The organism is Rhizobium sp. C1, from assembly GCF_021026335.1.
In the GTDB taxonomy this organism is placed as follows: domain Bacteria; phylum Pseudomonadota; class Alphaproteobacteria; order Rhizobiales; family Rhizobiaceae; genus Ensifer_A.
This window is the reverse complement of sequence record NZ_JAJNCY010000009.1, coordinates 1-57,671: the sequence shown is the minus strand read 5'-3', so window position 1 is coordinate 57,671 and position 57,671 is coordinate 1. Positions and strand designations below refer to the sequence as shown.

The window sequence follows — 57,671 nt, the reverse complement described above, 5'->3', positions numbered from 1 at the left end:
AGAGGTCGGTCAGCCGTTCCGTCGTAATCCCCGAAAGCCGGTCCATCAGCTCCGTATTGGAGATCGGACGACCATAGAGCATCATCTGGCGGGCGATCTGTCCGGCGCGCGCAGCGGGGCTTTCCTGGCCCATCATCAGCTGCGCGCGGATCTGCGCCCGAGCCCGGTTGATTTCGTCCTCGCGGATATTCTCGGAGGCCTTGCGCAGCTCGCCAAGAATGACCGGCACCAGCTCGCTCATGTCTTCCGCACCCGTTGCGGCGTGAATGCCGAAAATTCCGGTATCGGAAAAGCCCCAGTGGAAGGCATAGACGGAATAGCACAGGCCGCGAATTTCCCGCACTTCCTGGAAAAGGCGGGACGACATGCCGCCGCCGAGAATGTTGGCAAGAACCTGCGAGGCGTAGAAATCACGCACATGATAGGCACGGCCTTCGAAGCCGAGCAGGATCTGCGCATCCATCAGGTCGCGCGTTTCGCGGAAATCACCGCCCGTATAACGCGCCGGCTCCATGACCGGCAGCAGCGTCGGCCGCTGCGGAATGGAGGCAAAGCGCTCTTCCGCCTGCTTGACGATCGCATCGTGGTCGACCGCGCCGGCGGCGACGACGAACATGCGATCGGTGGTGTAGTTGCGCGCCAGATAGGCGCGGATCTGGTCGGGCGTGAAGGATTTCACCGTTTCCGGCGTGCCGAGAATGGCGCGCCCGATCGTCTGGTCGCGGAAGGCGGTTTCGGCGAAGCGGTCGAAGACCACATCGTCCGGCGTATCGTTCGCCGCGCCGATTTCCTGCAGGATCACGTTCTTCTCGCGCTCCAGCTCTTCCTCGTCGAAGGAGGATTCGGTCAGGATGTCGGCGAGAATGTCGAGCGCCAGCGCCGTGTCGTCGCGCAGCACGCGGGCGTAATAGGATGTCGTCTCGGTCGAGGTCGCGGCGTTGACTTCGCCGCCGACATTCTCGATCTCCTCGGCGATCTGGCGGGCGGTGCGCCGTGCCGTGCCCTTGAAAGCCATGTGTTCGAGGAGATGGGCGATGCCGTGTTCATCCGCCAATTCGTTGCGGGAGCCGGACTTCACCCAGACGCCGAGCGCCACGCTTTCCAGATGCGGCATGTTTTCTGTCACGACCGTCAGACCCGACGGAAGCTTGGTGCACTCAACTTTCATCAACACACTTTCCGGCGCTCAGTTTCCGGCAATCCGGGCTTTTCCATCGATATAGGCCTCGACGGCGTCAAGCTCGGCCTGCAGAACGTCGAAGCGCTCCTCCCTGTCCATCAAACCAGCAAGCCACGACGGAAGCGCCGGGTCAATACCGCTGGCCTTTTTCACTGCTGCCGGGAACTTGGCCGGGTGGGCGGTGGACAGGATAATCATCGGCGCATCCACCTTTAGATTGCGCTTTGCCGCGTGAATTGCAACAGCCGTGTGTGGATCGGCCAGATAGCCGGTTTCGGCCAGAACCGTCTTGATCGTCTTCTTGACCTCGGCTTCGGAAGCGCGCGTGGCTTTGAAGGTCTTGCGGATCGCCTTCAGCGTCTTTTCCTCGATCTCGAATGCGCCCGATTGCTTGAGCCCCCCCATATAGCGCACGACTTCTTCCGCATTGCGGTCGGAGGCTTCGTAGAGCAGCCGTTCGAAATTCGACGAAATCTGGATGTCCATCGAGGGCGACATGGTCGCCTTCACGTCGCGCATCTCGTAACGGCCGGTCTTCAGCGTGCGGGCGAGAATGTCGTTCTCGTTCGTGCCGATGACGAGCTTGTCAACCGGAAGTCCCATCTGCTTGGCGACGTAGCCGGCGAAGATATCGCCGAAATTGCCGGTCGGCACGGTGAAGGACACCTTGCGGTCAGGGCTGCCGACAGCAAGTGCTGCGGTGAAGTAATAGACCACCTGCGCCATGATGCGCGCCCAGTTGATCGAGTTCACGCCGGAAAGCTGGACTTTGTCGCGGAACTTCACGTCGCCGAACATCGCCTTCACGAGGTTCTGGCAATCGTCGAAATTGCCCTTCACCGCAACCGGGTAGGCGTTGGCGGCATTGGCCGTCGTCATCTGGCGCTGCTGCACCGGCGAGACCTTGCCCTTGGGGAAAAGCACAAATATGTCCGTGCGGTCGCGTCCGGCAAAGGCCTCGATGGCGGCCCCGCCCGTGTCGCCCGAGGTCGCGGCCACAATGGTAGCGTGCTGGCCGCGTTCGGCCAGCACATGGTCGAGCAGGCGGGCGAGCAACTGCATCGCCACATCCTTGAAAGCGAGCGTCGGGCCGTGGAACAGCTCCATGATGAAGACATTCGCGTCGCTCTGGACCAGCGGCGTGACGGCCGGATGGCGGAAGGTGGCATAGGCCTCGTCGATCATCCGGCGCAGGTCCGCCTGTTCGATCTCGCCGCCGACAAAGGGCGTCACGATGGCTTCAGCAACATCCTGATAGGATTTGCCGGCGAGCTTGCGGATCTCCTTTTTGGAGAAATGCGGCCATTCCTTGGGTACGTAAAGCCCGCCATCGGTGGCAAGTCCCGCCAGAAGCGCGTCCGAAAAGCCAAGAACGGGCGCATCGCCGCGCGTCGAGATATATTTCACTTCCCAAATCCTCATATGCAGGCGTCGTGGAGCGACGTCGGGTCGTCCCTCCAAATATCGACAGTTGCTATAGAGGCTTTCGCCGCGGTCTGGAAGCGGTTTGTCCTTGGTATTTCTTGCACAAATGCAGGGAGTGGGCGAGTTATAACCCTCAGAGCAGCTTCCATTTCGTGGATAGACGCGATAAATCAGACGGCAACGGCGAAAGCCGGAAAAGCGTGAGCTGGCATGCCGGCAGAGTTTCTTGAAGGTTTGACATGAAAGCGTTTGGTCTGGTTTCGAAGGGTTTGGTCGCCGCGTCGCTGGTTGCGATGCTGGCCTCTTGCAATACGACGGATACGAAGAATGCGCTTGGCCTCGGCGCCACGCAGACGGCAGCGGCTTCTCAGCCGGCGGTCGTTCAGGGCAACTGCCCGCGCATCGTGCTGCGCGACGGCACGGCCTATCATGATGTCTATGTCGGCGGCACCAAGGCCAAGCCGGACGGCAGCATGGATCAGGCCAAGCTGATGTATCAGGCCTCCATCGCCAATACGACGCGCCAGTGCCGCGTTTCCGGCGACCAGATGGTCATCACCGTGCAGGTCGCGGGCCGCATCGTCATCGGCCAGGCCGGGGCCAAGGGCACGGCAAAGCTGCCGATCCGTGTGGCCGTCACCGATGGCGACAAGGTTCTCTTCACGCAGCTCGTACCGTTTGAAACGCCGCTGCCCTCGGCCAACGATCCGGCGGGCCAGTTTCTCTTCACCAAGGAAAACGTGACCATCCCGGCCGGCGCCGACATGGCGACGATCTATGTCGGCTTCGACAACGGCTCGGATAAGGCCAGCACGAAGAAAAAGAAGAAGTAAGCTGCATCGGTACCCTTTCGAGGCCTGCGCGTTGCGCAGGCACCTCAGGGTGAGGCAGAACAGGTCTGCCCGCTTCGCTTGACCCTCATCCTGAGGTGCCGTCCGCAGGGCGGCCTCGAAGGATCAAGGCCCAGCCATCCTGTTCGTCTGGTCTCACGCCAGTTCGCGCCAGTCCGAAAGCGCTTCGATCGTCGCCGGCAGTTCGCTCATGCGGGCAATCACGGTTTCCGCCCCGGCCTCCGTGAGCTTGTCTGCATGCGACGGATAGGTGTGCGATGCGCCAGTAAAGCCGATGACGCGCATGCCGGCGGCCCGCGCCGCCGTAATGCCGTGAACCGAATCCTCCACCACGACCGTCTTGGCCGGGCTGACATTCATCTGGGCGGCCCCGTGCAGGAAGATGTCCGGCTTGGGCTTGACCCGATCCGCGCCCAGATCTTTTGCCGAATAGACATGTCCCTCGAAATAGGGCTTCAGCCCGACGCGTGTCAGCATCGCGTCCAGTCGCTGTGTGCTGGAATTCGAGCAGACACAGCGCGGCAGCGTGATCCGCGACAGCGCGAACTTCACACCCTCGATGATCTTCACCTCGTTGGCGAGCTTCTGGTCGAGCAGCTTCTCGGACTTGTCGAGCAGGGAGGCCGAAAGCGGAATGGAGGCTTCGGCCTCGACGGCGAGAAGAATGTTCTTCCACGTCATTCCCGCAAAGCGCTCGCCCATTTCCTCCACCGAGATCGGATAGCCGGCCTCGGTCAGCAGGCCGGATTCGACCCGCGCTGCAATGATCTCGGAATCGACGAGCACGCCGTCGCAATCGAAAATGATGAGGTCGAAGCCGTTCATGATGGTCCAGACATTCTCTTGGGGGTGTGAAGGCGCGCAATGCGGCATGCGCGCGCCGTTTAAACCAAAGCCGCTGTCAGGGCAATGGTGGGGACTTACGCCGCGATCCCGTATTCCGCGAGATCCTGCCGCAGCTTTTCCGGGCTCGTGAACAGGACCGCCTGCCAGCCGCAGGCCTGCGCGCCGGCGACATTGGCCGGGCTGTCGTCGATGAAGAGGCTTGCCGTCGGCTCGAGATCGAAGGCCTTCGCATGGGTCTCGTAGATCGCGGCATCCGGCTTGATGAGGCCGACGCGCGCCGAAACCGTCACGCCGCGCGGGGCATGCAGGAAGTCGTACATGGTTTGCGCCTGGGCAAACGTGTCGTCGCCAAAATTGGTCAGCATGGTCACGTCATGACCGTCGGCAATGAGCTTCCTCATGATCGCGACGCTGTCCTCGTAAGCATAGGGCACCATTTCGTGCCAATGCTTGCGGAAGGCGCGGATATGTTCCTCGCGCTCCGGATACTGCTCGATCAGCAGCGCTTCAGCTTCTGCCCAGGTGCGGCCGCGATCCTGTTCGATATTCCAGTCATGCGTGCAGACATTGTCGAAAAACCAGCGCCGCTCCGCCTCGTCGGGGATCAATCGGCTGAACGGGAGGTTCGGATCGTAATGGATCAGCACCTTGCCGATGTCGAAGACGATGTGGCGGATTTCCGGTTTCATGCAGAACCTTTCCTGGATTGGCGACGGGCGAGAGATGCCCGTTGTCAGAATGCGCCGGGGATAGCGGCTTCGATTGCTTTTTTCATGACAGTGGGCAGCGCCTCTCGATCAAGATTTTCGATTTTGCGCCAGAAGCCGTGATCGATGGTCCGGCCTTCGGTCTCTGCGACATGCACCGTAAGCCTGAGTTCGAAATGCGTGAAGACATGGGTGACGACGCCTGCCGGTTTCCACTCGGCCGGGAAGGGGGCGGCCGAAAGGTCTGTCGCCCCATCCTCGCGGGCCGTCCAGCGGCTGCCGGGCACCTCCGCCATGCCGCCGAGCAAACCTTCCGGCGGACGTGTCCGCAACAACACTTCACCCTTGCCATTGATCGCAACAAAAGCAGAGCCGACCCGAACCGGCCGGGCCTTCTTCGTCGCCTTCACCGGATAAAGCTCCGGCTCGCCTTCTTTGAGCGCCTGGCAATAATCCTTCAGCGGACAGAGCACACAGGCCGGCCGTTTCGGCGTGCAGATCGTGGCGCCGAGATCCATCATCGCCTGCGCGAAATCGCCGGGCCTGTCGATCGGCGTCAACTCGATCACGCGCGCCTTCATTAGCGGCTTCGAGCCGGGCAGGGGCTCGCCGATCGTAAAGAGCCGCGAAATCACCCGCTCGACATTGCCGTCCATCACCGCCGCCGGCCGGTCGAAGGCAATGGCCGCGATGGCGGCCGACGTATAGTCGCCAATGCCGGGCAGCAGGCGCAGGCCCTCGACCGTATCGGGAAAGACGCCGCCATGATCCTTGGCGACAGCCTCGGCGCATTTCTTCAGGTTGCGCGCCCGGGCATAATAGCCAAGCCCCGCCCAGGCCTTCATCACGTCTTCGGTGGGGGCTGCCGCAAGGTCCATGACGGTCGGCCAGAGCGTCGTGAACTTCTCGAAATAGGCCTTCACCGCCTGCACGGTCGTCTGCTGCAGCATGACCTCCGAAAGCCAGATGCGATAGGGATCGGGCTTGATGCCCTTGCGGGCCGCAGATGGGCTCACCCGCCATGGCAGTTCGCGATGATGCCGGTCATACCAGGCCACCAGCACATCACTTAAGTCTTTCTGCAAAGCCCGACGCTCCGTCCTGTCTGCCGCCGGCTGGCCGGCGTTAAGCGCGCCGCTTGAGCGGAAACGCCTATCTTTTTGTTTTCACACAATTCCAAAAGCGAATCCGCTTCGCACTCTCGGCCGAATTGCGCTATATGTGCCGACGCGCTTCGAAAGGTTCAAGCAGAACCGGCGCCAGGGGCCGAGAAACATGGTGGAAAGACGACGGGGCGCGCAGCAGATCGCCGATGTGGCCAATGGCCTCATCGACCCTGTCCTTGCGCGCCGTGCCGGCATCAATACCGCGCTTCTGGGTTCGTGGCCGGAGATCGCGGGACCCCAGTTTGCCGATTGCACACGGCCCGAAAAGATCGCCTGGCCGCGCCGCGACGAAGCCGGAGACGGCCGTCCGCAGCCGGGTGTGCTGACGGTGGCCTGCGAAGGCTCGCGCGCGCTCTTCCTCACCCACGCGCAGGGCGAACTGATTTCCCGCATCAATTCCTTTTTCGGCTTCGCCGCCATCCGGCAGTTGCGCATCGTGCAGAAGCCGGTCGCGCCTCAGCCGAAGAGCAGGCCGCTGCGCCCGCTCGACGCCATCGCCGCTTCGAAACTGGATGACATGGTGGACGGCATGGAGGACGGGCGGCTGAAGGAGGCGATCATGCGGCTTGGCCGCGGTGTGCTTTCCAGCCGCAAACGACCGCAACGGTGACGCCGGTTTTCCGTCCGGAAATGCGTCAGCGAAAAAGCATTTCCAGGAAAAGTGGCCACCGGTTTTCCGTCCGGAAATGCGTGAGTTAAAAAGTAAGGGTGCTTGACCTTTCGGGCCGACGACATACCTAAGCGGCTCTGACCGATGGAGTCCCCGCATGACAACCTCCCCTTATGACACCCTCTTTCGTCCCTTCCGCCTTGGCCCGCTGGAGCTGAAGAACCGTATCGTCATGGCCCCCATGACCCGCACTTTCGCGCCCGATGGCGTCCCGGGCCGCCACAATGCCGACTATTATGCCAAGCGCGCTGCCGGCAATGTCGGTCTCATTCTGTCGGAGGGCACGGTCATTGAGCGGCCCGTGTCGCGCAATCATCCCGACATTCCGTCCTTCTTCGGTGAGGAAGCGCTTGCCGGCTGGAAACTGGTGATTGATGCCGTCCACGCCGCCGGTGGCCGCATGGGGCCGCAGATCTGGCACACCGGTTCGACAATCGGCAAGCCTGACTGGGATCCAGGCCACCCGGTCGAAAGCCCCTCCGGCCTTGTCGCCCCCGGCAAGCCGCGCGGCAAGGCGATGAGCGAGGAGGACATTGCCGACGCCGTGGCCGCCTTTGCGCGCGCCGCCGCTGACGCCAAGCGCCTGGGTTTCGACATGGTGGAGCTCCACGGCGCCCACGGATATCTCATCGACCAGTTCTTCTGGGCCGGCACCAATGAGCGCACGGACCGCTACGGCGGTGCGACGCTCAAGGAGCGCTCCCGTTTTGCGGCGGAAGTGGTCGCAGCCGTGCGCGCTGCCGTAGGTCCCGATCTTCCCGTCAGCCTGCGCGTCAGCCAGTGGAAGCAGCAGGACTATGCCGTGCGTCTCGCCGAAACGCCGGACGCCATGGCCGAGTGGCTGGTGCCGCTGGTCGAGGCGGGTGCGAACCTCCTGCATTGCTCGCAGCGCCGCTTCTGGGAACCGGAATTCCCCGAAATCGATGGCGAAAACGGCTTGAACTTTGCCGGCTGGGCAAAGAAGCTCACCGGTGCGGCCACGATCAGCGTCGGCTCGGTCAGCCTCTCGAATGACTTCTTCAATGCCTTTGCCGGCCGCAACGCCGCATCCACCGGTCTGGAACAGCTGACCGAGCGGATGGAGCGCGACGAGTTCGACCTCATCGCCGTTGGCCGCGCGTTGATCAGCGATCCGAACTGGGTGGAAAAGGTCCGCGCTGGCGCGACTGGCGACCTGACCGGCTTCGAGCCCTCGGCGCTGTCGGAACTGGTTTGATAGAGACAGACAAAAGGGCAGGTGGAGGCGCTTTGGTCGTCCGCCTGTTCCAACCGCTCCGAAAGCGGCAATGGAATGTCTTCGATCCCGGTTTCAAGAAAATGTGATATTGGGGTGAAGAGAGACACAAAAGCCTGTTTTTTCAGGTTTTCCGGCCCTCAGGGCTGTTTCACCTGACTGCACTCGTATTCCTGTCTTAATTTTCATGATTTCTGCTTTGACTCATATCGTTTCATCGGCAAAAGGTGCTGAAAAGAGCGACTTGAAAGCGGGATTGCCTCGTTTTAGAGAAACAATGCTTCGAACAATTGGAAACTGACGATGAACAACATCACGCTGACCAAGCGGCATCTCCTCGGCGGGATTGCTCTTGCTTCTTCCGCCGCCCTTCTCGCCGCTTGCAACGGCAAGGACGAGAACAAGGAAAGCGCCGCCAAGGACGCAAAGCAGGGCATCGATAACACCAAGACGGCATCCACGACGCCTGACGCCAAGGTTCCGGCCGCCGATGGTACGGTGGACGTCGCCAAGCTCATGGCGCCGGGCCCGCTGCCGGAAATGTCCGAAGGCAAGGCCGATGCGCCGGTCACGATCGTCGAATACATGTCGATGACCTGCCCGCATTGCGCGCGTTTCCAGAAGGACACGTTCCCGGCGATCAAGACGAAGTATATCGACACCGGCAAGGTCCGTTACATCCTGCGCGAGTTCCCGCTCGACCCGGTCGCGGCGGCCGCCATCATGCTGGCACGCTGCGCGCCCCCGGAACAGTATTTCCCCTTCGTCGACGTGCTCTTCCAGCAGCAGATGAGCTGGGCGACGGCCGATGACAAGCGCGCCTCGCTGATGCAGATGTCCAAGCTCGCCGGTTTTACACAGGAGAGCTTCAACGCCTGCTTGACGAACCAGAAGCTTCTGGATGATGTGAACGCGGTTCGCGAGAGGGCAGCGAAGGAATTTGGCGTCAACGCAACGCCGACCTTCTTCGTCAACGGTGCGCGTTATGCAGGGGAAATGACGGTTGACCAGATGTCGGCCATCATCGACAGCAAGCTTTAAGCGCAGTCATTTTGGGAAACCGGGCCGCGGCGGTAGCCGCGCGCCCGGTTTTTCGTTGTTTGGGCATGCCCTTCTGACGGGCGAAAGACCCCCTCTGGCTGCCGCCATCTCCCCCACAAGGGGGGAGACGGATGGAGCCGCCAATGTCGCGTCCGCTGAAACGCTTGAGAGAGAACGCGGCAGGTGCTGCGCGTTCCTCTCCCTCCCCCTTGTGGGGAGGGTTGGGGAGGGGTCTTTTCCTGTGGGGTGCGCCCCATGAAATTCAACAAGCTCCGCCTCCTCGGCTTCAAGTCCTTCGTCGAACCCTCCGAATTCGTCATCGAAGCCGGCCTTACCGGCGTTGTCGGCCCCAATGGCTGCGGCAAGTCCAACCTTGTCGAGGCGCTCCGCTGGGTGATGGGGGAAAATTCCTACAAGAACATGCGCGCATCGGGCATGGACGACGTCATTTTCTCCGGCTCCGGCAACCGCCCGGCGCGCAACACGGCGGAAGTGGGTCTCTATCTCGACAATTCCGACCGCACCGCGCCGGCCGCCTTCAACGATGCCGACGAGATCCAGGTGACGCGCCGCATCGAGCGCGAGCAGGGTTCGGTCTACCGCATCAACGGCAAGGAAGCCCGCGCCAAGGATGTGCAGCTACTCTTCGCCGATGCCTCGACCGGCGCGCGCTCGCCTTCCATGGTCGGGCAGGGGCGCATCGGCGAACTCATTCAGGCCAAGCCCCAGGCGCGCCGGCAATTGCTGGAAGAGGCCGCCGGGATTTCCGGCCTGCATTCGCGCCGCCACGAGGCGGAACTTCGGCTGCGCGCCGCCGAAACCAATCTCGAACGCCTCGACGACGTGACGGCACAACTCGAAAGCCAGATCGACAGCCTGAAGCGCCAGGCCCGTCAGGCGACCCGCTTCAAGCAGCTCTCCGCCGATATCCGCGCCCGCGATGCCATGCTCTATCACATCCAGTGGACGGACGCGAAACACGCCGAGACGGAAGCGACCGCTGCGCTGAACGAGGTGACCTCCATCGTCGCCGAACGCGCGCAGGCGCAGGCCGAGATGGCGAAGAACCAAGCCGTCGCCGGGCTCCATCTGCCGGAATTGCGCGATGAAGAAGCCCGCGCCGCCGCTGCCCTGCAACGCCTGCAGATCGCCCGCACCCAGCTGGAGGAGGAAGCCTCCCGCATGGCCCGCCGCCGCGACGAGCTGGAGCGTCGTCTGCTCCAGCTTTCCGGCGACATCGCCCGCGAAGAGCAGTTGCTGGCAGACAATGCCCGTTTCCTCTCCGAACTCGATGCCGAAGAAGCAGACCTTGCCGCCGAAGTGGAGGGCGCTGCCGAGCGCGCCGAGGAACTGGCCGCTGCCGTGGCCGAGGCCGGCGGGGATCTGGCCGAGGCCGAAAGCGTTTTCTCCGCCTTGACCGCCGAGCGCGCCGAGGCCGCCGCCTCGCGCCAGCAGATGGAACGCTGGCTCTTCGACCTGACCGAACGTGCCGGCCGCCTGACCCGGCAACTGCAGGATGCTACCCGCGATCTCGACGCCGCCGAGTGCGCCATTGCCGAAATGCCGGATCCCTCCACGCACCGCGAAGAGGTGGCCGAGCTGGAGGCGATGCTGGAAGACAGCGCCGAGACGATTGCTGCGGCCGAAGATGCTCTCGGTACCGCTCGAGAAGGCGAGGCCGAAGCCCGCCGTGGCGTTGAAAACGCCCGCCAGACCCTCAACGGTCTGGAAACAGAAGCCCGTACCATCGAGCGCATGCTGGAGGCAGGCTCCGCTGGGGGAGACTTCACGCCCGTCGCCGATCTTCTCTCCGTCGATCGCGGCTATGAAACCGCTCTGGGCGCGGCGCTCGGCGAAGATATCGACGCCCCCGCCGACGTCCGTGCCGCCCGCCACTGGGGCACATCGCTGAATGCCGCGGACGACCCGGGGCTGCCCGACGGCATTCGCCCGCTTGCCGATTTCGTCCGCGCGCCTGCTGAACTCGCTCGCCGTCTGGCGCAGGTCGGCGTTGTGGCTGCAGGCGAGGGGGCGTCCAAGCAGGCTCTCCTCAAGCCCGGCCAGCGGCTGGTCTCGAAGGATGGCGCGCTGTGGCGCTGGGACGGTTTCGTGTCGGGAGCCGATGCGCCGGGTGCCGCCGCTCTCCGCCTCGAACAGAAGAACCGGCTGGCCGCGCTTGCCTATGAGATCATCGCTGCGCGCGAGGCCCTGCTGACCGCCGAGACCGCGCACCGCGCCGCCGCCCAAACCGTCGCGCTTACCGAAGCGCAGCTGCGCGACGCCCGCGAGGCCGAGCGCCAAACCCAGCGCCGTCTCGTCGAGGCGCGCGATACGCTCTCCAAGGCCGAGCGCGCCGCCCTCGAGGTTGCCCGCCGCCGCGATACGCTGGCCGAAAATGTCGAGCGCCTGAAGGGCGAGATCGAGGATCTGAAGGTTCAGGAGGACGAGGCGCGCGAAGCCATTGCCGACACGCCAGACCTGTCCAGCCTCGATCTGAAGCTTGCGCAGGCGCAGGCGGATGTCGCCGCCGGTCGCGGTCGCTTGGCTGAGGCTCGCGCCGCCCATGACGGTCTCGCCCGCGAAAACGACATGCGCCGCCGTCGCATCGGTGCCATCGCGCAGGAACGTTCCGCCTGGACCGCCCGCGCCGCCAATGCGCGAACCCAGATTGCAGCGCTGAAAGCCCGTGGCGAGGAATCGCGCGAGGAACTCGAAGGGCTGGAGGACGCCCCGGAAGAACTGGACGACAAGCGCCGCCGCCTGCTCGATGAACTGGTGAAGGCAGACGCTGCCCGCAAGGCCGCCGCCGACCGCCTCGTGCTCGCCGAAACCGCCGGCCGCGATGCCGATCAGGCCGCCGCCATGGCGCTCTCGGCGCTGGCCGAAGCGCGCGAAAAGCGCGGCCGCGCCGAGGAGCGCCTGGTCTCCGCCCGCGAGCGCCGCGAGGATGTCGAAAACCGCATCCGCCACACGCTTCAGATCGAGCCGCACGACGTCTTCCGCCTGACCGGCCGGCCGCATGGCGCGCCGCTGCCCGATCCGCGCAATGTGGAGATCGAACTCGACCGCCTGCGCGTCGAGCGCGAGCGGCTGGGCGCCGTCAACCTGCGCGCAGAGGAGGAGCAGGCGGAACTCTCGGATCGGCTCAAGGCCTTGATCCGCGAGCGCGACGACGTGGTGGATGCCATCCGCAAGCTGCGTGCCGCGATCCAGAACCTCAACAAGGAAGGCCGCGAACGGCTTGTGGCCGCCTTCGATGTGGTGAATGCGCAGTTCCAGCGCCTTTTCACCCATCTCTTCGGCGGTGGCACGGCCGAACTTCAGCTCATCGAAAGCGACGACCCACTGGAAGCCGGCCTCGAAATCCTCGCCCGCCCGCCCGGCAAGAAGCCGCAGACCATGACCCTGCTGTCGGGCGGCGAACAGGCGCTCACCGCGCTCGCCCTCATCTTCGCCGTCTTCCTCACCAACCCCGCGCCGATCTGCGTGCTGGACGAGGTGGACGCGCCGCTCGACGACCACAATGTCGAGCGCTACTGCAACCTCATGGACGAAATGGCCGCCTCCACCGAAACCCGCTTCGTCGTCATCACCCACAACCCCATCACCATGGCCCGCATGGACCGCCTCTTCGGCGTGACAATGGCCGAGCAGGGGGTTTCGCAGCTCGTCTCGGTGGACTTGCAGACGGCGGAGCAGCTGCGCGAGGCGGTGTGAGGATGAAGCGACCAGAGGTGAGAACGACAACGCTGAGAGAGCTTCGCCGAAGCAGGGATGCGGGTGAGCTGTTTCACGATCCCGCCGCGCCGGCTGGTGATGCTCTTGGCTCAGATTTTTGGCGCGGCGCGGTATGCCAGAAGTCGCCGGTTCCTAATCCGGCAGAGGAAATTCCGAAACCCTCAGATAAGTAGCCCCATGCGCTTGACCTTAGATTGGTATCGCGCAATGATACCAAGATATCTGGATTGGTCGAATGATCGTTTCGTTCAAGGACAGGCAAACCGCAGCCGTGGCCGACGGGACGGTCCGCAAGGGGTTACCTGTGGAATTGGTTCGGCGCGCACAACAGCTCTTGGCTGTTCTGGACGCCGTAACCTCCATTGAAGATCTTCGCTCTCCACCGGGCAATAGCCTTGAAAAGCTCTGGGGCGATCGGGAAGGGCAATATTCAGTCCGGATTAATAAGCAATGGCGCATCTGCTTTGTCTGGACGCAGCAAGGACCAAGTGACGTCGAAATCGTTGACTATCATTGAGGTGTTGCGATGAAACCGGCCGACCATCTGCCCCCAATCCATCCGGGTGAAATCCTGCGGGAGCTCTATCTGGAGCCGCTGGAAATGACGCCTTATGCCCTGGCCAAGCAGCTTCACATTCCCCGCACGCGGATCGAGCGCATCGTGGCCGAGAGATCGGGAATTACCACCGACACAGCACTGCGGCTCGCCAAGTTCTTCAGGACCTCTCCGGAATTCTGGATGAACCTTCAATCGACCTATGAACTGAAGGTGGATTCAAAACGTCTGGCGGATGAACTGGCAGCCATTCGTGAGATCGAGGCAGCCTGATCCTGTCGTCAACGCAGGATTTGATCCCCATAAACAAACGTCATCACGAGCCGCCGCACAGTCCCGCCATCACCCATCTCGGCCTTGTCAAACGCCGCATCCTTGCCGCTCTTTTCCTTGAAGGCCGCACCGAGCCGCCGCGTCAGCTCCGCACGCACCTTCTTGCAGGACGGATCGTTTGCCGCACTCAAGCCCGATGTCTCCGCCACCATCCGGCGGACCATTTCCATGATGAAGCGGCCGTGCTGGCGCTCATGCGTTTCGATGCCCGCCTCGAACGTGTCCCAGCGTGCCTTCACGGAAGGCGTAAGCCTTCCAGCGGGTTTCGGGACGCGGTAGATGATGGTGACGTTCGGCGTGTTCTCGGCGATCCGGCAGCCGCCGCTGGCGTCGTTCTCGTAACGCCGCGTCCAGGTCAGCTTGAAATCCGTGTAGGCAATGGCGCGCACCTTGCCACCGTGCACCATCGGGCCCTTGTCGCCGATGGACTTGTAGAGATCGAGTTCGCTCTGACCGGAAATGGCGTAGCGCTCGATCTTTTCCGTGGGCTTCCAGCCGCCAGCTTCCTGAGCGCCGAGAGGCGAGGCGGCAACGAGAGCGAATGTGAGGGCCAGAACGGTCCGTGACATGCAGTGCGAATCCTTCTTAAAATCAAGAAGGAGCCTATCACTTCGCCTTCGTCGCCACCACGGCATAGCGGTGCTGGGTGGCGCGCTCCAGCCCCTTGAAGAAGCTGAAATTCTTCCGTTGTGCCTTGTGGATGGCGCGCATGTCGGTATCGATGACCACGGTCGCGAAGCCCGCCTGTTTCAGCAGGTCTGCCACCGCCTCGGCGCGGGCGCCTTGCGAGAAATAGACGCGGGAGAGAATGCTCTGATGCGTCGCCACCATGTCGGGCGTTGCCGCCCCATGATGCTTGTCGCGGGCGAGGCCCAGACGTGCTGCGAAGGCCGCAAGTTTCTTCGCAAGCTTAGCCGCCGGCCCCGGATTGACGAAATCGCCATCCACGACAAGCACCTTGCCGCCTGGCTTCAGCACACGATGCCACTCGATGAAGGCCGCCTGGGGATCGACCAGTGTCCAGACGAGATGCCGGTTGGTGATCACATCATAGCTCTCGTCCGGCTCCATCGTGTTTTCGGCGTCGCCCATGACGAAGCGGATGGGGCGGCCGTTGCGTTTGGCCTTCGCGCGGGCAAGCGAAAGCATCGGCTCCGCCCAGTCCATACCGGTCACGTCAAAGCCGATGCCGTCGAGAAGATGCGATACGACGCCGGTGCCGCTCGCCAGATCCAGCGCTTTCCGGCCTTCACCGTTGCCCAGATGGCGGGTGAAAAGCCGTTCCCAGGCATGCTGCTCCTCCAAGGAAAAAATCCCGTGGCCGGGTTGCTCGTCGAAGGTCGCGGCGCGGGCGGACCAATAGGCCTTGATCTCGTCGCGAAGGGAAAAATTTGCCCCCTCCATTTGCCCGCCCATCGTCTTTTCCATCTCGTCACCTGCAGTCTGGAATCGTTCCAAAAGATAATTCTTGACGGATATTATCAACATATCTAGTCAAAACATGATCGCATTTATCAAGATAAACTGGCGGCTTCAAGTGACAGTTTTAGGGTTGTAAAGATGAAATATTTCAACAAGGTGGGTCTTGCCGCCTCTGCTTTGCTCGTCCTGTTTTCTTATCCCGCCTTTGCCGGCGAGAAGACGGAAGTGACCGACATCACCGGCCGCAAGGTCACGGTGTCGCTCCCTGTGGAGCATGTCATTCTGGGCGAGGGCCGGCAGATCTATTTCACCGCGGCACTCGACGCCGACGCTCCCTTCAAGCGCATCGTCGGCTGGCGCGACGACTTCAAGCGGGCCGATCTCGACGTTTACAACGAGTATCTCGAGAAGTTCCCCGAGATGGCTAAAATCCCGACCTTTGGCGGCATGAAGGACGGCACGTTCGACGTCGAGCAGGCGGTCGCGCTGCATCCGGACGTCATCATCATGAACATCGACGCCAAATCGGCGACGGAAGAAAGCGGCTATATCGAAAAGCTCGCCAAGGTCGGCATTCCGCTCGTCTATGTCGACTTCCGCGAAAAGCCGATGGAGAACACCGAGCCGTCCATGCGTCTGATCGGCAAGCTTTTCGGCAAGGAGGCCCGCGCCGAGGATTTCATCAAGTTCCGCGCAGCCGAAATCGCCAAGGTGACGGACGTTCTCGCCAAACATCCGGACGTCAAGAAGCCGCTCGTCTTCATGGAGCGTGCCGGCGGCTATTCGGATGATTGCTGCATGTCCTTCGGCAACGAGAATTTCGGCAAAATGGTCGAGCTCGCTGGCGGTATCAATTTGGCCAAGGACATCATTCCCGGCACGTTCGGCACGGTAAACCCCGAGCAGATCATTGCGTCCAATCCCGATCAGGTGATCGTCACCGGCGCCAACTGGGAAGCCTATGTCCCGGGCGGCAAGTGGGTCGGCATGGGCGCCGGCGCTGACAAGCAGAAGGCGCGCCAGAAGCTCGCGGCCCTCATGCAGCGCCCGGCTTTCACCGGCATCAAGGCGGTCAAGGACGGCAATGTCCACGCCATCTGGCACCAGTTCTACAACAACCCCTATCAGTTCGTCGCCATCCAGCAGATCGCCAAGTGGCTGCATCCCGATCTCTTCAAGGACCTGAACCCGGAGGCAACCTTTGCCGAACTGCATAAGCGCTTCCTGCCGGTCGAGTATCGTAGTGGCTACTTCGTGTCGCTTGACGATGCCACGGAATGACGAGGACAAGAGACATGGCGACGATCGCCACCGAAACATCGACTTCACATCTTGAGACGGGGCGCGGTCAGTACCGCGCACTCGTTATGCGTCGGATCCTGATTCTCGTTGGGATCGCTCTGGCGCTCTGTTTCACTTTTACGCTTGATATGTCGCTGGGCCCGGCCCGCTACACGCTTGCCGATGTCGCGTCGGCAATTGCCCATCCCGCAGCCGCCGCCGAGCAGCTGCGTGTCGTCATCTGGGATATTCGCATGCCGATCGCGCTGATGGCGATCACGGTCGGGGCCTCGCTGTCGCTCGCCGGCGCGCAGATGCAGACCATCCTCGCCAATCCGCTCGCAAGCCCCTTCACGCTGGGCATCTCGGCCGCTGCCGGCTTCGGGGCGGCCCTCGGTCTCGTTGGCGGTGTGGCGCTGTTTCCCGGCGCAGTCGAGCTGATGGTGCCGATCAATGCCTTCGTCATGGCGATGGTTGCTTCGTTATTCATTTATGGCGTCTCGACCCTGCGAGGCGTCACGGTGGAGACGATCGTGCTGCTCGGCATCGCGCTCGTCTTCACCTTCAATGCAGCGCTCTCGCTGATGGAATATCTGGCGTCCGAACAGGCGCTCGCCGCCGTCGTCTTCTGGACCATGGGCTCGCTCACCAAGGCGACCTGGATCAAGGTTGCAGTCACGGCTGCCATCCTCGTCGTCTGCGTTCCGCTTTTTGCCCGTCAGGCCTGGCAGCTCACGGCGCTCCGCCTCGGCGACGACAAGGCCGCGAGCTTCGGCGTCAATGTCCGCCGGTTGAGACTGGAAGCCCTGATCATCATCAGCCTGCTGGCCTCCATCCCCGTATCCTTCGTCGGCACCGTTGGCTTTGTCGGTCTTGTCGGTCCGCATATTGCCCGCATGCTGGTGGGCGAGGATCAGCGTTTCTTCCTGCCGGGGTCGATCCTCTGCGGCGCGCTGCTCCTTTCAGCAACGTCCGTCGTCAGCAAGATCCTGATCCCCGGCGCGGTGCTGCCCATTGGCGTGATCACGGCGCTGGTTGGCGTTCCCTTCTTCTTCTCGCTCATTTTCACCCAGAGGCGGCGCGCATGGTAAGCTTGGCGCTCGACAATCTCGGCGCATCCTATGGCCGAACCCGTATTCTCGATGGAATCACGACCGGCAAGCTGGAAGGCGGTTGCCTGACCGCCGTTGTCGGCCCCAATGCCGCTGGAAAGTCCACACTTTTTAAACGCATTGCAGGCCTCATCAAGGGCGATGGTGCGGTCACGCTCGACGGCTCAAGGCGCGGCCGAGACGGCATTTGCTACATGCCCCAGGATACGGGGGCCAACGCGGTTCTGACCGTCTACGAATCCATCGTTCTCGCCTCGCGCCAGGGTGCGGGGTGGCGTGTAGGGGAAAATGACCTGGCCGAAATCGACCGGCTGCTGGAAAGCCTCAACATCGCCAATCTCGCATTCCGCAATCTCGGTGAACTGTCGGGCGGCCAGCGGCAATTGGTGGCGATCGCCCAGGCGCTCGCCCGCAATCCGGAAGTGCTGCTGATGGATGAGCCGACCTCGGCGCTCGACCTGCACCGCCAGATCGAGGTTCTGGATTTCATGCGCCGGCTCGCGGCCAATCGCGGCATGGCGGTGCTGATCGCCATCCACGACCTCAATCACGCACTGCGCTATTGCGACCAGACGCTCGTCATCGCCAATGGCCGTCTCGTCGCCTGCGGCCGCACGAGCGACATCGTGACGGCACGCATGCTGCGCGAAACCTATCGTATCGATGCCCGCATCGAAACCTGCTCCCAAGGCCTGCCGCATGTCATTGTAGATGCAGCGGCGTGACCTTGGAGCGCCATGCGTCCACACGGAGGCATGGCGCTCTCACTGACAAAGCTTCGCTTCGTGTCTTGCGAAAATCGATTTCGATGTCCGCGACGAGGCGCCGGCAGCGCACGAATTTCCCCCGATTTGTGCGCTGCAACAAATTATGGCCAACTTCCCGTTTCCTTTTTCATAGCCATACTTTAGTGTCTGTCCACTCGAGGTGAGTCCGGCGTGGGAGCGCCGCTCGGGGAGGGAGGGGAGCAGGTAGGCGAGAATGAGGAAATGGGTCTATACGTTCGGCAACGGCCAGTCTGAAGGCAGTGCCGGCGAAGGTGACATTCTGGGCAGCAAGGGCGCCAATCTCGCCGAAATGGCGGCTCTTGGTCTGCCTGTGCCGCCCGGCGCGACCATCATTTCCCCCGCCTGCACCTGGTATGCCGAGCATCAGCGGCATTTTCCCGAATCCCTGCCCAGGCAGATTGATCAGGCCGTGGCTGAAATCGAGCGCATGTCCGGTCGGACCCTCGGCGGTGCGAAGAAGCCTCTGTTTCTGGCAGTGCGACCCGGCTCCCGGGTCCCCATCCCCGGCATGATCGAAGCGATCCTCAATCTCGGCTTGAATGACGAGACGGTCGAGGCGCTCGCAGAAGAGACCGGCGACCGCCGCTTTGCCTACGATTGCTACCGCCGCTTCATCAGCAGTTTCGGCGATGCCGTGATGGGGCTCGACCGCGGCTATTTCGAGGATCTGACCGAGGCCGAAATGCGCGCCCGCGGCGTCAGCCTCGATACTGATCTCGATGCCGAAGCCCTGATTGCCATCGTTTCGGCGATGAAGGAGCTCATTTTCGAGGAAATGAGCGAGGCGTTCCCGCAAGACCCGCGCGAACAACTCTGGGCTACCATTTCCGCCACCTATCAGGCGTGGCTTGCACCCCGCGCCAGCGCCTATCGCGCCTTGCATGGCATTCCGGTGGAGTGGGGCACGGCGCTGAACCTGCAGGCCATGGTCTTCGGCAATCGCAACGCGGCGTCTGCCTCCGGTATCGTGCTGACGCGTAATCCGGAGACCGGCGAAAAGATGCTCTTCGGCGATTATCTGCCGAATTCGCAAGGCAGCGAACTGGCACTCGGCGAGCGCAAGCTTTATCCGATCTCCGGTCGTGCGCATGCCAACGGCAATGCCGGCGTCACCTCGATGGAGGTGCAGTTGCCGGCGGCGTATGCGCAATTGCGCGATGTCGCCGCCAGGCTCGAGGCCCATTATCGCGACATGCAGGATATCGAATTCGCCGTCGACGACGGCAAGCTGCATGTGCTGCAGGCGCGGCCGGCGCGCCGCAGCGTCAAGGCAAGCCTCAGGCTCGCGGTGGAAATGGTCGAAGAACGGCTGATCACCCGCGAGGAGGCGATTGCCCGCATCGATCCGCTTTCGCTCGAACAGCTGCTGCATCCGGCCATCGATCCCGCTGTCGAACGCAATATCATCGGTACCGGCCTGCCGGCCTCACCGGGCGCTGCGTCGGGGGAAATCGTCTTTACCTCTGAAGACGCCGTCGCCTTCTATCGCGAGGGTCGCAAGGTCATTCTGGTGCGGACCGAAACGAGCCCGGAAGACGTGCACGGCATGCATGTCGCCGAAGGCGTCCTCACGCTTCGCGGCGGCGTCACCAGCCACGCGGCCGTCGTTGCGCGCGGCATGGGCATTCCTTGCGTCGCTGGCGCGTCGGGCCTGCGCATCGATGTCACGGCCGGCACACTGACCGGGTTTGGCGTGACGCTCCAGAAGGGCGATTTCATCACCATCGACGGCTCGCTCGGCCAGATCATCAATGGCGAGGTGTCCATGATCCAGCCCGAGCTTTCGGGCGATTTCGCCGAAATCATGGAGTGGTCGGATGCGATCCGTCGCCTCGGCGTCCGCTCCAATGCCGACACGCCCGCCGATGCGCGGGGCGCGCGTTCCTTCGGCGCGGAAGGCATCGGGCTGTGCCGCACCGAACACATGTTCTTCGAAGAGGGCCGCATCAATGTGATGCGCGAGATGATCCTGGCGGAAGACGAGGATGGCCGCCGCGCGGCACTTGCCAAGCTGCTCCCCATGCAGCGCTCCGACTTCATCGAATTGTTCGAGATCATGCACGGCCTGCCGGTCACGATCCGGCTGCTCGATCCGCCGCTGCACGAATTCCTGCCCAAGGCGAGCGAAGACATCGCGGAGACGGCTGCTGCCGTCGGCCTGGATGAAGACAAGCTCCTTCGCCGCATCGAGGACATGCACGAGTTCAACCCCATGCTCGGCCATCGGGGTTGTCGCCTCGCCATCTCCTATCCCGAGATTGCCGAGATGCAGGCACGCGCCATCTTCGAGGCCGCCGTCAAGGCTGCCGAAAGCACCGGTGCTGCCGTCGTGCCGGAAATCATGGTGCCGCTCGTCTCGCTCAGAACCGAGCTCGACTATGTGAAGGCCGCCATCGACAATGTCGCCAAGAAGGTGGCCGAGGAAACCGGCGTTTTTATTGACTATCTCGTCGGCACGATGATCGAGCTGCCACGCGCCGCGCTTCGCGGTCAGGAGATCGCCGAAGCCGCCGAATTTTTCTCCTTCGGTACCAACGACCTGACGCAGACGACGTTCGGCATTTCGCGCGACGATGCCGGCAGCTTTTTGACCACCTACAAGCGCAAGGGCATCATCGAGCAGGATCCGTTCTCCTCGCTCGATTTCGACGGCGTCGGTGAACTGATCAAGATCGCCTCCGAGCGCGGCCGCAAGGCGCGCAACGATCTGAAGCTCGGCATCTGTGGTGAACACGCCGGCGACCCGGCCTCGATCCGCTTCTGCGAGCAGACCGGGCTCGATTATATCTCGTGCTCGCCCTTCCGCGTGCCGATTGCCCGTCTGGCCGCCGCGCAGGCCGTCACCGGCACCACAGCGAGATAAGCATGGCGATCGAATATCTGAGGCCCGTCTCCCATGCCGCTTTCTGGTCGCGGCGGATCGCGCTGTTCGCGCTCATGCTCATGGTGGCCTCCTGGCTTGCGACGCGTTTCGGGCCGGTTCTGGAGGTCCATTTTCTGGTTCTGTATCTGGCGGCCTGCGCCCTTGCGGTCGTGGCGCTTCTGCTGGCGCTGGTCGGGCTGGTCAATCTGTGGCGGGTCGGTGCGCAAGGCGGAAAATCCTCGGTCGCTGCGGTGCTGCTTGCCGTTCCCGTGCTTCTGCCCGGCGCCTATGCCGGCTGGCTCTACCATTCGCACCCCCCGATCTACGAGGTGAGCAGCGATCTCACCGATCCGCCCGCCTGGATCAAGGAGGCGCGCTATGACCAGCTTTGGCTCGGCCCGCGTCCACCCGCCGACGCGGCCATGCGCCAGACGCAATATACGGCCTATCCGGGGCTGATCACCCACCGGTATGACGCCTCGATCGATCGGGTCGTGAAGGCGATCCGCCTGGCCGCGGGCGACCGGCGCATCAAGTTCATCGAGGAAAACATTCCCTCCGACCTGCGCGAGCGGGAAGATGAGCCGGCCCAGCCGGAAGTTCTGGGCGGCATTCCCGTCCCGCGCCGCCGGCCGAGCGTCATTGTCGTGCCGGGTGCCATGCAGCCGAAGCGGCAAATCCCGGTCGCCGTCTTTCAGGGCGTGGTAACGGATCGCATCACGGGCTTCCCCTATGATGTCGTCATTCGCGCTCGCGAGGCCGGCGACAGTACGCTGGCCGACATTCGCGTCGCCGCCCGTTACGGCCGCGCCGATCTCGGCGTTTCGGCGGGTATTGCCGATGCGTTTCTGAAGGCGCTGGATGAGGCAATGCTCGGCTCCTCCGACGATTGAGCATGGAGCGCAAGTGGCGTTGCAGGGGCAGCGTCCGCAGGGCGCCGCAGCAGGGTCTGATCGATCACCACATCCTCAAGCGGCGGGAGCATCGCTGACATCACGTCATACATGTCGCGCGGCGTCTGCGCGCCGGTATTGCGGTTGTTCAGATAGATCTTGCCATCCTTGATGCCGGAAAAGGCGCCGTAATTGACCGGCAGGTCCAGATGGACCGGATTGAACGCATGCGCATAACGCCCGTTCTCCCACTGTGCAAAGGCGGTTCGGTAGATGTCGGTCATGTATGCGAAATCCTCGCGGCTTGGAAAGCGCGAGCAATAATAGGCGCAACAGCGCGCGAAATTCTCCTGCCATCCGTCGATTGCGAAGCCGGCGCTGTGTTTGACCCATTGCTGTGTCGCGAGCACCGATGCAGGCACCCCCATCTCGACCCTGAATGGCAGGCCTTCCATCGTCGGGTCGTTGAAGTAATTGCGTCCGATCTCCGCCATGACGGTGACATTGGCGGTGCGGATGTTCTTGGCATCGAATGCAATGGAGGAGATCGAAAGCGGGCACACACCGTGGATCGACAGCGGCCGCTGCCACATGACGAAGCGGTTGCCTAGCAGCACGGACTTGAAGCTGGAGTCGAAATCGACGGTTGGATGCTCGAAATAGCGCCCTTTGAACCGCTCGCGGATCCTTTCGATGAGCCGTCGCGACAGGGCCGAATGATAGATGGAAAACCCGTGCGTCGGCGCTGTGGTGGCATCGACCCACAGAAAGGCGCGGCGGAGCAGCCATTCCTTTGGCATCTCGACGAAATGATGCGTCAGCTCGAGCGCCACATTGGTATCCGGCGCACCCACGCAGTCCGGCCAGTTGAAGCTCGCATAGCCCCAGCCGAAGGCTTCCACGTCGGGCAGCAGCAGTTCCACCTTCGTCAGCACCGAGGCCAGATCGGGGTCGACATAATCGTCGTCGCCGATGACCGTCACCCAGTCACCGGAAGAGGCTGCGACCGTGCGTTCCCAATTGTCCACCATGGAATAGACGGTCGGGCCGGGCGGCAGGAAAACGACGCGTGGATCGTCCCGATGCGCCTTTATGACGTCGGCCATGATCGTGGCGTCGTCGGAATTGTCGGCAAACACGAATTCCAGGTCGCCGCGCGGGTTCTCCAGCAGCGCATTGATCGTCTGGGCAAACCAGGTCTGGCGATTGCGCGACGGGACGCAGATGGAGAGACGCGGCCTCATGCACACAGTCCTGTGGCAGTGCCGTTGGCCGGTGCGGGCGGATCGAGAAGCGCTTGCCGCAGGGCAAGCGCGACCGCCGAAAGGCCGGAATGGTCGGTCGCAAGCACCATGTCATCGGGGGCCTCGAACATGGCGCTAGCGATGCCGTAAAGCTCAGATGGCGTCTCGAAAATCCTCACGTCGTCAAGCACATAGACGATCGAGCCGTTTACGCCCGTAAATGGCTCGCCTTCAAATTTCGGGCTATATAGCGGGTTGAAAAAAGCCAAGTAACGGCCGCCTTCCCAGTTCGAAATCGCGCTTCTGTAGCTGTCCGCAAGCTGGTGGAATTGCTCCGAATCGACATAAAGATAGCAATTCTCCGCGCAGGCGCGGACAAAATTTTCCTGCCATCCGTCAATGACGATACCATACCTGCGCAGGATCCAGCGCACCGTCTGCAAAATCGAGCCGGTGACGCCCAGCCGGTAGTCGAATGGCGCGTCCGCATCGACCTCGTCGCGGATGTCGCGTCCGAGCTCCTGCATGAATTCCACATTCTTCCGGCGCAATTGCTGAAGGCCTGCCATCATCAGACCCGAACAGCTGAGCGGGCTGCGGCCATGGACTGAAAAGGGGCGGCTTGTATAGGCAAAATGCCGGCCCTCCAGGATGACCTTGGTCGCGCTGTCATAGTCCACGGTCGGATGTTCGAAATAGGTGCCGCCAAAGCGCTGGCGGATCCGTTCGAGCAAGGGCCTGGAAACTGCCGAATGATAGATGGAATAGCCGACCGATGGCACGCATGTCGCCCCTTCCCAGAGAAAGTAGCGTTCGAAAAGGCGCGTCCTTGGAATGATGACGAAGTCCGAATTGGGCTCGATCTTGATATGGCTGCGCGCCACGCCCTCGGCGGGCCAGAAGTAGTCGAGCTTGCGCCAGTCCACCGCCTCGATGCCGGCATGGGCCGCATCCATCCGGGTCAGCAGGGCGGCAAGTTCCGGATCGGCATAGTCGTCGTCGCCGATGACGGTGACCCAATCGCCGGTGGCTGCCGCAACCGTGCGCTCCCAATTGTCGAGCATGGAAAGAACGCAGGACTTCGACGCCAGGAAGACGACGCGCGGGTCGTCCGCAAATTCCGTCATGAAATCGGCCATGATGGACGCATCGTCGGAATTGTCAGCAAAGACAAATTCCACATCGGACCGCGGGCTTTCAAGAAGCGCGCGCACCGTCTGCTGAAAATAGAATTGCCGGTTTCGTGACGGCACGCAGATTGAGAGCTTCGCCATGTATCCCCCCATAGCTTTGCATATGCGAGGATAAGAATATTATGTGAAGCTTGGCTAAGGCTTTTCTAACTCACGCTTATGTTGCGGCGCAAAGAGCCCCTCCACAAGCGCGTGGAGCTTGGCTTCTCAAGCCTGAAGGGCGGCTTTGTCAGGATGGGACATATATGCCAGATAGCCGCGCCGGGCCGTCGGTCGCAACCAGGCCGCGTTCTGTCAGATCTTCCAGATGGGCGAGTACCGACAGGGCGGCTGCGCCGTGAAGCCTGGGATCCGTGTCGCGATAGATCGCCTTGACCATGTCGGCAATCCGCCTGTCGCCGGCTTTGATCCGCTCCAGAATGGCGCGTTCGCGCATGCGCCGGTGCGTTCGCAGACCGCGGCAGAAGGCGGCCGGCGAGGTGACGGGCCCACCATGGCCGGGAAGATAAAGCCGGTCGTCGCGCTGCAGGAGGCGCTCCAGCGAGGCCATGAAATCCGCCATCGCACCATCAGGCGGGGCAACGATCGAGGTCGCCCAGGCCATCACGTGATCGGCCGAAAAGACGACGCCCGTGCCCTCAAGCGCAAACGCCATATGGTTGGCCGTATGGCCGGGCGTGGCAATCCCCGAAAGCGCCCAGCCGTCGCCCTCGATCACGCCGCCATCGGCAAGTGCGATATCGGGGACGAAATCCATGTCGGAACTTTCGGCAAAGGGGTTGGTCTCGCCGTCATGCAGCACCCGCGCCGGACGGTGCGGACCTTCCGCCACGATCAGCGCGCCCGTCGCGGCCTTCAGCCGGCGCGCCAGGGGCGAGTGATCCTTGTGCGTATGGCTGACGGCAATATGCGTGACTTCTCGGCCCTCCAGCGCCTGCATCAGCGCCTGAAAATGCGCCTCATCGTCCGGGCCGGGGTCGATCACGCAGACGGAACGGTCGCCGACGATATAGCTGTTGGTGCCGTAAAACGTGAAAGGCGAGGGATTGTTGACCGTGAGCCGCCGGATGCCGGGCGCAACCTCGATGGCTTCGCCATAGGCGGGCTGGAATTGCAGTTCGAATTTCGGAAGATCGTCGCTCATGCCTCCTTATAAACGATTTGCCGACCCCGCAAAGCCTTGCCGGCAACACCGCATTCACATCGCAGGGATAAGACGAATATGCGTTGCCGTGCCCGCGACTTCTTGCTAAGAGCGCTCCGCAAATCTGCTTTGCGCATCACGACGGTTCACGTCGCTATGACGCGGAAAGTGAGAACGGCATTGGGGCGTCGCCAAGCGGTAAGGCACCGGTTTTTGGTACCGGCATTCCCAGGTTCGAATCCTGGCGCCCCAGCCAATCATGCAAAATGCTTAACTTTCAATGATTTAGATGGCGTCCGAAAACCGTCACCGGAACAGTTATCCGGCGCGGCAAGCCGGCTCATTCCTCTGTGCAGTTCCGCGCTCGGATCCTGTTGGCCGCACCTTGCGCGCGGGTCGTCACTTCGATCCTGGCCATCTTACTTGCCCCAGAAGGCGCTCTGTCTACGAGTGGGATCAGCGCACTGTCTGTTGTAGTGTTGAGAGTGATCGTCGGTCTATTTTCTGCGACCAGTTCTAACCCAACCGTTAACCCTTCATGTTTTGTGTCACTGCGGAGCGCCGTTTGGCCCCGCTCTCATTTGAGGCAGCGCACACGGAGCGGTCTCTTGGTCCGGTCTAAGCCATCGTGGCGCATGTTTGAAACACCTGCGAATTTATAAAAGTAAATCGCGTTTGACTTTTATAAAAATCCTTGGCTATATGTGTCCGCAGATGCACTGAGGGCCCTGAAGGGCCTCGTTGAGTGCCATGGGAGATACTATGCGAATTCGGGAGGAAAGCCTGACGCGGCTTGCGTCCGGCGAGGGTTTTGACGTGCTCATTTTGGGCGGTGGCGTGAACGGCGTAGCAGTCCTTCGAGAACTGGCGTTGAATGGCGTGTCTGCACTTCTCATCGATTCTGGCGACTTTTGCCGTGGCGCGACGGGCGCTTCTTCGCGTATGGCGCATGGCGGTCTGCGCTATCTCGAGAACCGGGAATTCAAGCTCGTCGCTGAATCCGCCCGCGAACGTAACCGGCTGCTCAATCATGCTGCCCATTTTACACGCCCGCTCGAAGTGGCCGTGCCGCTCCCCACATTCCTGCGCGGGCTCCCCGGTTCGATCCTGCGCTTCCTCGGATTCGACTGGAAAGGCAGCACCTTCAGCACGGCCGGGCTTAAGATCGCTCTCACGCTGTATGAGTATCTCGGACGCGAGGGCCGCGCCCTTCCGCGCCACAAGACCGTCCTCGCCCGGGGAAAGTTTCCGCGCGGGCTGGCGCGGCGTTACAAGGCGGTTGTCAGCTATTTCGATGCCCGCATCCGCAATCCGGAAGCGCTGGTGCTGGAGATGATCGAGGAAGCGCTGACGGTCGAGCCTCAAAGCGCGGCGCTCAACCATGCCAACTGGCGTTATGACGGCGGCGGCGCATTCACGATCACCGTCGGCGATACTAGTTTGAGCAGATCCATCCGCCCCAAGGTCGTTGTTAATGCGGCCGGCGCGTGGGTCGATGAGGTCAACGCGGCGCTGGGTTGCCCGACAAAATATGTCCGCCCGGTCAAGGGCGCCCATCTTCTGATCCGCAACGATGCGCTTTTCGACCGCATGGCCAACCGCGCCTTCTATTTCGATGATGGAACGGGCCGCATGGTCATTGCCTATCCGCTCGATCGCACGGTCCTGCTGGGAACGACCGAAATCACGGTGACCGATCCCTCAGACGATACGATCGCCGCACAGGAGATTTCCTATCTGACGCGTTCGATCTCGAGCCTGTTCGACGACATCGAGATCGGACCGAAGGACATCGTCTTCATGACGACCGGCATCCGGCCCCTGCAGGCCGGCGGCTCCGCCGATGCCAATCGAGCCAACCGTGACCATCGTCTCGCCGAAGACCGTATCGAGAGGGGTATCCCGCTTCTGTCCCTGATCGGCGGCAAGTGGACGACCTTCCGCGCTTTTGGCGAACGGGCCGCCGACCAGATATTCCTGCACCTCGATGTCACGCGCAGAACGGGCACCGCGGGTCGCGATTATCCCGGCGCGATCGGCTTTCCGCGCGACGAGATGAGCCTGGCTCGCGCCCGGCAATCGCTGGCGGCCCGTTTCAACATGTCCATGGAAAGGGCAGCGAACCTCTATTCCCGATATGGCGCCATTGCCGAGCGGGTCGCTGCGTTCTGCGCCGAAACGCCCGATCAGCCGCTTGCGAACCTGCCGAGCTTCACGCGCAACGAGATCGTCTGGCTGATCCGCGCTCGCGCGGCCATCCATCTCGATGACCTGATTTTCCGGCGCTCCCAGATAGCGCTCGACGGCGAATGCACGCCCTTGCTGGTGCAGGAACTAGGGCATCTCCTGGCCCATGAGCGCGGACAGTCAATGGATTGGGCCGAAAGCGAAATCACCCACTGCCTGAACAACCCTGTGCTTTCATTTGCAGCGCGCCAGCAGGGTCCGCAGGGAGTGCGCTGCCATGGCTGATCTGTTTCTCGCCATCGATGCCGGCGGCACGGCAGTCAAGGCTGCAGTCTTTGATCTGACGGGGCGGCTTGTTGCCCAGCGCAGCATCGAAGTTGTCACGATCCATCGCGAAAACGGCTGGGTGGAGCGCGAGCCGGAAGCCTTCTGGCGCGGCACGGCCACCGCGATCCGTCAATTGACGAAGGCCGAGATTGCGGCTGATCGCATCGCGGCCGTTGCCTGCACGGGTTTTGGCAATGGTGTGTTTCTCGTTGATGCCGAGGGCAGGGGAATGCGCGATGGCATCGTCTCCGTCGACCATCGTGCGCAAGGCATTGTCGATGCGTTCGAGCGTGACGGCACGGCGGAGCGGATCGAAGCGATCACGGGTCACCGGATCTGGGGCGGCCAGACGCTCATGCAGCTCGTCTGGCTTGCCCGTAACGAACCGGACGTCGTTCGCCGCACCCGCTGGGCGCTGGCCTGCAAGGATTTCCTTCGCATGCGGCTGACAGGTGCCGCCACCACAGATCCGACGGATGCGAGCGGCGGCGGGATGCTCGATCTGGCGCGTGGGGCCTATAGCGAGGCGCTTTTCGAGGCTGCGGGCATTCCGGAACTGGCAAGCCGTGTCCCCGAGATTGTCGAAAACTCGGGTATTGCCGGATATGTCTCGCACGAAGCGGCCGATGAAACGGGGTTGATCGCGGGCACGCCCGTCGTCGCGGCGATGATGGATGTCAGCGCCTGCGTGCTGGGCGCGGGTTCGGTTGGCGCCGATACCCTCACAATGATTGCCGGCACCTGGTCGATTAACGCGGTGGAGACGCGCGCGCCGATAATGAAGCGGCCGCCGATCCTCAATATGATCCATCGCGACCGTGCCTGCCGCCTTCTCGCCGACGGCAGCCCAACTTCGGCGGCAAACCTGAACTGGTATCTGAGCCGCGCGCTGGGGTCGTCCGTCGATGTGAGGCAGGCAAACGCGCTCGTCGCAGAGAGCCCTGTCGAAGCGTGGCGCTGCCACTTCATGCCTTTCGTCAGTGGTCCTGCACCGCGTCGGGGCGCATTCGTCGGAATGACCAACAGCGATGATCAGGGCTCGATGTTGCGGGCGATCTACGAGGGCGTTGCCTTCCAGCACCGACGCCATGCTGAAAACGTCGTGAGTTATGTCGCGCCGCAGAGCCCGCAAAAGATCCGGCTAGCCGGTGGTGCATCAAAAAGCGCCGTCTGGGCTCAGGTGTTTGCCGATATCTGTGGCCTGCCGGTCGAAGTGCCGGAAGGCGAGGAGATCGGGGCGCTGGGGGCTGCCATGTGCGCGGCCGTGGCGACCGGCCACTATCCTGATCTCGTCTTTGCAGCGCAAGCGATGTGCCGTGTCGAGCGCACCGCCGCGCCGCGCTCGCATCTGCGCGATTTCTACGACGAACGATATGGCGAATTTCTTCGCCTTGATCGACGGCTGGCGGGGCTCTTCGACCCATCAGCCGAACACTGAAGTCTGACAGTCTTGGAGGAGGAAAATCATGAGACTGAAATCTGCACTGCTGCTCTCTGGAAGCCTTTTTACCATGTCGGGGGCGGCGCTTGCCGCTGACGACGCCTGCGTGGGCAAGGTCCCCGCGATCAACGTGATCGCGCAGGGCATGCCCTCGGTGACCGAACTCGACAAATATCTCGGCGAGTTCAATGCGAAATGGAAGACCACCGTCAAGATCAACCTGCTCGGCGAAAACGAGCGCCGTGCCAAGGCGCGTCTTGACGCCTCGACGGGCGCCGGTGCCTATCAGGTCTACTATGTGGACGAAGCCAACACGCCGGAATATGCGACTGCCGGCTGGCTCTACCCGCTCGCCGATGTTCTGCCCAAGGAATACGACATCGCCGATTTCCGTTCGGACTTGAGCAATGTCGCGACCTTCAAGGGCACGCAGTATTTTGCCCCGCTCGTCGGCGGTGGCGACATTCTCATGTATCGCAAGGACGTGCTCGAAAAGGCCGGCCTCAAGCCGCCGAAGACGCTGGACGAGCTGGTCGCGGACATCAAGAAGGTCAACGATCCGAGCAAGAAGCTCTATGGCTGGTCGGCTCGCGGCCAGCGCGGCTCGGGCATGAATGTCTGGCGCTGGACCCCCTTCTTCCGCGGCCTTGGCGGCGAATGGCAGGACAAGGACGGCAAGCCGATCTTCAACTCCGACAAGGGTGTTGCAGCGACCAAGCTCTATCTCGACCTGATGCATTATGCGCCTCCGGGCGTGGGCACGTTCAACTGGTCGGATTCGGTTGAAGCCTTCCGCGGCGGCCAGGTCGCCTTCCTCATCGAGTCCGACGTGTTCGGCCCGTGGATGGAAGATCCGGACAAGTCCGCCGTCAAGGGCAAGGTCGGCTACATGTCGCCGCCGGAGCCGCTCGGTTCTGCCGGTTGGGGCCATGGTTTCGCCGTCTCCAAGAGCGGCGCCAAGGACGAATGCACCCGCAAGGTTGCGGGTGACTTCGTTGGCTGGGCCACGTCGAAAGAGATGGAGCAGCGCCGCCTTAAAGACGGTGTTGCATCGGATATCGGCCGCAAGTCCACACTGCAGAGCGACGCCTTCAAGAAGGCCGTGCCGGCCGAGTATATCGAGGCGCTGCTGGCAACCGGCTCGCGCACCAAGCTCCTGATCATGGCAAGCCCCGCCTGGCCGGAAATTGGCGACAATCTGGGACTGGCACTCGAAGAAATCTTCACCGGCACGAAAAAGGACATCCAGCAGTCGCTCGACGACGTGGCCTTCCAGGCCGAGGACGCACTTCGCCGCGTGAAATAAGTAACCCTTGCGGCCGGGCACGGTCACCGGTCCGGCCGCAACCCTCCATCCAAAGAGCACGTTATGAACAATCGACGTTTCCTATTCTGGACGCTGACGCCGGGCTTTGCGGTGCTCGCCATTCTGGCGCTGATCTCCATCGCCGGGGCTCTGTATTTCTCGGTCATGGACCGCTCGCTGCGCTATCCGGACTATCATTTCGCGGGGCTCTACAACTATCAGCGCCTGCTGTCGGATCGGCGTTTTCTCAATGCGCTCCAGATTTCTGCGACGTGGGAAATCGTCACGGTGGTCGGCTCGCTCGTGGTGGCGACGCTGCTCTCCGTCCTCATTTTCGAGACGGTCAAGTCGTTCTGGATCCGCAATCTGATCTGCTTTGCGTTCCTCGCGCCCGTTCTCCTGCCCCGCGTCGCGGCCGCCTTCATCTGGCGTTTTCTCTATTCCCCCTCGCTCGGTCTCATCAATTATCTCGTCGGTTTGACGGGTCTCGGTCCCGTCGAATTTCTTGCCGACCCGTCCCTGGCTCTCATGTCGGTGGCCATCGTCGATATCTGGCAATGGGGCCTGTTCTTCACCGTCATCATGCTGAAACTGCTCGAAACGCTCCCCCGCGACCCGATTGAGGCGGCGCAGCTTGATAATGCTAGGACCTGGGAAATCCACGCTTTCGTCACTCTGCCCATGCTGAAGGCGCCGATCATCAGCCTAGCGCTGGTCAAGGCGGTGGAATCGCTACGCTCCTTCGATCTCATCTACGTGATGACCGGCGGCGGCCCCGGCACGGCAACCGAAACGCTCGATCTCTACGCCTATCAGGCCGGCATCAATCTCGGCGGGCGCATTTCCTATGCCTCGGCCATGTCGATCCTGCTGCTTGTGCTGACGACGATCGTCTTCACCCTGATCTGGAGAGGTATCCGCAAATGGTCCGTCTGATCCGCAGCTCCCTTGCCAGAATCTTTCTGGCGCTCATGGTCTTCGTCGCGCTGACGCCGATCCTCTGGACCATTCTCGGCGCCTTCAAGCGGCTGAAGGATATCGTCACGCCCGTGCCGAAACTGTTCTTCTCACCGACGCTCGAAAACTTCGTCACCATCCTGCAAAACCCTTCGATCCGGCAGGGGCTCGGCCATTCCGTAATCGTGGTCGGCGCATCGGTGATCATCGGCGCTCTGCTTGGCGTTCCCGCCGCCTATTCGCTGGCGCGCCATGTCAGGACATTGAAGGGCGATCTGCAGTTCTTCGTGCTGTCGCTGCGCTTCATGCCGCCGGTGGCGATCGCCATTCCTTTCATCGTGCTCTATCTCGACCTCGGCCTCTACGACACGCTGGCGGGTCTCATCCTCGTGTATCTGGTGACGACGATCTCGACAGTGATCTGGCTCTCCGTGCCGGCCTTCGAGCGCGTTCCCAAGGAGATCGAGGAGGCTGCTGCCATGGAAGGCTGCGGGCCGGGCGAGATCTTCCTGAAGTTCTCGCTTCCAATTGCCATGCCGTCGCTGTTCGGCGCGCTGGTCTTCACCTTCGTGCTGGTCTGGAACGAGCTGCTTCTGGCGCTGACGCTTGCCGCCGGCAATGCCACGCTGCCCGTCGTTGCCGCCTCCATCACCTCGCTTGGCAAAGAAGTTCCGTGGGGCGTCATCAACGCCTCCACCGTCATTCTCGTTATTCCTCCGCTGGTCTTCATCGGCCTGTTGATGAGCTTCATCAACGGCATGATGAAGCCGGCCCGGAGATAGGAAGGTCATCATGGCAAACATTCGTTGCGTCAACATCCGCAAGTCCTACGGCGGTCACTCGGTGATCGAGAACCTCAACCTGGACATTGCCGATCATGAATTCGTCGTCTTCCTCGGTCCCTCCGGCTGTGGGAAGTCCACCATGCTGCGCATGATCGCCGGGCTTGAGGACATTACCGGCGGCACGGTCAGCATCGGCGATCGCGACGTCACGCATCTCCATCCGGGCGAGCGCGGCGTGGCCATGGTCTTCCAGTCCTATGCGCTCTATCCGCACATGACGGTGGAGGAGAATATCGCCTTCGGTCTGCGCCGGCAAAAGGTGCCGCAGGCAGAGATCGCGCGCCGCGTCCAGCATGTCGCCGGGCTTCTGGGGCTTGAGAGCTTCCTGCAGCGCAAGCCGAAAAACTTGTCTGGCGGACAGCAGCAGCGTGTGGCCATGGCGCGCGCCATGATCAAGACGCCGAAGCTCTTTCTCTTCGACGAGCCGCTGTCCAACCTCGACGCGAAGCTGCGCGAAAGGCTTCGGACCGAGATCCGCAAGATGCATCTGGACCTGAAGACGACGACGATCTTCGTGACGCATGATCAGCTGGAGGCGATGACGATTGCCGACCGGATCGTGCTGATGCGCGCCGGTGCCATCGAGCAGCAGGGCACGCCGTCGGAGATTTTCGACCGTCCCGCCACGCGCTTCGTCGCCGATTTCATCGGGTCGCCCGCCATGAACTTCCGTGGCTGCGTGGTGAGCCGCGATGGCGGCAGCGTGTCGCTTGTTGCCGGCTCGATCCGCCTGGAAGTGCCTGCCAGCGAGTTTGACGGGCTGCAGCATGGCGCAAAAGTCGAAGTGGGCCTGCGCCCTTCGAAGATGGATCTTGCCGCTGAAGGCGATCTGAATGCCATCTCCGGCAAGATCATTCTTGTCGAGAACATGGGCAGCGAGGCGCAGGTCATCGTGGATGTCGATGGTCAGGAAATGTCCTTCGTCACGAAGGCGTTCCGGACACTCGAACCCGGCCAGCCGGTGAGCTTTTCCATCGAACCCGCCAGCATCCATGTGTTTTCAAAGGAGACGGGCCGCTCGCTGCGCAAGGCAGGCTGACGGCATGTTTCTGAAAGGTATGACTATGACGACAACACGTTACGAGGAAAAGATCGGCCGCATTCTCGCGGGCGAATATCGCAAGGGCGATTTCATTCTCGCCGATGCCAAGGACGCAGACATGTCGGGCGGTATTCCCACCGCCGGCCTGCGCCGCGGCAACGATGGCCGGCCGGGTGGGCACCGGACGCGGATGGAATTCGTCGCCGAGATCGAGGCGCTGATTGCGCAGGATCTGGTCGACATCATGCTGACATCTGCCTCCAACATGGAACTGTTGCAGACACGTGGAGCCTTTGCAGCAAGCCGCATCAAGCCGGCATTCCGGGGCAATGATACGACCGATGTATGGAATGTCATGCGCGGTTGCCGTTACCGCGAAGCGCCATCGCGCCCTTTCCGCTCGGCTGATCTCACGCTCGCGCCGGCGGATCTGTGTCTCTACTCGATAACCTTCAACAATGACACGGATGCCGATCTCGCCTCGCTGGAGGCCTTCGGCACCTTCCGCCGCGATATCCGTGCGGCCGGCAAGGACTACTTCCTCGAAGTCTTCAACCCCAACATGCCCACCGGCTTTTCCAGCGCCGAGACGGGCGCCTATGTCAACGACTGCATCGCGCGGACGCTCGCCGGGCTCACGCGGGCCGAGCGTCCGCAATTCCTGAAGGTCGCCTATAACGGCCCGGCAGCGATGGAAGAGCTTGCCTCCTACGATCCCAGTCTCGTCGTCGGCATCCTGGGCGGCGGCTCCGGGACCTTGCGCGATACGTTCGAGCTTGTGCGGCAGGCGGAAAAATATGGTGCGCGGTTGGCGCTCTTCGGCCGCAAGATCAATTCCGCGGAACATCAACCATCGCTCGTGACGTGGCTTCGCGCGGTGGCCGATGGCAATGCCGGCTCGGAGGAGGCCGTGCGCGGCTATCATGGTGCGCTTGCAAAGCTGGGCCTCAAGTCGGACCGCACCCTTGACGACGATCTGCTGATCACTGAAGAGGTATTGTTGAAGGCAACCGAGGGATGAAACCCGAAGGCGGACGGCGAATGCACAGAGACCAGCATCCATCCAACAAGATCATCGCCGAAGTGGCATGGATGTATTATGTCCGCAATCTGAACCAGGGAGAGATTTCGGATGCGCTCTCCCTGTCTCGCCCGACGGTGATCAGCTATCTGAAGCTCGCGAAGGAACGCAACATCGTTTGCATTCAGGTCTCTCCGGAGCACTACCGGATGAATGCCACGGCGGATGCCCTGAAGGAAAAATTCGGCCTGGAAAGCGTGCACATCGTTCCTGCCGAGGGGCGGGAGGGCGAGACGCTGACGCGCGCCGTCTGTGAGGTCGCCGCCTATCATCTGCCTGATTTTGTTCAGGAAGGAGATGTGCTGGGCGTTTCCTGGGGGCAAACGGTCTATTTCGTGTCCGAATTCGTGCCCAACTGGCCGATCAGGGACGTGACTGTCCGCCAACTGCTCGGGTCGCTCGCGAATTCGCTGCTGAGCACGTCAGAAAGCTGCACGACCGAAATCGCCCGCCGGTTGGATGCACATTGCATCACATTCAACGCGCCTGCCGTCGTTTCGAGTGCTGCGCTAGCCACCGCGCTCAGGGCCGAGCCGATCATCCGCGACCAGCTCGAAGGGATCCGGAGCTGCAACAAATCGGTATTCTCGCTCAGTCCCTGCACGCCCGACACGCATGTCGTCCAGTTCAAGATTGCGACAGCCGAAGAGGTCGAGGACTACCGCCGACGCGGCGCAGTCGGCATTATCGCCGGGCGCTTCATCGATGCCGACGGGCAGGCTGTGCTCGGTGAACTCGACGAACGCCTGATCGGCGTCGATCATGATCTTCTGCGCTCGATGAAGGGCCTCCTCGTCGTCAGCGGAAGCTTCAAGCGCGATGCGGCGAGGGCAGCTCTCCGCGGGGGCTTTGCGGACCACCTGGTCGCAGACCTCGAACTGGCGACGCTGCTTCTTCAGGACTAGTCGAATTAGCCACAGAACCCTGCTCGCAACGCCGATTGCCGAGGGCAGGGGAACGGCAGCGATCCTGGGATCGACCGACGATGGCAGGCTTGCATCCCGGGTTAAAGGGCGACAGTGTTGCCATCACCCTCAAGCGCATTCCCACAAACTGCATAGCTATAACTTAGACGAGCAGCGAATTGATGCTGCTGGTTCAGAAGGATAGCAGCAATGAAGACGACCGTCCGACGCCCTTTCAGTCACACCCGGCTCACCCGCTTTCTTGAAAAGCGTATTCTCGAGCTCCGGCCGCGGAAGTCTCAGATTGAGATCGCCGCGGAGGCAGGGTTCGTGCAGACGAACATGCTGGCAATGATCAAGAACGGCTCGACAAAGCTGCCGCTCGACCGCGTGCCGGGATTGGCCAAGGCGCTAGAATGCGATCCGAGGCATCTTTTCTTGCTGGCGATGGAGCAACTGGGAAATGAAACGAACGCCCAGGCAATCGCGGAAATCTTCGGCGCGATCGTCACAAGGAACGAGGTTGCCTGGTTGGAGGAAATTCGAACAGCGTCAGGTCATTCTGATCCGAGCCTGACGGTGCGAGCCCGCTCTGCGATAAAGGCGATCTTCGGGAAATAGCACCGATTGACCCTTTTCCAGCAATTGGAAATCCATTGATTTGAAGCGCGTAGATTTATCTATCACTCCTGGCCATAGATTGATCTACCGTAAAGTGACCACATTATACCTCTCCGCCGGTGCGCTCTGACTGCGTTAAGAGCGTTACGGAACGTCTTTTTCATTCGTGGATACCGGAACCTGTCACGATTTGTGTGCCTTTTCTCCCTGTATATATATAATTAAAGAATAATCTAATAGACGGAAAAGGCACGAAAACGTGACGCGCAGAAAATGAGGTTTCCGGCGCTGGTCTTGTCTATAACAGAGACAGGAAACAACAAAGGAGCCTCCGGTGGACGAGACTACGCGTATTCAGAACTCTTTGGAGAATAGGCCGGCAAATACTGGAAACCAACACGAGCGATATAGAGCGGGCTCGCCGTTAAGCAACGCTGTGGAGGAGTGGCTCGGTAAGCTCGTGAAGGAGCGCTCCCGCATAGCCATTGCTTCGGCTGCTGAAGCCCGGGAAAGATATCGGCTGGCGCGAGCAGTCGAGGGAAAGACAGTCAGGGGGCACACCTACCATAAACACGCGCCTCAGCAGTTCGGCGAATCTCGTCAGGAATACGAGCGCCGAATTCATCGTGACGCGCAGCGAGCCCGCCGGCATGCCAACTCAAAGCCATCGCGGGGTTGGACGGATCTTTCGACTATGACCGCTGAAGAGAAGGCCGAACACCAGAGAGTGAAGGCGAACGAACGCAAGGCAAAGGAACGCAGGCGAAAGGCCGATATGCAGAATAACGCAGCATCGCTTCCTGATGTCGCAGAGATCCATCCTGATGACGACTCTTGGGGAATGTTCTGACGTGGAGTTCATTCCGGCTGGACAAAATGTAAAGGGGGGGGGCGGCCCAGCGTTGGCCGCGGTCATACCCCGGCATTATCCTTCAGCCATTTTTCGAGTGCCTTCATGACATGGGGCTTGATCTGGGAGTCTTGTTTAATCGCGTTACCAATCGAAGCATTCAACTTGCTCAAACCAAGTTCAGCCATCAGGTCTCCCATTTTCAAGTTTCGCGCCAACATGATCTCCGAAACCCTTTGCTTGGTCTGTGCCGAGAGTTTCCGATCCGGATCGCTGATTGGCGCTGTTACGGAAAGCGGAACAAGTCCTGCTGGCGCCGGCGTGCTGCCGGACGGAACTGGTCTAGGAGTTGGCACATGGAGCCGGCTTGCAAGCCACTTTTGGAAGTCAGCCTGCTCCTTGGCGGATGCCTTCGTCCAGGCATTCTTCATCTCTTGCAGTCGAGTCCGTGGTTTCTTCAGGCCTGCCGCGACAAAAGCATCCGCTGCGGATTCGAATTTGCCCGCCTTCAGGTCGGCAAAGATATCGGGGTGGTCGCGCTCGAGGCGATCTTCGTAATATGCATTGTTGCGCTTTTGCTTCTTGGACATATTTCTTTTCAGTAGCTAGCGGCTGTAAACGGCCGAGGAGACTCGCTGGCGCGTTTGGCACGTTGGAAGATTAGTCGCAACACTCAAGCGACTGGTGCGCGCATATGGGCTCCCCTGAGTCAAGGAATCACTACCAGCGCGCCGGATGTCCCTAGCTTCCTCGGTGGACGCCACCCGCAGGATAAGGGGCCCTATTGTCAGCACGGGCGGGTTTTCGGGCGAAGCCCGATAAGAAGCCGGGAGGGCTAACATCCCTCTTGCGCTGATGGACCTGGATGACCTGGTGAAGAACCTGCTGGAGCAATGTGAAAAGCTGGACAGGGAGGTCCAACAGCTGGTGCCAGCATAGCGGATCTTTGTTCCTGCTTGGGGATAAAATCTCAGTATCATTATGCTTCTGGTATTTCAGGCGGCGCTACCTGACAAATCTCTTGAACAACCTTTAGGTCTCCCTTCATATAAGCGAATCGATACAAAATACCGACTGGGAGTTGTTGCCACATGACAAGTGAAGTGCCCCTTTATCAACCTCTTCAAGGGCACTACTTCGCTCACTCCCTACTGCTTGAGAGCTTGGATGAGGATGCGTTTACCAGGTCATTAAGCGCGGCCCGGGTCGACATGAATCCCCACCAGGTCGAAGCGTCGCTGTTTGCCCTTAAATCACCGCTCAACAAAGGTGTCCTGTTAGCCGACGAAGTGGGTCTCGGAAAGACCATCGAAGCCGGACTAGTGATGGCGCAGAAGTGGGCAGAGCAGAAGCGAAAGATATTGCTGATCGTGCCGGCCTCCCTCCGCAAGCAGTGGGAGCAGGAGCTCATCGAGAAGTTCGGCCTGAAAAGCACGATCATGGAGGCAGGAAAACATCGTGAGATGAAAAAGTCAGGCATCCGCGATCCCTTCGACAAGGCTAGCGGCGTGGTCATCTCGTCTTACGAATTCGCGGCCCGGCAGAAGGATGAGCTGCAACGGACAAAATGGGACTTGGTCGTATTCGATGAAGCTCATCGTCTGCGAAACGTCTACAAGAAGAACGGGTCGCAACGAGCGAAGGATCTTAGACGGGCGCTCGCCGATCCGATCAAGGTGCTCCTCACTGCGACACCGCTGCAGAACTCGCTTCTTGAGCTGTTCGGTATCGTCTCCATCATCGACGAGACCCACTTTGGCGGCGAGGCCGCGTTCAAACGCCAATATATGGGTGCCGGCGCCAGTCGTGCTTCCTCCGAAGACTTGAAAGACAGACTCAAACCTATTTGCCACCGCACCTTGCGTCGTCAGGTTCAGGAAGCAGGTCACATCAACTTCACGAAACGCAATGCCACGGTCTTCGACTTCGATCCCCCCGACATCGAAGTGAAGCTCTACAACTCAGTATCCACCTTCCTGCAACGTAAGGATACTGTCTCCTATGGTGACCGCGCTAACCAGCTCGTCATCCTTCAGATCCGCAAGATTCTAGGTTCTTCGACCTATGCCGTAATCAAGTATCTTGAGACTTTGATAGACCGCCTGGAGACGAAGCAAACTACCATCGACACGTCCATTACGGATGACATCGAGCTGATCGATGAGCTTGCCGAGGAAATGTCTGATCAGGAAGTCGACGAGGAAGCGCTGACTGACGAGCCAATTGATCCCGAGAAGCTGGCCGCTGAACTCAACGACTTGCGGGGCTTCCTGACCCTCGCGCGATCGATCGGCGCCAATGCGAAGGGGGAGAAACTGGTCGATCGCCTGCCGGATGTGCTGGATGCGATCGAGGCCAAGGGCGGGGCACGGAAGGCGGTGATCTTCACGGAGAGTGTCCGGACGCAGACCTACCTGTCAGAACTCCTCTCAAATCGCGGCTACACAGGCGAGATCGTTCTGTTGAACGGGTCGAACAACGACCCCTCTAGTCAGCAGATCTACAAGGACTGGAAGGAGCGCCACGCTGGCAGTGACCGTGTCTCCGGTTCGAAAACGGCTGACATGAAGGCGGCGGTGGTCGACGCGTTTAAGAGGGACGACAAGACAATCCTGATCGCGACGGAAAGCGGTGCAGAGGGTATCAACCTGCAGTTCTGCTCCTTGGTGATCAATTTCGACCTTCCCTGGAACCCGCAGCGGGTCGAGCAGCGCATTGGTCGTTGTCACCGTTATGGTCAGAAGATCGATGTGACCGTCGTTAACATGCTGAACCTCAAGAACCACGCCGAGAAGCGCATTCACGAACTTTTGGCACTCAAGTTCAAGTTGTTCGAGGGCGTGTTCGGCTCAAGCGACGAGGTTCTCGGAACAATTGAGCGTGGTGTCGACTTCGAAAAGCGCGTTCTCGACATCATCCAGAAGTCCCGCTCACCAGAAGAAATAGAGGCAAGCTTCGACGCGTTGAAGGAGGAATTGCAAGAGACGATCTCCGCTGAAGTCGAGGCGGCCAGGGCTAAGGTCCTGGAGCAATTCGACACCGATGTCGTCTCCCGCCTGAACACCCGTAAGGCTCACCTTGCACATGCCCTCAACGACTTCTCTCGCCGTCTCTTGCTGCTGGCCCGTTCTGAGTTTCGGGATGCCGAATTCGACGTCGAAGGATCCCACGCCTTCCGGCAGGGAGAGCATGTTTACACGCCTCATTGGCAGGAGGCCGCAGAGAAGGACTGGCAGTTCTTCCGGCTCACCGATGAGAACCTGGCTCTCGAGGCGGCCAAGGGGGCCTCAGCGCGCGATCATAGCACCGAGGCACGCTCTCTACGGTTCAGCCCAGCGGCATTTCCATTCGATGGACAGCTTGCGGATGTCTCTGCCCTGCGTGGCAAGAGCGGCTTCTTGCGTGTCGCAAAGGCCGCCGTCAGCACAGAACACAAGGTCCGAGAGGATCTACTTGTCTCCTGCATTGCCAACGACGGATCCCAGGTTTCCGTTGAGACCGCAAAGCGGTTGCTCATGGCGCCGGCAATCGACGACGGCGTCATCGCCATGCCGAGCGGTCTCGGCCCGCTGGACAAGATCGAGGACCAGCTCTTCTCCATCTTTGCCGAAACAGTGAAGAAACAAAACTTCCAGTGGCTTGAGGAGGAAGAGCAGCGGCTCGACAACTATGCGCGAGACATTGAGGTCGAAATCGATGCCCAGATTGACGAGCTTGAGGATGCCGCCAAGCAGCTTCGTCGTGATCGCCGGTCGCCCGACCTGTCGATGGAGGAAAAGCTATCGCTCGGTCGGAAGATCAAGACCGTCGAGGGCGAGATCGACGATCTGAAATTCTCCAAGCATGAACGCCGCAAGCAAATCCGGAAGCAGGTCAACGACATGCTGGACGAATTCGCGGCGGCACTGGACCGAAAGCCCGAGCTGAAGCCCTTGTTCTCAATACGCTGGTCCGTCGAGTGAGTTATGGCGAGCTGGGCGGGATCACGATCACCAGAGTTTGGTGTCTATCCAGTCGAACTGCACTTCTCGCTCGACAGCCATGTCGGTCCCGCCTGGGTCGTGCCGGCAATGTTCAATCGCTCTGGCTGGCTATCGGTCGCGGAAGTCGAGATGGAAACGGAGTTCGACAGAACCCGCGCGGTGATCGCTGCTTGCGTCAATGACGAAGGCGAAGTCCTGGGCCAGTGGGTCGTCGAAGCACTGTTCTCGATGCGGTCGACCTTGCCACAGGAGGTGGTCGTCGAGCCGCCAGACGACTTGGCGGAAGCATTGGATGCCCTCTACTGGGACTTTCTTGGCCGCTGCGACATTGCCCATCTCAAAACTCTTGAGGAGGAGGAGCGCCGGATCAGCTCCGCCATCGCGCGCCTGGAGCTTCGTCGCCGCGAGGTCTATGAGAAAGTTGAAGCTTTCTTGTCCAGCCTCTACGCCAGGCGCCGACGTGAGCGAGGCAATGACGAACTCTGCCGCATGATCGACGCGAAGATCGAGGAAGTGGAAACGAAGCAGGCCGAGACCGAGATCTGGCATCGGGGCCGGCTGCAGGAACTTCAAGCTGAACTGGCAACATTCGAGAGCCAGGTCCTCGCATCGCTTCTGAACCATGGCAACCTAAGCCCACTATACACTGTGTATTGGAAGGTGCAGCACAGCAAGGTCCGGACCCTTGCCAATGCCGGATTTGAGATGCGCTTTGGACTGCCGGCGCCCCGAACAAGTCAGCTCGATCTGTCACCCGTGAAGCATGACGTGACTGGATGGCGGAAGATGCGCTTGGACCAAAAGAGGAGGGAATTCGAGGACTACTACGCTGCACTCGAGGAAAAGACACAGGTGCGTGCCTTGCAGGGTCAGTCTTTGCGCAAAATTGCCGAGGCATTGAACAGCCCAAGATCCGAGAATCCGATGCCACAGGTCGCGCTGCTGGATGATTTGTCAAGTGTGGACATCCCGCCGGTTCGTGCAAGGCCCGGGAAACAGGCGGAAGTCGCCGAGATGTCACGTCGGTGGCAGGTGCTCCATGGTTCTGTTGATGGCGTCACCAAGGGGTCGGGGGTAAAAACGAATTCGGTGAGGGCTCAACCAGCTAGGAAACCGAAGCCCTCGCTTATTGAACGGGAAACTGATCCGGACTTGGCTCCGATCATTCTCCAGTTCGCAGACAGCAATTCTTCGCACTCGATGCAAACGGGGCTAGAGTCCGTGGAGGTGCTCGCTACCTTTTCCGAGAAAGACCTGGTCGATGAGGATCTGCTTCTCCAGGAGTTGCAGCGTGCGTTGGAAGATGACGCTATGCATCGGTCGGAGCAGGCGGAGGCGGCAGGTGGTGCGGATGTGGTATACGATCCTCCGTTCGTCGTCAGGTCGGAAGAGTCTGTCGCCGCAGTTGGGCCTCTATCTCGGCGGGAGAGGAAAACGCTGACGCTGAGCTCGGCGCCCAAGACGCCTGCGCCCGTTGTTTCTGACAATGTGGAACCCTTGGACAGTCAGAGGGCGATCATCGAGGATGGCCGGCGGCGGGTCGCTGAGGGCGACACGATCTTGCTCCGCTTTACCGACGGTGGCACCGGTCGCTTTATCCGCTACACCATTCGCGGGCTGGAAAACGATCCTTCTAAGGGCGTCATCGCAAGGACCGACCCACGCGCCGCATGCCTCACCGGCAAGGGCGTTGGTGACGCCGTTGAACTGGAACTGCCAACTGCGCGTCGTCAGGCCGTCATCGAAAAGATCTGGCAGGGCGACGAGCGGCAACCCCTCGCACCACTGAAGCCCAAGTCGGTGCAAGCAAGGCACGTCATCGACATCGCGAACCGACAGGTCGAGCCGGGCGATCTCCTGCTCGTCTACTACAAGGAAGCTGGGAAGCGGCAGTCTCGCTATCTTCGCGTGCCGACCGAGCTGGAGAGGGCAGAGTTGCAATCACCAATGTCAGCAGACAAGCGGGTGGAAAACCTGCTCGGCAAGCGCGTGGGGGACGAGTTTGTTATGCGCGTGGGTTCCGCCGACAAGTTTGTAAAGATACACCGGATCATGAAGCCATAGCCGCATCTTTGCAGCGCCGGCGCCATTATGCTGAAGACGGAAAGACCGATGTCGAAGAAGACCAAGCTGGAATTGACCTGGATCGGCAAGGAGGAGCGGCCGAAGCTCGAGCCACGGATCCTTATCGAGGATCCGGCCAGAAGCTATCACGCTGCCTTGCGCCGATCAGATGCGGACATCTTCGACAACATGCTGATCAAGGGTGACAACCTGCTCGTCCTGAAGGCACTCGAGAGGCAGTATGAGGGACAGGTCAAATGCATCTATATCGATCCGCCCTATAACACCGGTAGTGCTTTCACGCATTATGACGATGGGCTCGAACACTCCGTCTGGCTCAGCTTGCTGCGTGACAGGCTTCAAATCCTGCAATCGATTTTGGCGATTGACGGCTCAATCTGGATTTCAGCTGATGACAACGAGTCACATTACCTAAAAGTGTTGTGTGACGAAGTATTCGGCAGGAGAAATTTCGTTTCCAACGTAGTTTGGCAAAAAAAATATGCGCCATCGAACGACGCGCTGTGGCTAAGTGAAAACCATGATCACATCCTAGTCTACGCTAAAGAAAAAGAAGCCTGGAGGCCCAAGCCTCTCGCGAGAACTTCCGCCCAGAACACACTCTACAAAAATCCGGACAATGACCCTCGCGGGCCATGGATGAGTGACAACTATACGTGTGCGAAAACAGCCGACGAGCGTCCCAACCTCTACTACGAGATTACAAACCCAAATACCGGGGAAAAAATCTGGCCGAATCGTTCTCGAGTCTGGGCATTTGAACGATCAACCCATGAAAAAAATGTGGCGGAAAATCGCATATACTGGGGAAGATCTGGAAATAACAGCACTCCTCGACTTAAGAAATATTTGAATGAACTTAAGAGGAGTGGAACTGTCCCACAAACGATATGGCTATATGACGAGGTTGGACATACCCAGGACGCCAAGCGTGAAGCCAAGGCTTTGGTGGCCGCGGATCCGTTTCCAACACCTAAACCCGAGAAGCTAATCTCTCGTATTCTGGAGATCGCGACTAGCGCAGGCGACCTAGTGCTCGACTCCTTCGCCGGTTCAGGCACCACCGGCGCCGTCGCGCACAAAATGGGCCGTAGGTGGATCATGGTCGAGCTCGGTGAGCATTGTGACACGCATATTCTGCCACGCATGAAGAAAGTCATCGACGGTGATGACAAGGGTGGGATCACTGAGGTTTGCGGCTGGAAGGGCGGCGGAGGCTTCCGTTACTTCAATCTCGCACCGTCTCTCCTGGAGCAAGACAAATACGGCAACTGGGTGATCAGCAAGGACTACAATCCCGCCATGCTGGCCGAGGCCATGTGCAAACACATGGGTTACACCTATGCGCCGAGCCTGCTCGCCGAGGAATACTGGAGCCATGGCTACGCCACTGAAAAATCCTTCATCTACGTCACCACGCAGCAGCTGACGCATGATGCCTGCCGCAAGATTTCCGAGGATGTTGGACCTGAGCGGTCGCTCGTCGTCTGCTGCAAGGCCTTTAGCGCCAATCCGGACAGCTTCGAGAACCTGATCCTGGTCAAGATCCCCTCGGCCATCCTCACGCAATGCGAATGGGGGCGTGACGACTATTCGCTGAACATCGCCAAGCTTCCGCTGGCGGACGATGACGGCGACGAGGAGCTCAATCCCGCCTCGAAGGAGGAGCTGGCCGCGCCGAAACGGAAGAAGAAGATTGCTGCCAAGGACCGGTTCGGTGATCTGAGCGGCCTCGATCTCTTCGATGACCTCGGCACTGATGCCGACAAGAGCGAGAACTGAGCCATGATCCATCCGGAACGCATCCGCCGGCAGATCGCCCAGCGCCTCTCCCTCAGAAAACCCCAGGAACAGGCCCTGAGCATACTGGCCGAGCTCCTCGAGGTCGTCCCGCTCGGCAAGGAGGAGGATCTGGTCGCAGCCCTCCAGGCGGTGCAGAAACAATGGCCGAGCGTTGAGGAATTCGAACGGGATTTTCCCTCTCTCTGCTTTGCGCTCGCCACGGGCGTCGGGAAGACACGGCTGATGGGCGCTTTCATCAGCTACCTCTATCTGACCGGTCGTTCGAAGAACTTCTTCGTGCTCGCACCGAACACCACGATCTACGACAAGCTGGTTGCCGATTTCTCGCGGCAGTCGTCGCCGAAATACGTATTTCGCGGCATTGCCGAGTTTGCCCAGCGTCCGCCTATCATTGTCACCGGCGACACCTGGGAGGAAGGGCGAGGGATTCGCGGGTCCGACCTTTTCGGCAACGAGGTCGTCATCAACATCTTCAATGTCGATAAGATCAACAAGGACAAGGGCCGTATCCGCACCATGCGGGAATATATCGGTCAATCCTACTTCGACTATCTGGCAGAGCTACCGGATCTGGTCATGCTTATGGACGAAGCGCATCGTTACCGCGCCAATGCCGGCATGAAGGCCATCAGCGAGCTGAAGCCGGTGCTCGGCCTTGAGCTGACGGCAACGCCCAAGTCAGTCGGCACGAAGTCCAAGTCGTTCAGCAACGTGATCTATCAATACGGCCTGGGCGACGCCATGGCAGACGGCTATGTCAAGGAGCCGGCCGTTGCCACCCGCGTCGATTTTCGCCCGCAGGACTACTCCCAGGACGACCTGGAGATGATCATGCTCGAGGACGGCATTCACTACCATGAGGAAGTGAAGACGCAGCTGGACCTTTATGCCCGTCAGACAGGCCGCAAGCGCATCCACCCGTTCATCCTTGTCGTGGCACAGGACACGCGACATGCCAGCGAGATCCGGATGCGGATCGAGGACGAGAAGTTTCTCAAAGGTGCTTACAAGGGCCGGGTGATCGAGATCCACTCCAACCTTAAGGGGGAGGAAAGCGACGAGGCAGTATCGCGCCTGGTGAGCCTCGAGAGTGACGACAAGACTGAGATCGTCATTCACGTCAACAAGCTCAAAGAAGGTTGGGACGTCACCAATCTCTATACGATCGTGCCGCTCCGGGCATCGGCATCAGACATCCTGACGGAACAGACTCTTGGTCGCGGTCTGCGTCTTCCCTATGGTGAGCGGACTGGCAACGAGTTTGTCGACACCTTGACCGTCATTGCCCATGACCGCTTCGACGAGGTTGTCCGCAAGGCAAAGGAGTCGGACTCGCTTGTCCAGATGCGAGCCATTACCATCGGGTCGTCCGGTGATGTGAAGCCGGAGACCTCATACGTCGTGGAGATCCCGACCGCGATCGAAGCCATGCTGACCGGCCAACGCAAAGGTTTGGATGACGACGGGCAGGCTTTTGTCTTCGACCATCCGGACGATCGGGAGGTGGCCGCATCGGCAATCGATTTTATCACCAAGAAATATGAGCGCACGCTGACAGGCGGCGTCCAGGATCTCACCAAGCCGGAGGTTCAGGCAGAACTCGTCGCCGACATCCGCCGAGCGCACCGCGAGCAGGTGCAGGGCCAATTGGAAGGCGTGCTCGTCGAACCTGACTTCCAGAAGATCGTCGGCATCGTCACCGCCAGTATTGCGGAGAATACAATCGAAATTCCCGAAATCGTGGTGATCCCGAGCCGCGAAGTGAACTTCTGGTTTGAGGACTTCGACCTCAGCAATCTGTCGAGTGTGCGGCACCAGCCGATTTCAGATCGGATCCGTATCCGCAACCTGCGGGACCAGTCACAACGTGAGCTGGCGCGATCCGTCAGCGCGCCGAAAGAGGCGCGGATCGAAAACTACATCGTCAAGCACCTCATCGACATGGATCAGGTGGACTACGACAGTCAGGCGGACCTGCTCTACAAGCTTGCCGGCCAGATGGTCACGCACTTGCGGAGCTATCTGGAAACCGAGGACGACGTCGAAAACGTGGCCCTCGCACATGGTCGCACGCTGGCACAGGTCATCTTCGAACAGATGAAGGTCCACTACCGCGAGACGCCGACAGACTATCGGGCGAAGATGGTCCGCTCGTTCCGAATGCTACGGCCACAATCCTACGCCGTTTACTCAATCGCAAAGCGTCTGCCTATCTACAAGGCGGCGAAGCCGTTGTCCGACACCGGCAGTTACGTCTTCTATGGGACCAAGAAGAGCCCCTACCTTCAACACAAATTCGACTCCGACGCAGAACGTCGATTCGCTGCTCTGATCGACCACGAGGCCGAGAAGGACGTCGAGCGTTGGCTGAAGCCGGCTGCCGGTCAGTTCCAGATTGAATATCGCGCCGGCAGGGCCTACGAGCCAGACTTCGTCGTGGAAACTCCGACCGAGAAACTGGTCGTCGAGGTGAAGGCTGACCGCGACATGCAGGATCCGATCGTGGAAGAGAAGGTTCGCGCTGCAGTGAAGTGGGTGCAGTATGCGACCGATTCGGCCAAGGAGACTAGTGGAAAGCCTTGGGGCTATGCCCTGGTCGCGGACAGCGATATCCAGGAGAATGCGAGTTTTTCGGGCCTGATGGCGCGATCACGTCGGGTGTGACCGGTCAGTGAAAGCCGAGGGAGATATGGGCAGAGGGATTTTTTGACTTTCAAAAGGGCAACGACCTTCGGGCAACTTGACGGAGCTAGGAAGAGTGCCTTTGCCCAGGACCTTCTTCATGCGCGACTTCCTATTCTCGGACATCGCTTCGATCCATGAGCGAGCAAATACGTTGCCGAATGTTTACATTCGTGTTGCGCTAAGTTTACATCAACGTCCCTCATGTCAACTTTTCGCAGAATTTACCAATTTATGGTTGTGAAATTTTGATGCAATTGTTGTCGCGATGTTGACATTTTCCCCTGAAATCTGGGGCTATGTTTACATTATGTTGGCGCTTTTTCGGAGAGAATTACGTTTTTGCCCCTCATGACAACATGCAGGGACTCGCTTCGGTTGAATGTGTGAGTTTCCTGACCGTTGGTTCAACGATCACGGACAGTTTCTTCATGCGACCCGGTATGCATCGCTGGGCAAAATGGTGGTGCTCAGGAAACCCTTGCGCTGTCGAGTCGGAAACATATTTTCGCCTGCGTAGCTGACAAGCTTTCGGAGATCATCAACACCGCCAGAACAGGGGCTGGATTGCATCTCGGGTAGATGGATCTATGTGCCATGAGATAGTTGGCACCAAAGGTCGTCCCGTCTCGGACGATTATTTCCGCAGCGCCGGTGTCATGTTGTCACCCGCTCTGGGTTCCTATCCTCCTGTGTCGGTGAAGTTTGCGACCGACGACGCCACGCCGCTGGACAATCGAAGTCCTAGGAAAGGAAAGGAGTGACGACGGGGATGCCTTTTGGGTCGACCGAGCTCCGTGGCCCAAACCTCCCATGTGGGCGGGGTTGCCACCCCATCTCGTTCCGTCTGATCGCCTAGATCAGCAGCAATTGCCCGTTCTCTGACGGAGACTCCTCGCTCTCCAGCGCGGAAAGCGTGACGCCGAGCAAGCGAATGCTCTTTGTCGTCGGAAAAACGTCGCCCAGTAGCGCCTGCGCCACCTGTTGCAGTTCGATCTCGCCACGGATTGCCCGAGTCAATGTGCGGCTACGCGTGATCTGCTGGAAATCCGCAAACTTCACCTTCAGTGTCACCGTGCGCCCGCTTAGCCCTTTCGCCTCGCAATGGCGCCAGACCTTCTCAGCGAGCGGGACCAGTTCGCTCTTCGCCGCCTCAAGATCGAAAATGTCGACCATGAATGTATCTTCGGCCCCGACCGACTTGCGCGGTCGATCGGGCTGCACCGGTCGCTCATCGTTCCCCCTCGAGATCCGATAATACCATCCGCCAGACTTGCCGAAATTCGCCTGCAGGAAATCGAGTGACTTGCCCTTCAGGTCAGCGCCGGTGAGGATGCCCAGCCGCTCCATCTTGGCGGCTGTTGCAGGACCGACGCCATGGAACTTCTTCACCTCCAGCGCCTCGACGAAGGCTGGACCGTTCCTCGGTGTGATCACCGCCTGGCCGTTCGGCTTGTTCAGGTCGCTCGCCATCTTTGCCAGGAACTTGCAGTAGGAAATCCCGGCCGAGGCATTCAGGCCCGTGACCTCCTTGATGCGCGCCCGGATGCGGGTGGCGATCTCGGTTGCGATCGCAATGCCTTGCTTGTTCACCGTGACATCGAGATAGGCCTCATCGAGGGAGAGCGGCTCGATTAGGTCGGTGTGCTCGGCAAAGATCTCTCGAATTTGCGCGGAAACGGCGCGATAGACGTCGAAGCGGGGTTTGACGAAGATAAGGTCCGGGCAGCGTCGTTTGGCGGTGACAGAGGGAAGGGCGGAGCGGACACCGAAGGCGCGGGCCTCGTAGCTGGCAGCGGCCACCACGCCACGGGCTGCCGATCCGCCGACGGCAACAGGCTTTCCACGAAGCTCGGGATTGTCGCGCTGTTCGACGGAGGCATAGAAGGCGTCCATATCGACATGGATGATCTTGCGCACGGGTGCGTCAACCGTGCCCTGCAAGTTCTCGTCTGTCTTTAAAACCGCCAAGCCTGTCATGGCATCATCGCTCAGCGCTACATCTCATCTGTCGGTTTTGCCGGAGGCTCGACCAGTATCAGCATGTCGTCGGGGAGGGGACGCTGGAGGTGCTTGACCTCATTCCATTCCCCTGTCAGCCAGCGATCCACCTCTTCAGGCGTTGTGAGGATGGCAGGCATGGCCTTTTGATGGATCGGGGCGACGATCTCGTTAGGCGCGGTTGTCAGAAATCCGTAAAGCTCGAACTCCCGCTCCCCGTCACGGACCTTCTTTACGCCTTTCCAGGGAGTCCAGAAGCCTGCAAAGGCCATCAGTGGCCGATCGGGGTTTTGCGCAAACCAGGCGTTCGGCACCCGACCACCTTCGACCTTGCTGGCCGGATCAGGCTCAGCAAAGGACGTGAAGGGAACGACACAGCGGCTGGATGGCCCGAGCCAGCGTCGCCAATGCGGTGAGTTCACATTGCGGATATTGGTGACGCCCGGATCGTAGTTGCCTTTGATAAAGGCTGGCGGTGTTGGCATGCCCCAGGTGCAGCTAGCTATCTCTCTGGTTCCATCTGCGCTGACTCGGACGATCGGGGCAAGCGTGCCGGGATAGACGTCGAGCGATGGCTGGTTCCAACCCGCCTTATCGGTGAAGGCCTTTGTGAAGGCGATGACCGCGTCACGCGTCGTCGTGATGTTGTAGAGATTGCACATAGGGCGCTCCTCCTATTGCCACATGCCGCGCATTTTCGCGCCAACGTCGATCCGGATCTGCCGTGCGCTGCGTTCGCTGCCGGTAGCAGAGACCTTCGGCCAGCTCGTTGTTTCGAAGAATTGCAGCAGCGTTGCCGGGATGAACCGCGTGCGGGAGGCATAGACATGGCGGTCGCCTTGCGCATTCTGCCCGTGGGTGAAGAAGCGCTGGGGCGTGATCAGAGCGAGATTGTCGCGTGCCCGCGTCATCCCGACATAGAGCAGCCGTCGCTCCTCTTCGAGTTCGGCCGTCGTCCCGGCTCCGAGGTCGGATGGCATACATCCATCGACGACATTCAGCATGAACACCGAACGCCATTCCTGCCCCTTGGCGGAATGGATGGTTGAGAGGATGAGATAGTCCTCGTCAAGCAGCGGCACGCCCGCCTGGTCGCTCGTTGCGTCCGGCGGGTCCAGCGTCAGCTCCGTCAGAAACCGCTCGCGGCTCGGATAGCCGCTGGCGATCTGCTCGAGCTGGAGAAGGTCGGCCTTGCGCGCATCCGCGTCCTCGTGGATGCGGTCGAGATGCGGCTCATACCAGAGGCGTGCAATCTCCATCTCACCCGGCCAGCCACCCTCGACCTTGCGCAGGCTGGAGACGAGCTTGATGAAGGCAGGCCAATCCTCGCCCGTCTTGGATGGTGCCGGGATTTCCGCGAGCGACTGCAAGGGCTCGGGGTCGGCCGCTATGGTGTCGAGGATCTTGCCCGCCGTCTGCGGGCCGATCCCAGGCAGCATCTGGAGGATCCGGAAGCCTGCCACACGGTCCCTCGGGTTCTGCGCAAAGCGCAGCGTTGCCAGCAGGTCCTTCACATGGGCGCTGTCGAGGAACTTGAGACCACCGAACTTCACGAAGGGGATGTTGCGCCGGGTGAGTTCGACTTCCAGCGCTCCGCTATGGCTTGATGTCCGGAAGAGGACCGCCTGCTGCTTGAGCGTCATGCCGACCTCGCGGTTGGCCAACACCTGTTCCACGATATAGTTCGCCTGATCGTTCTCGTCCTTGACGGTCACGAGGAGAGGGCGCTGCTCGGACTCGCGGTCCGTCCAGAGGTTCTTGGTGAAGCGCTCACGGGCCAGATCGATCACACCGTTGGCGGCCGATAGGATCGGCTGCGTCGACCTGTAATTCCGGTCGAGCGTGATGACGTCTGCGGGCTTCGGCGAGAACTCGTTCGGGAAGTCGAGGATGTTGCGAACGGTGGCTGCCCGGAAGGAATAGATCGATTGGGCATCGTCACCGACCACCGTCAGACCCCGGCCGCCCGGCTTCATGGCCATGAGAACGGAGGCCTGCAGGCGGTTGGTGTCCTGATACTCGTCGACCAGGACATGGTCGAAGCGACCGCCGACATCCTCTGCCAGTTCCGGGTCCGACATCATCTGCGCCCAGTAGAGAAGCAGGTCATCATAATCGAGAACGTTCTGCGCCTGCTTGGCCTCCACGTAAGATGCAAAAAGCCGCTTCAGCTCAGCCTCCCATCCGGCAGCCCAGGGATAGGCTGCCTTGAGGACTTCGTTGATAGACGTCTGCGCGTTCACGACACGGGAATAGATGGAGAGGCATGTCCCCTTGGTCGGAAAACGGCTTTCGGTCTTGGAGAGGCCAAGCTCGTGCCGGACGAGGTTCATCAGGTCGGCGCTGTCCTCGCGATCGTGTATCGTGAAGTCGACATTCAACCCAATCTGGTCGGCATACATCCGCAACAGCCGCGCGCCGATGCCATGAAACGTTCCGGTCCAGGCGAGCGCATCGGTCATGATCGCGGCGTTGTCTCCGAGCACTTGGCGACAGATACGCTCGACCCGCCGCCCCATCTCGGAGGCCGCGCGGCGAGAGAAGGTCATGAGCAGAATACGGCGCGGATCGGCACCATTGACGATGAGGTGCGCCACGCGGTGCGCCAGAGTATTGGTCTTTCCAGACCCTGCGCCCGCAATGATGAGAAGCGGACCGCCGATGTATCCGTCCTCGGCGCCAACACCATGCACGACAGCGTCACGCTGCCTGTTGTTCAGTTTTTCCAGATAAGCTGCCATCAGTCCCCGTCGTGCATTTGCGAAAATGCTTCCCGCATCGCCTTGACGGCGCATCCGGAACAAATATGGAACATATCAGCATGATCTAAGGACTGCAAAGTCCAAATGAGAGGGACCGTGTGCGCCTGCCGCAAGTCCGTCTCATCTGCTGGCAAGTGGTGGCCTTGGGAACCAGGCGAAATCGCCGCGCCGATAAACGCTCTTGAGGAGCGGTGTTGCTCTGCGGGCGTTGCATCTTGAACAGACGACCTTGAAGCGAACCGTTTCGATCTTGGTGTCAGGCCCGAACCGCCAGACGAGCTCCAGGATGTCGCTCTGCGAGAGCCTTTGACAGCTGGCGCATTCGAAAAAGAGGGCGAGTCGGTCGTCCACCAGATCACGCAGGGTCCGGTCATTAGGGTTTCGGTTGTCTTCAAACTTCGGGTTCGGTATGGGCGAACAAAATAGGAACAAAATCCTGTTCGAGTCCAGACATTTCAGCTTGCCTGTTCGACTTCTCTGTTCATTTCGCGTCGAATGGGCAAGAGGAAACATGCCCGCTGCCGCGAGGCGATGAATTCCACAAGGGCTCTCCGGTAACGGATCTTCGAAGCGTGCCGAAGCTGCGCAACATGGCGGATCCCTATCTGCATCTGGATTAGATCCGGGTGAAGACGCGGGATTTCCGCTGAGCGAAATCCGCAGATGAAAGAGAAACGGCTATCGTTGCAGTGCGCTCCGAGAGTGCTTCAAGGACGCTGGCTGGTGGGCGTTCGATAGAAATGAGTCTTGGGCTGCTTCTTGGTCGGGGAGCGCGCCAGCGACCGACCTCGAGTCAAAGCGCGTGCGTTTTGCTGTGAGATGTCGCCGGTTCCTGTAGGCTTGCTTGCTAGCTGCCTGTATTCGGTGCGGGCAACAGATTCTTGTTGCCGTAGCAATTCACATTGATAGGTGCCACAGATGCCTCTTCCCTCTGGATCGCTATCGATTCCTCTGAGGACGAACAAGGTGCCGGGAGAGGTCGGTCGCCTAGCATACACACTGCAGGAGCTTCCACCTACGCGCCAAGCTCGGCTTGCCGGACGCTTCGCACTTCGGCCGGAAATCGACATGAAGGACTTTGAGACGCGGGCGGTCATTGATTGGCTCACGGTCGGGGTGACTTTCAAGCGGCAGACGCAGTTCCGATTTGTCCAAGGCGAAATTGACGAGTTCTTTGAGAGGACACCGCACGTCAAGGACTACGAGGAGTCCTCGCACCACACGTCCGACAGGTTTAAGATCACGATCCAGGAGCCGGACATCGCGAGCGTTGTTAAGGCATTGGCGGCAATTGATGCAAAATTCGGCCTCAGGTTTGCACCGAGCATCCTTGGTATCGAATTCAGCATCGACTTCACACCACACGAGCCATCGGACCTGTTGCGGGCGCAGATGCACCGCGTTCTTTCGAGCCACCTTCTGACGGACCGGGACCTTCTAACCAACGAGCTCGCGCGTCCACGAACTGTCTGGGGAACCAAGCTCAAGGTCCTGCAATTGGTCGATAGCACCGGAACAGCGAAACAGAGCCCGTTCCTGGACGGCACTACGTTCTTTGGAGAAAAAGGCGCGGATGTGCATTGGCGCGTCATGGACAAGATCATCGATCGCCAGAACCGCGCGGCCGGGACCTATGAAGCACTGGAGGAGCAAGAGAAACGGGCGAGGGTCGAAGTGACCCTGCGATACGATGAGCTGAAGCGCGTAGGTCTGCGCCACTTCAACGATCTGGCGACCTTCAACATTGCGGAACTGCAGGGGCGGTATTTCAGATTCTACCTGCCGACCTTCAAGACAGATCCTCGACAAGAACCTCACCTCGGAACCGGACGGGAAGCTTGGCGGGATCGGCAGAGATGGAACGCTTTCAAGACTGCCGGAAACATAGCTGTGAACGCGATGGATCAGGCAACGACGCGACACCGGCAGCATCTTCGCAAGAGTGAGCGGACGACGATGCAGAGGATGAAGCTGAGGCTGAAGAAGACTAGACGGATCGCATTAGGCAAGGATGGCACGTTTGTCGCATACGATGACCTGAACCGACGTGTGCTTGGTGCTCTGCGAAATCTGCGGATCCGCGTCGTCGCTGGCTTTGACCCTTGATGATAGTGTCTGGTGGAGGGGTAGAGGATAGAAGAAGCATATCCTGCAGTTATTAGGCGAAAGCATCGTCATCTGACGAGTTGCTTCGACACCGCAGGGGTTTCAGTCTAGCGGCAGCCTCAAATCCGTTGCGATCTCCGGCACAAAAACTTGTAAGTTCCATGAAGATGACCGTGGCGCGGTTGCGGATCGTGCAGTCCGACGACCAAGTTCGGGAGGAACAGGCTGGCCCGTCAACCTGAGAACCGCGACAGCAGCTGCAATCGACGAAGCCGGTTCGTCGTCAATTCCGGCACAACTCCATCATGAAGATCTCTCAGGGCGGCAATCCACGCATTTTCGGCTGTATCGCTCGCGTCAGCACGGAAGCACTGCGCGATCTGATCGGACACCTCGTCACCATACCAGTCGCGAAGGGCCATCGCCATTAATTCCCTCTCGCTGCAGTCCAGTGCCGCCGCCAATGCTTTGACCATTCCGAGCGGCACCTTTCGCCGGCCTTCTATCATTTCATCAATCTGTCCAGGATCGCTGGCGCTGCAAAGCAAGGCGATCTCAGCACTGCTGTAAATCGACGTCGTTGCAAGGAAGGCGAGGAATTCGGCAATGGACCTGGGTTCTGTCTTCATTTCGTTCGCGATCTCTCGTTCGTGTTCACAGCTTGCTTATATCGAGAAGCGAGATGGGACTGCACAAATCCCTGATGAGAGCCGCTCCCTGTTTCAGCGTTCCCATCATCCCCCCGGCTATAACGTCAATTGAACAGCCTGCCGGCGGCGGCGATTTGAAGCGAAATGTATCCTCGACGCTGCCACGGCCGGATCATCCAACCGACTGACTAATGAAGGACATGGCCGATGAAGCAGAACCACCCTGGAACGAAAAGGGCGTTGAGCGATGATGCGCGTCTGATGCTCGGTGTCGGGCTCTGGGGTATGGTGAAGAACGCGCTCGCTGCCGGCCTTGCCGATCGTGGAGTCAAGCTGCCGGACGAAGAGGTGCGGCTTGTCACTCGCTTCATGCTTGAGCACTTGGAGGCAAAGGGGCAGCGAATTGTTCCGGTGAAGGCCACTCTCGACATGCATGAGGCTATGCGCGTTGCGCTCGATGAGGGCAAGCGTATGTCGCTGAAGTGGGTCCAGGCGAAGACCAAGCAGCGCTGGCGCTATCAGGCGGCTCTGGATGCTGCACCGGACTGGCGCCTCGGGTATCAACAAGAGACGGAGCGCACACTGAATCCAGCTAAGCCCGAAACGGGCTCACTGACGGGTGCTTGATAGTTCTTCAGGCAACGTAGGGTCGATCTGCTAGCGACATTCAAGTCGAGCTACAGATGGTTAGCCGAAGTATGCAGCTTCCAGTCGGTCGTCGTATTCTGCCGCTGTTGGGTGCCGCGCGGCAAACAGTCTTTTTGAGCGTTGGACCTGAGATTGGACTTGTGATGTCCAACGCTTTTGGACATCTTCTGCCCAACGAAAGGGCAAGCGACATGCGGAAATCATGGAAGGAATACAAAAGGGAAGCACGTCAGCGCCAAAGGACGCTCGACAAGGAGCGGGAGCGCGAACTCAACACGACTGTCTATCGGCGATCTTTTTCAGATTTCATGCGGGAAGATCATCGTTCCGGCTTCGCAGTGCATTTCCTCATTCTCGGGAATGATTGGTGGGCCTTTGAAGAGGACAACGGGATCAATCCGCTTGATCCGGACGCACTGGACGAGGACGACCGCAGGGCGGCGTTCAATTCGCTTGGTAAAGCCGAACTAGTGCTCAGTGTATTGCAAGACGTCGTCGAGACATTGGCCCAGGATATCGCAGCCTACAAGCGCCGCGAAATCGAGGGCCGCATTGAAGAGCTTCGGCAGCTGGGCTTTGCCGGCCCGGATGCCAATAGAGCACTGGATGATTTGGAACGCCTCAAGAAGATGCGGCACAAGCTTAGCCAGCGTGTTCGAAATACCCTCCCACAAACGAGGGCATCGGGCGAATAGCCCTTAAGAAAGGGAACGGCAATGCGAAGTTTGGACGCCGAGCTTTGCCGCCCCTCAGTCTCAAGCATCGCAACATCGAAAGGAAATCGCGATGACATATGAAATTACCACAGGCACCGCTACAGCTGCAAATGACTTCGGGGCAATAGAAGACCTTGCGGCTTCGCTTGAAGCCACAGCGGGATATCTGGAGAGTTGCGCAGAGAGACACAGCGTGACCGGCGTGCGGGCCGCACATTACCGGAGTGCAGTTGCATCGTGCCAGCGGATCGCGTCTGACATGCGGAACCTGACAGAAGATAATCCGGCGTTAGTCCGCTTTCGGAGTATCGTATCTGCGCTTGATGAGAAGCAGCTTCGGGCGTTCGGTCGGATTAAGATCGACTATCAGGCGAGGATCGGCAGCAAGTTCAGGCCCGCGACCACCCATTGTTTTCTGAGTGAATTGTCTGCGCTCGCATTCGCCCTTGAGGCTATCCATGAGCCTGCCTGCGTGATTGGCGTTGGCATCGGGTTCGGTCCTCGCTGCAATCCTTCTTCGCTGGGGGAGGTCGCCTAATGAATGCCGCCCGTCGCAAGCGTATCGAAGAAGTTTTGGCGCGGCTTGAGCCCCTGAAGGACGTCGTTGACGAAATCCTCTTCGAAGAACAGGAGGCGTATGAGAATATGCCAGAGGGTTTGAAGCAGAGCGCAAGGGGAGAGGCGGCAGAGAATGCCGTCGGCTCGCTCGAAAATGCGTCTTCGCAGCTTGAAGAGACAATCGGCGAGTTAGGCTCGGCTATGGAGGTCGCATAATGGCGCTCAATCCAACGCTTCGCCAGATGGTCGCGAATGCTCAGGCGAAATACATTGACCATGATCCGCTCGCTGCAAAGCGCGCGGAATGGCCTGCTGCCGGTTTCATGGACACCGAGTTAAGGTGTTTCCAATGAAACTGGAGCGAAGGAATGCAACGAAGGAAGTTCAGCCGCGAATATAAGCTTGAAGCGGTGAGATTGATTCGGGAG

At 60.3% G+C, this 57,671-nt stretch carries 46 protein-coding genes and 1 tRNA gene (1 of these 47 running past the window's edge); 32 read left to right on the top strand and 15 right to left on the bottom strand.

The features are described 5' to 3' along the window. Nucleotides 1-1,168: the 5' portion of a M16 family metallopeptidase gene (locus LQK83_RS17470; RefSeq protein ID WP_230838793.1), read on the bottom strand. Its footprint begins 125 nt before the window's first position; only the first 1,168 of its 1,293 coding nucleotides appear in the window; the start codon lies at nt 1,166-1,168; its stop codon lies beyond the left edge, outside the window. 18 nt (nt 1,169-1,186) lie between these two features. After that, nucleotides 1,187-2,602, bottom strand: coding sequence for a threonine synthase (gene thrC / locus LQK83_RS17465; protein WP_230838680.1), 1,416 nt, complete (start codon nt 2,600-2,602; stop codon nt 1,187-1,189). 242 nt (nt 2,603-2,844) lie between these two features. Here thrC and LQK83_RS17460 point away from each other — a divergent pair, with 242 nt between their 5' ends. Continuing rightward, nucleotides 2,845-3,438, top strand: a complete 594-nt coding sequence (locus tag LQK83_RS17460; protein ID WP_230838679.1) for a hypothetical protein — start codon at nt 2,845-2,847, stop codon at nt 3,436-3,438. A 153-nt stretch (nt 3,439-3,591) separates the two neighbouring features. Here LQK83_RS17460 and LQK83_RS17455 read toward each other — a convergent pair whose 3' ends face one another. From LQK83_RS17455 to mutY, 3 genes are all read right to left on the bottom strand, one after another. Next, entirely contained in the window at nt 3,592-4,281 is a 690-nt protein-coding gene (locus tag LQK83_RS17455; protein WP_230838678.1) for an HAD family hydrolase, read from the bottom strand. Between the two features lie 95 nt (nt 4,282-4,376). Then, on the bottom strand, nt 4,377-4,991 hold the full coding sequence (locus tag LQK83_RS17450; RefSeq protein ID WP_230838677.1) for an HAD family hydrolase: 615 nt from the start codon (nt 4,989-4,991) through the stop codon (nt 4,377-4,379). A 44-nt stretch (nt 4,992-5,035) separates the two neighbouring features. Next, nucleotides 5,036-6,094, bottom strand: coding sequence for an A/G-specific adenine glycosylase (gene mutY, locus LQK83_RS17445; protein ID WP_230838676.1), 1,059 nt, complete (start codon nt 6,092-6,094; stop codon nt 5,036-5,038). Between the two features lie 190 nt (nt 6,095-6,284). Between mutY and LQK83_RS17440 the strand changes: the two genes are divergently transcribed. From LQK83_RS17440 to LQK83_RS17415, 6 genes are all read left to right on the top strand, one after another. Beyond that, nucleotides 6,285-6,785, top strand: a complete 501-nt coding sequence (locus tag LQK83_RS17440) for a DUF721 domain-containing protein (RefSeq protein ID WP_230838675.1) — start codon at nt 6,285-6,287, stop codon at nt 6,783-6,785. A gap of 157 nt (nt 6,786-6,942) precedes the next feature. After that, complete coding sequence (locus tag LQK83_RS17435) at nt 6,943-8,061, top strand: NADH:flavin oxidoreductase (RefSeq protein WP_230838674.1); 1,119 nt, start codon at nt 6,943-6,945, stop codon at nt 8,059-8,061. Between the two features lie 321 nt (nt 8,062-8,382). After that, on the top strand, nt 8,383-9,120 hold the full coding sequence (locus LQK83_RS17430; protein WP_442966789.1) for a DsbA family protein: 738 nt from the start codon (nt 8,383-8,385) through the stop codon (nt 9,118-9,120). A gap of 255 nt (nt 9,121-9,375) precedes the next feature. After that, entirely contained in the window at nt 9,376-12,837 is a 3,462-nt protein-coding gene (locus tag LQK83_RS17425; protein WP_230838673.1) for a chromosome segregation SMC family protein, read from the top strand. Between the two features lie 256 nt (nt 12,838-13,093). Further along, nucleotides 13,094-13,375: a type II toxin-antitoxin system RelE/ParE family toxin gene (locus LQK83_RS17420; RefSeq protein ID WP_230838672.1), complete on the top strand. Its 282-nt coding sequence runs from the start codon at nt 13,094-13,096 to the stop codon at nt 13,373-13,375. 9 nt (nt 13,376-13,384) lie between these two features. After that, the gene (locus LQK83_RS17415) at nt 13,385-13,687 is read left to right on the top strand and encodes a HigA family addiction module antitoxin (protein WP_230838671.1); all 303 of its coding nucleotides are present in this window, start codon (nt 13,385-13,387) and stop codon (nt 13,685-13,687) included. 8 nt (nt 13,688-13,695) lie between these two features. On the opposite strand, the gene LQK83_RS17410 is transcribed toward LQK83_RS17415, so the two are convergent. Further along, complete coding sequence (locus LQK83_RS17410) at nt 13,696-14,316, bottom strand: DUF922 domain-containing Zn-dependent protease (RefSeq protein ID WP_230838670.1); 621 nt, start codon at nt 14,314-14,316, stop codon at nt 13,696-13,698. 37 nt (nt 14,317-14,353) lie between these two features. Then, nucleotides 14,354-15,175, bottom strand: a complete 822-nt coding sequence (locus LQK83_RS17405) for a class I SAM-dependent methyltransferase (protein WP_230838669.1) — start codon at nt 15,173-15,175, stop codon at nt 14,354-14,356. A 132-nt stretch (nt 15,176-15,307) separates the two neighbouring features. On the opposite strand from LQK83_RS17405, the gene LQK83_RS17400 reads away from it, so the two are divergent. The 5 genes from LQK83_RS17400 (at nt 15,308) to LQK83_RS17380 (ending at nt 22,106) form a co-directional block, all read left to right on the top strand. Next, nucleotides 15,308-16,450 (top strand): ABC transporter substrate-binding protein, encoded by a 1,143-nt coding sequence (locus LQK83_RS17400; protein WP_230838668.1) that lies wholly within the window; start codon nt 15,308-15,310, stop codon nt 16,448-16,450. A gap of 14 nt (nt 16,451-16,464) precedes the next feature. Beyond that, on the top strand, nt 16,465-17,541 hold the full coding sequence (locus tag LQK83_RS17395) for a FecCD family ABC transporter permease (RefSeq protein ID WP_230838667.1): 1,077 nt from the start codon (nt 16,465-16,467) through the stop codon (nt 17,539-17,541). After that, nucleotides 17,535-18,287 carry an ABC transporter ATP-binding protein gene (locus LQK83_RS17390; protein ID WP_230838666.1) on the top strand — a complete coding sequence of 251 codons (753 nt, stop codon included), beginning with the start codon at nt 17,535-17,537 and terminating at the stop codon, nt 18,285-18,287. The genes LQK83_RS17395 and LQK83_RS17390 overlap by 7 nt, the downstream gene beginning before the upstream one ends. A 256-nt stretch (nt 18,288-18,543) precedes the next feature. Next, nucleotides 18,544-21,213, top strand: a complete 2,670-nt coding sequence (ppdK, locus tag LQK83_RS17385; protein ID WP_230838665.1) for a pyruvate, phosphate dikinase — start codon at nt 18,544-18,546, stop codon at nt 21,211-21,213. Nucleotides 21,214-21,215: 2 nt separating this feature from the next. Next, the gene (locus LQK83_RS17380) at nt 21,216-22,106 is read left to right on the top strand and encodes a DUF1499 domain-containing protein (protein WP_230838664.1); all 891 of its coding nucleotides are present in this window, start codon (nt 21,216-21,218) and stop codon (nt 22,104-22,106) included. Here the strand turns inward: LQK83_RS17380 and LQK83_RS17375 are convergent. The 3 genes from LQK83_RS17375 to LQK83_RS17365 all read right to left on the bottom strand — a co-directional run bounded on the left by LQK83_RS17375 (nt 22,013) and on the right by LQK83_RS17365 (nt 25,687). Beyond that, nucleotides 22,013-23,350, bottom strand: a complete 1,338-nt coding sequence (locus tag LQK83_RS17375) for a glycosyltransferase family 2 protein (RefSeq protein WP_230838663.1) — start codon at nt 23,348-23,350, stop codon at nt 22,013-22,015. The two genes, LQK83_RS17380 and LQK83_RS17375, sit on opposite strands and share 94 nt — an antisense overlap. Beyond that, nucleotides 23,347-24,624 (bottom strand): glycosyltransferase family 2 protein, encoded by a 1,278-nt coding sequence (locus tag LQK83_RS17370; RefSeq protein ID WP_230838662.1) that lies wholly within the window; start codon nt 24,622-24,624, stop codon nt 23,347-23,349. Before LQK83_RS17370 ends, LQK83_RS17375 begins: the two co-directional genes overlap by 4 nt. Before the next feature lie 148 nt (nt 24,625-24,772). Beyond that, nucleotides 24,773-25,687, bottom strand: a complete 915-nt coding sequence (locus tag LQK83_RS17365) for an MBL fold metallo-hydrolase (RefSeq protein WP_230838661.1) — start codon at nt 25,685-25,687, stop codon at nt 24,773-24,775. A gap of 181 nt (nt 25,688-25,868) precedes the next feature. Here LQK83_RS17365 and LQK83_RS17360 point away from each other — a divergent pair. The 11 genes from LQK83_RS17360 to LQK83_RS17310 all read left to right on the top strand — a co-directional run bounded on the left by LQK83_RS17360 (nt 25,869) and on the right by LQK83_RS17310 (nt 37,249). Further along, nucleotides 25,869-25,943, top strand: a tRNA-Gln gene (locus LQK83_RS17360). A gap of 506 nt (nt 25,944-26,449) precedes the next feature. Then, nucleotides 26,450-28,159: a glycerol-3-phosphate dehydrogenase/oxidase gene (locus tag LQK83_RS17355; protein ID WP_230838660.1), complete on the top strand. Its 1,710-nt coding sequence runs from the start codon at nt 26,450-26,452 to the stop codon at nt 28,157-28,159. Then, nucleotides 28,152-29,639 (top strand): FGGY-family carbohydrate kinase, encoded by a 1,488-nt coding sequence (locus LQK83_RS17350; protein ID WP_230838659.1) that lies wholly within the window; start codon nt 28,152-28,154, stop codon nt 29,637-29,639. The genes LQK83_RS17355 and LQK83_RS17350 overlap by 8 nt, the downstream gene beginning before the upstream one ends. 28 nt (nt 29,640-29,667) lie before the next feature. Further along, entirely contained in the window at nt 29,668-30,948 is a 1,281-nt protein-coding gene (locus LQK83_RS17345) for an ABC transporter substrate-binding protein (RefSeq protein ID WP_230838658.1), read from the top strand. A 63-nt stretch (nt 30,949-31,011) separates the two neighbouring features. Then, complete coding sequence (locus tag LQK83_RS17340) at nt 31,012-31,884, top strand: carbohydrate ABC transporter permease (RefSeq protein ID WP_230838657.1); 873 nt, start codon at nt 31,012-31,014, stop codon at nt 31,882-31,884. After that, nucleotides 31,872-32,687: a carbohydrate ABC transporter permease gene (locus tag LQK83_RS17335; protein WP_230838656.1), complete on the top strand. Its 816-nt coding sequence runs from the start codon at nt 31,872-31,874 to the stop codon at nt 32,685-32,687. The genes LQK83_RS17340 and LQK83_RS17335 overlap by 13 nt, the downstream gene beginning before the upstream one ends. A 10-nt stretch (nt 32,688-32,697) precedes the next feature. Continuing rightward, nucleotides 32,698-33,789: an ABC transporter ATP-binding protein gene (locus LQK83_RS17330; protein ID WP_230838655.1), complete on the top strand. Its 1,092-nt coding sequence runs from the start codon at nt 32,698-32,700 to the stop codon at nt 33,787-33,789. A 25-nt stretch (nt 33,790-33,814) separates the two neighbouring features. Beyond that, nucleotides 33,815-34,813 carry a hypothetical protein gene (locus LQK83_RS17325; protein WP_230838654.1) on the top strand — a complete coding sequence of 333 codons (999 nt, stop codon included), beginning with the start codon at nt 33,815-33,817 and terminating at the stop codon, nt 34,811-34,813. A gap of 20 nt (nt 34,814-34,833) precedes the next feature. Beyond that, nucleotides 34,834-35,778 carry a sugar-binding transcriptional regulator gene (locus LQK83_RS17320; RefSeq protein WP_230838653.1) on the top strand — a complete coding sequence of 315 codons (945 nt, stop codon included), beginning with the start codon at nt 34,834-34,836 and terminating at the stop codon, nt 35,776-35,778. A gap of 210 nt (nt 35,779-35,988) precedes the next feature. Then, complete coding sequence (locus LQK83_RS17315) at nt 35,989-36,399, top strand: XRE family transcriptional regulator (protein WP_230838652.1); 411 nt, start codon at nt 35,989-35,991, stop codon at nt 36,397-36,399. Nucleotides 36,400-36,733: 334 nt separating this feature from the next. After that, a complete protein-coding gene (locus LQK83_RS17310; protein ID WP_230838651.1) occupies nt 36,734-37,249 on the top strand; it encodes a hypothetical protein in 516 nt (171 codons plus the stop codon). Nucleotides 37,250-37,311: 62 nt separating this feature from the next. On the opposite strand, the gene LQK83_RS17305 is transcribed toward LQK83_RS17310, so the two are convergent. Continuing rightward, a complete protein-coding gene (locus tag LQK83_RS17305; RefSeq protein WP_230838650.1) occupies nt 37,312-37,839 on the bottom strand; it encodes a hypothetical protein in 528 nt (175 codons plus the stop codon). Nucleotides 37,840-38,340: 501 nt separating this feature from the next. Here LQK83_RS17305 and LQK83_RS17300 point away from each other — a divergent pair. The 4 genes from LQK83_RS17300 to LQK83_RS17285 are packed head-to-tail and all read left to right on the top strand — an operon-like array spanning nt 38,341 to nt 47,784. Beyond that, complete coding sequence (locus LQK83_RS17300) at nt 38,341-41,211, top strand: SNF2-related protein (RefSeq protein ID WP_230838649.1); 2,871 nt, start codon at nt 38,341-38,343, stop codon at nt 41,209-41,211. A gap of 3 nt (nt 41,212-41,214) precedes the next feature. Then, nucleotides 41,215-43,296 carry a hypothetical protein gene (locus LQK83_RS17295; RefSeq protein WP_230838648.1) on the top strand — a complete coding sequence of 694 codons (2,082 nt, stop codon included), beginning with the start codon at nt 41,215-41,217 and terminating at the stop codon, nt 43,294-43,296. A gap of 48 nt (nt 43,297-43,344) precedes the next feature. Next, a complete protein-coding gene (locus LQK83_RS17290; RefSeq protein ID WP_230838647.1) occupies nt 43,345-45,099 on the top strand; it encodes a site-specific DNA-methyltransferase in 1,755 nt (584 codons plus the stop codon). A 3-nt stretch (nt 45,100-45,102) separates the two neighbouring features. Continuing rightward, complete coding sequence (locus LQK83_RS17285) at nt 45,103-47,784, top strand: DEAD/DEAH box helicase family protein (RefSeq protein ID WP_230838646.1); 2,682 nt, start codon at nt 45,103-45,105, stop codon at nt 47,782-47,784. An 873-nt stretch (nt 47,785-48,657) separates the two neighbouring features. Here LQK83_RS17285 and dinB read toward each other — a convergent pair. Genes dinB through LQK83_RS17270 form a run of 3 tightly spaced genes read right to left on the bottom strand, consistent with a single transcriptional unit; the run spans nt 48,658 to nt 52,547 of the window. After that, nucleotides 48,658-49,782 carry a DNA polymerase IV gene (dinB, locus tag LQK83_RS17280; RefSeq protein WP_230838645.1) on the bottom strand — a complete coding sequence of 375 codons (1,125 nt, stop codon included), beginning with the start codon at nt 49,780-49,782 and terminating at the stop codon, nt 48,658-48,660. 17 nt (nt 49,783-49,799) lie between these two features. Beyond that, the gene (locus tag LQK83_RS17275) at nt 49,800-50,465 is read right to left on the bottom strand and encodes an SOS response-associated peptidase (protein WP_230838644.1); all 666 of its coding nucleotides are present in this window, start codon (nt 50,463-50,465) and stop codon (nt 49,800-49,802) included. Nucleotides 50,466-50,477: 12 nt separating this feature from the next. Beyond that, nucleotides 50,478-52,547 (bottom strand): ATP-dependent helicase, encoded by a 2,070-nt coding sequence (locus LQK83_RS17270; RefSeq protein ID WP_230838791.1) that lies wholly within the window; start codon nt 52,545-52,547, stop codon nt 50,478-50,480. Between the two features lie 1,086 nt (nt 52,548-53,633). On the opposite strand from LQK83_RS17270, the gene LQK83_RS17265 reads away from it, so the two are divergent. Then, on the top strand, nt 53,634-54,671 hold the full coding sequence (locus LQK83_RS17265) for a hypothetical protein (protein WP_230838643.1): 1,038 nt from the start codon (nt 53,634-53,636) through the stop codon (nt 54,669-54,671). A 233-nt stretch (nt 54,672-54,904) separates the two neighbouring features. Here LQK83_RS17265 and LQK83_RS17260 read toward each other — a convergent pair whose 3' ends face one another. After that, nucleotides 54,905-55,300, bottom strand: a complete 396-nt coding sequence (locus LQK83_RS17260) for a hypothetical protein (RefSeq protein WP_230838642.1) — start codon at nt 55,298-55,300, stop codon at nt 54,905-54,907. Nucleotides 55,301-55,528: 228 nt separating this feature from the next. On the opposite strand from LQK83_RS17260, the gene LQK83_RS17255 reads away from it, so the two are divergent. The 4 genes from LQK83_RS17255 (at nt 55,529) to LQK83_RS17240 (ending at nt 57,459) form a co-directional block, all read left to right on the top strand. Next, nucleotides 55,529-55,948: a hypothetical protein gene (locus LQK83_RS17255; RefSeq protein WP_230838641.1), complete on the top strand. Its 420-nt coding sequence runs from the start codon at nt 55,529-55,531 to the stop codon at nt 55,946-55,948. Nucleotides 55,949-56,019: 71 nt separating this feature from the next. Continuing rightward, a complete protein-coding gene (locus LQK83_RS17250) occupies nt 56,020-56,664 on the top strand; it encodes a hypothetical protein (RefSeq protein WP_230838640.1) in 645 nt (214 codons plus the stop codon). A 91-nt stretch (nt 56,665-56,755) separates the two neighbouring features. Beyond that, a complete protein-coding gene (locus tag LQK83_RS17245; RefSeq protein WP_230838639.1) occupies nt 56,756-57,223 on the top strand; it encodes a hypothetical protein in 468 nt (155 codons plus the stop codon). Further along, nucleotides 57,223-57,459 (top strand): hypothetical protein, encoded by a 237-nt coding sequence (locus LQK83_RS17240; RefSeq protein ID WP_230838638.1) that lies wholly within the window; start codon nt 57,223-57,225, stop codon nt 57,457-57,459. The genes LQK83_RS17245 and LQK83_RS17240 overlap by 1 nt, the downstream gene beginning before the upstream one ends. The last annotated feature ends 212 nt before the right edge of the window (nt 57,460-57,671 follow it).

What these genes read in the sequence shown, in the direction of transcription:
- thrC (WP_230838680.1), bottom strand. Translation starts at nt 2,602, where the DNA reads ATGAGGATTTGGGAAGTGAAATATATCTCGACGCGCGGCGATGCGCCC.
- LQK83_RS17460 (WP_230838679.1), top strand. Translation starts at nt 2,845, where the DNA reads ATGAAAGCGTTTGGTCTGGTTTCGAAGGGTTTGGTCGCCGCGTCGCTG.
- LQK83_RS17455 (WP_230838678.1), bottom strand. Translation starts at nt 4,281, where the DNA reads ATGAACGGCTTCGACCTCATCATTTTCGATTGCGACGGCGTGCTCGTC.
- LQK83_RS17450 (WP_230838677.1), bottom strand. Translation starts at nt 4,991, where the DNA reads ATGAAACCGGAAATCCGCCACATCGTCTTCGACATCGGCAAGGTGCTG.
- LQK83_RS17440 (WP_230838675.1), top strand. Translation starts at nt 6,285, where the DNA reads ATGGTGGAAAGACGACGGGGCGCGCAGCAGATCGCCGATGTGGCCAAT.
- LQK83_RS17435 (WP_230838674.1), top strand. Translation starts at nt 6,943, where the DNA reads ATGACAACCTCCCCTTATGACACCCTCTTTCGTCCCTTCCGCCTTGGC.
- LQK83_RS17430 (WP_442966789.1), top strand. Translation starts at nt 8,383, where the DNA reads ATGAACAACATCACGCTGACCAAGCGGCATCTCCTCGGCGGGATTGCT.
- LQK83_RS17425 (WP_230838673.1), top strand. Translation starts at nt 9,376, where the DNA reads ATGAAATTCAACAAGCTCCGCCTCCTCGGCTTCAAGTCCTTCGTCGAA.
- LQK83_RS17420 (WP_230838672.1), top strand. Translation starts at nt 13,094, where the DNA reads ATGATCGTTTCGTTCAAGGACAGGCAAACCGCAGCCGTGGCCGACGGG.
- LQK83_RS17415 (WP_230838671.1), top strand. Translation starts at nt 13,385, where the DNA reads ATGAAACCGGCCGACCATCTGCCCCCAATCCATCCGGGTGAAATCCTG.
- LQK83_RS17410 (WP_230838670.1), bottom strand. Translation starts at nt 14,316, where the DNA reads ATGTCACGGACCGTTCTGGCCCTCACATTCGCTCTCGTTGCCGCCTCG.
- LQK83_RS17405 (WP_230838669.1), bottom strand. Translation starts at nt 15,175, where the DNA reads ATGGAAAAGACGATGGGCGGGCAAATGGAGGGGGCAAATTTTTCCCTT.
- LQK83_RS17400 (WP_230838668.1), top strand. Translation starts at nt 15,308, where the DNA reads ATGAAATATTTCAACAAGGTGGGTCTTGCCGCCTCTGCTTTGCTCGTC.
- LQK83_RS17395 (WP_230838667.1), top strand. Translation starts at nt 16,465, where the DNA reads ATGGCGACGATCGCCACCGAAACATCGACTTCACATCTTGAGACGGGG.
- LQK83_RS17390 (WP_230838666.1), top strand. Translation starts at nt 17,535, where the DNA reads ATGGTAAGCTTGGCGCTCGACAATCTCGGCGCATCCTATGGCCGAACC.
- ppdK (WP_230838665.1), top strand. Translation starts at nt 18,544, where the DNA reads ATGAGGAAATGGGTCTATACGTTCGGCAACGGCCAGTCTGAAGGCAGT.
- LQK83_RS17380 (WP_230838664.1), top strand. Translation starts at nt 21,216, where the DNA reads ATGGCGATCGAATATCTGAGGCCCGTCTCCCATGCCGCTTTCTGGTCG.
- LQK83_RS17375 (WP_230838663.1), bottom strand. Translation starts at nt 23,350, where the DNA reads ATGAGGCCGCGTCTCTCCATCTGCGTCCCGTCGCGCAATCGCCAGACC.
- LQK83_RS17370 (WP_230838662.1), bottom strand. Translation starts at nt 24,624, where the DNA reads ATGGCGAAGCTCTCAATCTGCGTGCCGTCACGAAACCGGCAATTCTAT.
- LQK83_RS17365 (WP_230838661.1), bottom strand. Translation starts at nt 25,687, where the DNA reads ATGAGCGACGATCTTCCGAAATTCGAACTGCAATTCCAGCCCGCCTAT.
- LQK83_RS17355 (WP_230838660.1), top strand. Translation starts at nt 26,450, where the DNA reads ATGCGAATTCGGGAGGAAAGCCTGACGCGGCTTGCGTCCGGCGAGGGT.
- LQK83_RS17350 (WP_230838659.1), top strand. Translation starts at nt 28,152, where the DNA reads ATGGCTGATCTGTTTCTCGCCATCGATGCCGGCGGCACGGCAGTCAAG.
- LQK83_RS17345 (WP_230838658.1), top strand. Translation starts at nt 29,668, where the DNA reads ATGAGACTGAAATCTGCACTGCTGCTCTCTGGAAGCCTTTTTACCATG.
- LQK83_RS17340 (WP_230838657.1), top strand. Translation starts at nt 31,012, where the DNA reads ATGAACAATCGACGTTTCCTATTCTGGACGCTGACGCCGGGCTTTGCG.
- LQK83_RS17335 (WP_230838656.1), top strand. Translation starts at nt 31,872, where the DNA reads ATGGTCCGTCTGATCCGCAGCTCCCTTGCCAGAATCTTTCTGGCGCTC.
- LQK83_RS17330 (WP_230838655.1), top strand. Translation starts at nt 32,698, where the DNA reads ATGGCAAACATTCGTTGCGTCAACATCCGCAAGTCCTACGGCGGTCAC.
- LQK83_RS17325 (WP_230838654.1), top strand. Translation starts at nt 33,815, where the DNA reads ATGACGACAACACGTTACGAGGAAAAGATCGGCCGCATTCTCGCGGGC.
- LQK83_RS17320 (WP_230838653.1), top strand. Translation starts at nt 34,834, where the DNA reads ATGCACAGAGACCAGCATCCATCCAACAAGATCATCGCCGAAGTGGCA.
- LQK83_RS17315 (WP_230838652.1), top strand. Translation starts at nt 35,989, where the DNA reads ATGAAGACGACCGTCCGACGCCCTTTCAGTCACACCCGGCTCACCCGC.
- LQK83_RS17305 (WP_230838650.1), bottom strand. Translation starts at nt 37,839, where the DNA reads ATGTCCAAGAAGCAAAAGCGCAACAATGCATATTACGAAGATCGCCTC.
- LQK83_RS17300 (WP_230838649.1), top strand. Translation starts at nt 38,341, where the DNA reads ATGACAAGTGAAGTGCCCCTTTATCAACCTCTTCAAGGGCACTACTTC.
- LQK83_RS17295 (WP_230838648.1), top strand. Translation starts at nt 41,215, where the DNA reads ATGGCGAGCTGGGCGGGATCACGATCACCAGAGTTTGGTGTCTATCCA.
- LQK83_RS17290 (WP_230838647.1), top strand. Translation starts at nt 43,345, where the DNA reads ATGTCGAAGAAGACCAAGCTGGAATTGACCTGGATCGGCAAGGAGGAG.
- LQK83_RS17285 (WP_230838646.1), top strand. Translation starts at nt 45,103, where the DNA reads ATGATCCATCCGGAACGCATCCGCCGGCAGATCGCCCAGCGCCTCTCC.
- dinB (WP_230838645.1), bottom strand. Translation starts at nt 49,782, where the DNA reads ATGACAGGCTTGGCGGTTTTAAAGACAGACGAGAACTTGCAGGGCACG.
- LQK83_RS17275 (WP_230838644.1), bottom strand. Translation starts at nt 50,465, where the DNA reads ATGTGCAATCTCTACAACATCACGACGACGCGTGACGCGGTCATCGCC.
- LQK83_RS17265 (WP_230838643.1), top strand. Translation starts at nt 53,634, where the DNA reads ATGAAGGACTTTGAGACGCGGGCGGTCATTGATTGGCTCACGGTCGGG.
- LQK83_RS17260 (WP_230838642.1), bottom strand. Translation starts at nt 55,300, where the DNA reads ATGAAGACAGAACCCAGGTCCATTGCCGAATTCCTCGCCTTCCTTGCA.
- LQK83_RS17255 (WP_230838641.1), top strand. Translation starts at nt 55,529, where the DNA reads ATGAAGCAGAACCACCCTGGAACGAAAAGGGCGTTGAGCGATGATGCG.
- LQK83_RS17250 (WP_230838640.1), top strand. Translation starts at nt 56,020, where the DNA reads ATGCAGCTTCCAGTCGGTCGTCGTATTCTGCCGCTGTTGGGTGCCGCG.
- LQK83_RS17245 (WP_230838639.1), top strand. Translation starts at nt 56,756, where the DNA reads ATGACATATGAAATTACCACAGGCACCGCTACAGCTGCAAATGACTTC.
- LQK83_RS17240 (WP_230838638.1), top strand. Translation starts at nt 57,223, where the DNA reads ATGAATGCCGCCCGTCGCAAGCGTATCGAAGAAGTTTTGGCGCGGCTT.